Source organism: Coleofasciculus sp. G2-EDA-02 (assembly GCF_040226375.1).
Taxonomy (GTDB): Bacteria; Cyanobacteriota; Cyanobacteriia; order Cyanobacteriales; family Coleofasciculaceae; genus Coleofasciculus.
In genome coordinates this window covers 1-57,671 of sequence record NZ_JAVKEW010000209.1, presented here as the reverse complement: position 1 = coordinate 57,671, position 57,671 = coordinate 1, and the positions used below count along the sequence as shown (strand labels likewise).

Below are 57,671 nucleotides of genomic sequence, written 5' to 3'. Positions count from 1 at the left end.
TGGGGGTTAATATCTCGATGAATAATGGGAGGCGTCAAATTATGGAGATAGTCGAGAATTTCCAAAATTTGTCTGGCAATTTTGAGAACTTTAACCTCATCCGGTTGCCATCCTTGTTTGACTAATAGGGATAGAGACGTTCCAAGAGCTAATTCTTGGACAAGATAGAAACAGCGATTCTGGGGTGTTTCGACCTGAAAATAATCCAAATACTTGGGAATTGCCGGATGATTTAAACGGGAGAGAACTTTGGCTTCACGTTCAAAGAGTTCCAAGACTTTCCAGTCCGTCATACCTACTAAAGACAACGCTTTGAGTGCCACCTTTTGACCCGTTTTTTGGTCTTGCGCGGCGTAGGTTGTCCCCGTTCCCCCACTACCCAGAATATTGATAATCTGATAACGTTCAGCGATACAATCTCCTGGATTATGTCCGTTCATAATCATCCTCCGGTTTCAGGTGAGGATAACGCTGATGCAGGTGTTTCATAAAGGTGGTTACTTCCTCAACCACCCATTCCCGTTCCCGTTGAGAGATGAACTGGGCAAATTCAATTCGTTGATGGGACATTTGGGTAAAAAGTCGGCATTTGCGTACAGGTATTTTATACCGTTCGGATGTTTTGGTTAACTTGGTTTTTTCGGTATACTGGGTAATAATTTCGATCCAGTTAATATCTGCGGTTCGTCCCTGAATCGTTTTTTTGAACCCCAGTAGCCTCCACTGTAACTGAAAGTTTTTTGGGTTAATCGTGAGTTGAATGTGGCTGGCTGCACGCAACAGAATATTTAACACCGATAGATCATGTAGTATAAAGATAAGACTGATGTATGCCCCAACAAAGAGCCAGGGACGGATCACCAGGATCATCCGATAAAGGTGATTTGGGATAGCGATCGCGAAAAAGGCTAGTAATGTGGTTGGAATTAAGAGCAAACTCCATGCCACAGGATTCAAATACCCACCCGTTCCCCTAAACCCAGCCGGCGGAATGGTAAGTTCTAACTGTTCGTTTGTGGCGCTCAATGTAATCTGACTTCCTGCTGGACGACGGCGATGTTCTACTACAGGCTGGATCAGGGTTTTGGGATTTTGCAAAGCGTTTAAGGCTGCCCGAGCGGAGAGGAATCGATCCTCCACCACGGGTTCTAACATTTTGTCCAGCCAGTCGGCAAACTCTGGCGACACATTCACACGAGAACGAAAGTCAAGTTTTAACCGTTTCTGGGGTAAATCGGCGGGGGAACGGTGAGTGAGTAGAAACAGTAAGGTAGCAGCTAAACCATACAAATCAGAGGCGGGATAGGCTTGTCCTCGATCTTGTTCCGGTGCCATGTAACCAAAAGTACCAACCACAGTCATACCCTGGTTTCGGCGATTCCAATAAGCATGACGTACTGAGCCAAAATCGACAAGAAACACCTGTCCATCCTCTCGGCGGATAATATTTTGGGGCTTGATATCGCGATGAATAATTGGGGGCGAAATGTGGTGAAGATAAATTAGGGTTTCTAGGATTTGGATGGCGATATCCTTTATTTCATCTTCTTGGGTACGCCAGCCGCTTTGAACCCAATCAAACAGCGATCGCCCCGGGGCTAGTTCCTGCACAATATAAAATAAACGGGTTTGGGGGGTATCCACCTCAAAGTAGTCCAGGTAATTGGGGATAGCTGGATGATCGAGGTAAGATAGCACTTGAGCTTCCCGTTCAAACAGATCCAAGTCTTTCCAGTCTTTGAGCCGGCGCAAGGACATTTCTTTGATCGCCACCCGTTGATTATTACTTTGATCTTGCGCCTCGTAGGTTGTCCCCGTTCCTCCTTGCCCCAAGATAGCTAGGATACGATACCGTTGAGCAATGATATCCCCAGGCTGATGCGATCGCTCCATACAAAATTGCCCGAATTGATATCTTTATCATAAAGTCGTCATTAGTCATTCGTCATTGGTTATTGGTTATTCGTCTCAAATCTAAACGACAAGAGGGCGGGTTTTGTTGATAAGTTATCGGTATACCCATCAATTAAATGGCTAAACCCGCCCCTACAATACGATATAACTTTTGCCTCCTTCTACCCTTTTACCTGTCATTGGTCATTTGTCCTTTGTTGAGTTTTCCGAGGCTATAGCTGAAGCTAAACCCTGGGCGAGGTCAACAATATCGTCTTTCCGGGCAATTTGGTCACGCCATTCTTGGGGAATTTGTTCGACACCGTAATATAGTCCTGCTAATCCTCCTGTAACCGCCGCCGTGGTATCGGTATCTGAGCCTAAATTAACCGCTTTTAACACAGATTTGGGATAGGATGTACTGGTTAAAAAACACCAAAGTGCGGCTTCTAAGGTATGAACAACATAGCTTCCCGATTGAATTTCCTCCATGGATAACTGGGCAATTTGCCCATTGAATACTCTAGTGAATTGATCCAATTCTGAGGCGTAGGGGGGGTGACGATAGAGTTCCTGAATTCTTTGAATTCCTTTAAAATAAGCCGTCGCTGGGTCATCACCTTCTAATAATCGAATTGCTATACTGATATAAATCCCACATGCCATCTGAGAACGGAGATGGGCATGAGTAATGCTAGAAACCTGATGGACTCTTTTAATCAATTCCGGAAATTCTAGAGATTGATAATAGAACGCCATGGGTAAAATTCGCATCAGTGAACCATTGCCATTACTCATTTCATCCGTACATCCTGACTCTAAGGGTGAAACCTGATCCCAACGCAGGTGGCGCAGGGCTGTAGCTGTCGTCATCCCAATATCGAAAACCGTTCCGTGAGGTGTCCAATAGTTTTGATCATGCCAACGACAAAACGATTGTGCGATCGCGTCGAGGGAAAATCCCTGACAGAGGCTTTCGGCTAAACAGAAGGTGAGAGAACTGTCATCTGACCAAGTTCCTGGGGGCTGATTATAGGTTCCATAGCCCTGCATAGAAGTTACAGGCTCGCGCAGGCGTTCCTCCCTTGTGGTAAATTCCACAGGTACGCCCAAGGCATCGCCAACACAGACTCCTAGAAGTCCAGCTAGAATTTGAGCATGGCTTATCTTCATCAATCATTGCCTCCAAACTTGAGACGCTTAAAAAAGGTGGGCTAAGCCCACCCCACAACGATGACATATAAAAAATGATCCATCATCAATCAGCTCATTAATGAGTCTTCAAACCACTCCAAGTTTTGTTCTGTCTTACTTTGACAAACTGTCTCTGTATTCTGATCAGGCTTTAGGCTGGCTCTTTACTCATTACGACATCTCCTTCTGGAGTCTTTTTCGAGGCTGAGTCATCGAAAAATTTGAGGTAGAAAAAGCCAGCGACTAACGCACCCAAAATTGGGGCAACCCAGAATAACCAGACTTGCTGAAACAGTTCAACACCCGCAAAAATAGCAGGTCCGGTACTCCGGGCTGGATTGACCGACGTATTGGTTACAGGAATACTAATCAAGTGAATCAACGTCAAGGCTAAACCGATAGCAATGGGAGCAAAACCTTGAGGCGCCCGCTGATCTGTTGCTCCTAAGATAACCATCAAAAAGATGAACGTCAGCAACACCTCGGTGAGAAAACAGGCAAACAGGGAATAGCCGCCCGGAGAATGAACCCCAAAACCATTGGTGGCAAAGGGATTTGAGCCAGTCATCTCAAAACCGATTCGCCCACTGGCAATGACAAACAAAACCGTGGACGCTGCGATCGCACCCACAACTTGTGCGGCAATATAGGGGAGTAATTCAGCCCCCGGAAAGCGTTTTGCCGCCCAAAGACCAAAGGATACAGCCGGGTTAAAGTGTCCCCCGGAAATCGGACCTACGGCGTAAGCCATGGTTAACACCGTCAAACCAAAGGCGAGGGAAACACCCACCAAACCGATACCCAAGGGATTGCTCCCTTCACCATAAGGAAATGCAGCGGCAAGTACAGCGCTACCACATCCTCCGAAAACTAGCCAAAACGTGCCGATCAACTCGGCGATACTTCGCTTTACCAAATTCATAATTAATCCTCTATTAACTGATTCAGATAGTATCAGAAGTAATCCCTATGTTTAATTAGACTTATGCTTTTGCTTGGTTCTAGGCGATAAGCCGTGCTAATAAAACAACTCCTAGAACATCGGTTTAGTAATCGGAGCATCTACTTCAATTGTCTAAAAATGGTAACAATACCGATACAAAATCTCCTATCTACGGATAAAAAAAGGTGAGCTACGCTCACCCGAAAACCCTAACATCACCAATCAGCCAATTAAGAGTTACGGCGCGACTCAAAATTGAACGGTTCAGAATCCAACTGTTCGCGATCGCCAACTATGGAGCGAATCCCCTCAATCGTCGCCGGAATCGCACGGGGGTCCATAAACATCACCTTACTACTATCACTACTGCCAATCTCTTTACCCATCTCTAGGTAATTCTGTGCCAGTAAGAACTGCAGGGCATCACGGGCAACGGGGTCACCCTTAAGCGTCTTCGCCACAATTTGCAGCGCCTCTGAAGTGGCTTGCGCCCTGAGAACTTGCTGCTGGCGTTCGGCTTGGGCTTTGAGGACAATCGCCTTTTGCTGCGCCTCGGCGTCTAAAATCGCTGCCTTTTGTCGCGCTTCCGCATCGAGGACTCGGGCTTCCGCGTTCCCTCTGGCGCTATTAACTGCCGACTCCCGTTCCCCTTCAGAGGTGAGAATTGCCGCCCGTTTTCGCCGTTCGGCGGACATTTGCAACTCCATTGAGTCTTGTACCGCTTTAGAAGGCACAATGTCTCGCAATTCTACCCGTGTCACTTTCACACCCCAGGGATCAGTCGCAATATCTAGTTCCCGCAGCAGGGTTTCATTAACTTCAGATCGCGCCGTAAAGGTTTGATCCAGTTCCAGTTTGCCCATTTCTGAACGAATCTGCGTCAGCACTAAATTCACCATTGCCGCTTGCAGATCTTCTACCTTGTAGTAAGCTTTTTCCATATCCATGATCCGCCAATAGACCACGGCGTCCACGCTGATCGAAACATTATCGCAAGTGATGCATTTTTGGGGAGCAATGTCAAGCACTTTTTCCCGAATTGTTTCCTTAAATACGACGCGATCCAGAACCGGAACCATAAGATTCAAGCCGGGTTCCAGCTTTTTGCCACTGTATTTCCCCAATCGTTCCACTAATGCTTCATTCCCTTGATTGATAATCTTAATGGAGCTAGCCATCCCGGAACCGCCAAGCACCAAAATAATCAGCCACGCAAATAGATCCATGTTATTACCTCCTAAAAGTTTGATAATATGCCACCGACAAAGAATAGCCAGAGTTTTTCAAACGGAAAATTTAATGTAAGAGATTCTGGGGAACCACAATGAGTGTGTTACCTTGACGGCGGACAACATAAACCTTTTGGTTGGGTGCGATCGCCGCCATTTCATCATCACAACGCGCTTGCCAAGAATTGCCTTCATAGAGGATGCGTCCCGTTTCTCCGGGGGGAATTTCGGTCAGGGTTCGAGCTTCCACAGCATCGAGACGTTTAGCTACCTTGGCGGCTGGGAGAATGCGGCGAGATGCAATCACCAGTGCTGTGGATAGCGCCAACCATAGCACAACTTGTACCGGAAACAGGGGAATAATTAACGCCACCAGCGCCACGACTAAAGCGCTAATTCCCATGGTAAAGGCGACAAATGCCGTAGGGACAAATAGCTCCACCAGACAAAGCATTGAGCCTGCCAGGAGCCAAAGTAGGGAAGGATTGAGTGACATATAAAAATCCAGTGTATCCTGGGTTGAAAGAATTTTCTTCTAGTTTAATTCGCTATAAAGGGGCATACATCACCACAAGCCGATACAATTGCGACTGCCTGAGTCGTTGTATGAAAACTTAGAACACGTTCAGATATTAGCCTGTGGTACCAGTTGGCACGCCAGTCTGGTGGGAAAATACTCATTCTCAATAATTAATAGTAATTGATATAGGCTTGGTCAGGCTTGGTTTTTGGCATCTCTTTTTACATCGAACTCGGGTCAGTTAAGTAATTTCGTTGCCTTACTTGGAGGGGGACTCGCGCCTCTGATATTCTAGGAGTCATTAATTTATAGAATAAGCCAAGACATCCTAGAGTTCTAATGCATATTCACACTCTTGAACAATGGCAACATTCTCACGACTTCTCTATTAACCAGTATCATGCTGAGAAAAATACCAAGATAGTAATGTTTCTAACAGCAATCATTGTGACTGCTGAAATTGTGGCAGGAACTATTTTTGGTTCAATGGCGTTGCTGGCGGATGGTTGGCACATGGCAACCCATGTTGCCGCATTCGGGATTACAGTCTTTGCCTATCAATATGCTCGAAACCATGCAACTGACCCTAGATACACCTTTGGAACAGGTAAAGTCAGTGTGCTTGGAGGCTTTGCTAGTGCTGTTGCACTTGCCGTAATTGCTTGTGTTATGGCATTTGAATCAGCAGCACGTCTTTTTCAGCCTCAAGCGATTCAGTTCAATGAGGCAATCGGTGTCGCCATGCTTGGGTTAGCCGTTAATTTAGTCAGTGCTTGGTTATTTCAAGATAATCATGAGCACTCCCACGATCACCATGATCACGGTCATGACCATCATCATAGCCGGGATCACAATCTTCGTGCTGCTTACCTGCACGTTTTAGCAGATGCGCTAACGTCTGTTTTGGCAATTGTTGCCTTATTCGCTGGAAAGTTTTTAGGTTGGGTTTGGCTGGATGCAGTGGTGGGTTTGGTCGGTGGAGGAGTCATTGCCAGATGGTCTTATAGTTTGGTTACTGACACGGGTTCAATCTTGCTTGATGGCTCGATTGATCAGCAAATCAAGGGAGATATTATGACCGCTATTGAGGAAGATGCTGATAATCGTGTGACCGACTTACACGTTTGGTATGTTGGTCAAAATCATTTAGCGGCAACAATTTCACTCGTTACGCATTATCCTCAAGCACCGGACTATTACAAAAAATTACTCAGTTATATTCCATCTCTTTCTCATGTGCTGGTTGAAGTTAACCACTGTCACAGTGAGCCTTGTGTAGAATCGTCACCTAACAAGTCGTTATCGGTAACCCGTTGAAGAATTGGGCGATTAGTTCAAAAATCTTTGGCTTTATCAATAAAACTTAATTGCCCTCGAACTTAGGGGAAGTTAAGCTAATAGCGTTTTTCATCTAAAGGAATAGAGAGTGAGCAAATCCATACTATCACGTTTCCGTCACGCCTTAATTATCGGAATTTTGACCCTAGCCATCATGGGGTTGACGGCTCAATGGGCTTTGGCTCAGGAGTACCCACGCGCTGCCACCAACGCCCTCACCCTGTTTGAGAATGTGCGTATTTTCGACGGCACCTCAAAAAACCTGTCTGACAAAACCAACGTGCTGGTAGTTGACAACACCATTAAGAAGATTTCGACTGATCCCATTCCCGTCCCAGAATATTTGAGTGTGACCCACATCAACGGCAACATCAACGGCAAGGAGCGGGTGCTCATGCCGGGACTAATCGACGCCCATGTGCATTTGTACATGGCTACCCTCCCCCCTGAATTGAGCGTCTCTCCTGATATGATGACTCCAGGGGAGCTGGAGCAAAATGCCGAGAAAGCAGCTACCGATACGCTGATGCGCGGGTTTACTAGCGTCCGTGATCTGGCAGGTCCGGTTTTTAAGCTGAAGCGGGCAGTAGATGCCGGAAAAGTAGTCGGTCCGCGCATTTATCCTAGCGGCGCGATGATTTCCCAAACTAGCGGACATGGCGACTATCGCACCCCGGCAGACCTACCCAGAACCCCAACATCTCCCCTCAGCCCTGGAGAAGTTCTGGGAATTGGCGCGATCGCCGATGGCGTCCCGGAAGTGCTCCGTGCGACTCGGGAGCAACTGATGAAAGGAGCCAGCCAGATCAAGCTTGCCGCCGGGGGTGGAGTCTCCTCCAGCTACGATCCGCTGGATGTGAGCCAGTACACCGAAGCCGAACTCAGCGCTGCCGTTGAAGCAGCGGAAGACTGGGACACCTATGTCACCGTTCACGCCTATACCCCTCGCGCCATCCAGAAAGCCATTCGGGCTGGGGTCAAGTGCATCGACCACGGTCAGCTGATGGATGAGGAAACCGCGAAAATCATGCATAAACAGGGTATCTGGCTCAGCCTACAACCTTTCCTGGATGACGAAGATGCCAACCCCAAAGAAGGAGAAAAGCGGGAAAAGCAGCTACTAGTGGCTGAGGGCACCGACATTGCTTACAAGCTGGCGAAAAAGTACAACCTCAAAACCGCCTGGGGTACTGATACGCTGTTCTCTGCCAAGCTGGCCACTCGCCAAGGAGCAAAACTCGCCAAATTGGTGCGCTGGTACACCCCAGCAGAAGTGTTGAAAATGGCCACCAGCGCCAATGCTCAACTGCTGGCAATGTCGGATCTTCGCAATCCCTATCCCGGCAAGCTGGGAGTCGTGGAAGAAGGAGCCCTGGCTGACCTACTGTTAGTGGATGGTAACCCCCTGGAGAATATTAACCTCATTGAAGACCCAGCCCAAAACTTCGTCGTGATTATGAAAGATGGCAAAATTTACAAGAATATACTCCCTGCTAGCGCTGAGGGTGAGGACTCCCGCGAACAGGTTAATTGAAGGCGGGGCTTTTCAACCTAAATCGCCAGGATTCCCCATCCTCAAAGCGGATGAGCGTACAGCTACAGTTTTAAGTTTCTATAGCAACCGCCAAAACGGTTAGGGCAAATCATTTATGTAGAGACGTGCCATGGCACGTCTCTAGCACAGTATGGTGGGTAACGGTGGCTAAGTCTTATGGAACGGACAAATGATTCTAGACACGGAGCCATGTTTTTATTATTGTTGTTTATCTTATGGGTTTAATATTTAACATCGTCTTAGATGTATCCTATAGACCTGAACACAACTGGAGTTGCGACCGTTGCCAATTCATTCCAGGGTTATCTCTAAAGTATTTTTAAGGTTATGAGTACTCAAGAGCCGCAAACTAATCGTTATCTGTGGGCAGTGGGTGCAACGGCTGCATCGCTCCCGGTGGGGGAAATTGTTGCACAACGGTATCAAGTCGTCGCACCCCAAATTTGGCTGGATCTGCACCCAGAGGAGTTGCCCGAGGCTCCCGATCGCTTAAATGGCATCTTCCTCCCCTATCTACGCCTGTATCCCCATCGTCTGCACGTTCCGGATGTTTATGGCGTTTGTTCTGGGGCAGAGTCTGAATCGGATACACCGATTATTTTGCTGGAAAATGTCCCGATCGACAATAAGGGTGAACTCTATCCAGCGATTACTTCACAATGGTCCCAAGCCTCCCCTGTACGTCAGATCTATTGGTTATGGCAAATTCTAGAGTTATGGCAACCTTTAGCTGAATTAGGCGTAGCCGCCACCTTGGTTGATCCCGAACAGGTGCGAGTCGAAGGCTGGCGGGTGCGACTGCGGGAACTGGTTAGGAATGGGACGACTGATTTCCAACCTGTCCCCCTGTCAGTCACAGGTGAAAGAAAAGACTCATCAACAGGTGCGTCTGGAGGTACGACAACCCTACCCCACTCCCGAACTCAGGCGAGTCTGCAACAGCTAGGACAATGTTGGGAATCCTGGTGTCACACAGCATCCGTGACGGTGGCGGCTCAACTGCGAGACATCGCCCAGCAAATGCAAACGCCCAACCCCTCCTTTGACGCGATCGCAGTCCAGCTTAATCAGCTTCTTTTGGCTCAATCTTCGCAACAACCCCTGCGTTTAGAGGTAGCTGGATTCACGGATACAGGTCCATTACATGACCACAATGAGGATAGCTGCTATCCTCTGCGATCGGATTTGACCACAGAACCTGATCCCCTGATTTCCCATCTCTCCATCGTCTGCGATGGTATTGGCGGACATGAAGGCGGCGAAGTCGCTAGCCATATCGCCATGCAGTCGGTGAAAATTCAGGTGCGGGCATTACTAGCTGAGTTACTCGAAGATCCGGAACTGATGAGTCCGGATTTAGTGGCACAACAGCTATCAGCAATTGTTCGAGTTGTCAATAATCTTATTGCCTCCAAGAACGACCAACAAGAACGAGAATCCCGACGGCGCATGGGTACAACCTTAACCATCGCCCTACAATTGCCGCAAAAGGTGATTCAATCGGATAGCGAAGGCAATAGTCACGAACTCTATATTGTCAGTGTCGGAGATAGTCGTGCCTACTGGATCACTCCCGACTATTGCCAACAGCTTACCGTCGATGATGATGTAGCAGCGCGGGAAGTTAGGATGGGTCGCAGTTTGTACCGCCATGCCTTAAAGCGCCCTGATTCTGGCGCATTGACCCAAGCGATAGGAACCAAGGAGGCGGAGTCTCTCTATCCCCATGTACGCCGCTTCATTTTAGAGGAAGATGGTTTACTGTTGCTCTGTTCTGATGGGGTAAGTGATAATAACTGGCTGGAGTCTATTTATGGGGATTTCGCCAAAGATGTGTTTAGTGGCAAGCTATCCCTAGAAGCAGCGGCAAAGTTTCTCGTTGATCAGGCAAATCAACGGAATGGTTATGATAATGCTTCCGTTGTTCTCTCCTATTGTGCTGTTTCTCCTCAATATCCAGTGGTTTTGAATTTGGGAGGACTACAACTGGAAAAAAATGCCCCGACTATCGAGTTAGAGACTGAATTGCCAGCCACAGAGGAACCTGTTGCTGAGGAGGAAGAGGATGTTTCGGAACCCATAGACGTTGAAACGGTATCCTCTAGTCAGGATTGGTTCAAAATCATCATCGGAGTTTTTGGGATACTTGTGATTATTCTATCGGCTGGCGCTGCTGTATTTATCGCCCAGTGGCTACTCAATCCCCAAGCGTTCAAACAAATGCGCGATCGCTTCTCGCCTCCCCAACCGATAGAACAGCTTGAGTCTGTACCTGATTCACCGCCTACACCAGAAGAGTAAGAGACAAGGGTGTAGGGGATGATCAACAATCGGCAAAATATAACTTTTTCTCACATCTCGTTACTAAAACGGTTACGAGGGCGAGTTCAGAGATGAGGAGATTTTAGAATCAAAGTAACAGTTGAAGACTCCTCATGCCAAACATCGTGGGACTCTAAAGGGTTCCACGGTTTTTTATGATTGCTAGCTGGAATGGTAGGTGATCAAAATTGCCGTGGCGATTATAGCAGTAGACACATCGATTAGGACAAGGGAACTGTTGTTCCAGACGTTCCGGCGGAACATCTCTACCAAATGATACCAAATCCGGGTTAGCTACCCCCGTTATAAACCAGTCCGCGCAGGCGGACGAAAGTTTGTGTAGCAGCGATTTCAATCGCCGTGGCAAAAGGGGGTAATAAAGGCGGATTTGGTATGATGTGTCCTAACCGCTATGGCGGTTGCGATATAAAGGGGTAGTCAACCCAGATTTGTATTATCTCATGTCTGATTTTTCGTTTCCAAGTGTAAAGTTTGTTTGAGCATAGCTAATGCTTGGTCAATCCCTGGAAATTGAGAGGGGTAGCGGGCTAATATTTCAGCAGATTCTAGAACGCCGCCACGAATGACACCGATTTCTGAAGGGTTAGTTAGAGTGCGGAGAATATCTTGCAGGTTTTGCAGTCCGTCTTGTTTTTGACCCAGTGCTATTGTGGAGAGAGCGATGTAGAGTTTTTCTTGAGTATCCTCACCCTGACAATAATTTAAGCTTTTCCGTATAAGTCTTTTGGTTTCTTTGAATTTATTGCTAATGACATGAACCAATGCCAGATTAAAAATAGGTAGAAAAGAGTTACGTTGCATCTGAAGTGAACGATGAAGATAAGACTTGGCTTTTTGGGGCTTATTTTTAATGAGATAAAGGAATCCCAAATTATTCCACAATACAGAATCTCCTTCGGGATTCAATAGAGTAGCTCTAATTAGGCAATCAACAGCAAGCGACCAATGCTTTTGCTTGTAGTAAATACAACTCATTCTATTGTAAGCAGATATAAATTTTGGCTTAATGCAAATCACCTTTTTGTAATCTTCAATAGCTTCCTCGTATCGTTCCAGATCTCCTAATATTAGTCCGCGATTTTCCCAGGTTTTATAGTCATTAGAATTGAGACTAATGGCTTGGTCAAAACTGGAAATTGCTTCCTCGTATCGTTCAAGCTCTCCTAGTGCTACACCCCGATTACTCCAGATTGCATAATCATGAGAATTGAGAGCAATAGCTTGGTCAAAACTGGAAATTGCTTCCTCGTATCGCTCTAGCTTTCCTAAGGTTATGCCGCGAATATTCCAGACCATATAGTCATCAGAATTGAGAGTAATTGCTTGGTCATAACTGGAAATTGCTTTCTCATATTGCTCTAGCTCACATAATACTATACCGTGATTTTTCCAGACTTCATAATCATGAGAATTAAGAGCAATAGCTTGGTCAAAACTGGAAATTGCTTCCTCGTATCGCTCTAGCTTTCCTAAGGCTACACCCCACATATGCCAGACCATATAGTCATCAGAATTGAGATTAATTGCTTGGTCATAACTAGCAATTGCTTCTTCGTATTGCTCTATATATCCTAATGCGATGCCGCGATTTGTCCAGACCATATAGTCATCAGAATTGAGAGCAATAGCTTGTTCATAACTGGCAATTGCTTTCTCATATTGCTCTAGCTCCCATAATACTATGCCGCGATTTTTCCAGACTTCATAATCATGAGAATTGAGAGAAATAGCTTGTTCATAACTGGCAATCGCTTCCTCATACCGCTCTAGCTCGCTTAATACTATGCCACGATTCTTCCAGACATCATAGTCATCAGAATTGAGAGTAATGGCTTGGTCATAACTAGCTAGAGATTCTTCAAATCTTCCCATGCACATTAACAAAAAACCATACAAACTCCATATCAAGAAGTTATTGCTTTTAAGTTTAATATTTGTGTGTAAATCAGTAATAGCTTCTTCATATCTTTCCAGAATTATCAAGCTTAATGTTTTAGTTAACAATATTTTTTCGTGCTGGGGATTAATTTTAAGCGCACTATCAAAATTAACAATTGCTTTATCATAGTGCTTGCCGCTCAAAAATAATAAACCATTCTCAAAAAATAACTTGGCTGTAGTTTCTGAACTGTTGCTGCTTTCGTCAATTAAATTTTTTAATTCTAAACTTTTAATCACACGTTCTTCTGGAGCCAGGTTTAAATATTTATTCAAGTTACCTGTCGATAATTTTTCTAGTTTAACTTGTCGTTCTTCCTCCGTTAACGGAAAATGAAATAACCCCGATCGCCAGTCAAAGAAATCCGGTGCCCGCTGAATAAAATAGTTCAGGACAAAGGAAGAGACAACAAAGACAAAACTACAGGGAAAATCTGTACCAAACCGTTCTCTCTGTTGGTTTAAATGACTTAAAATCGGCGGCACACCTTTCCAACTATAGGTATAGATTTCCGTAGAACTCCAACCACTGAGGCGTTTGGTATCTTCATACTCATATAACGCCTGTTCTATCCCCCGAATCACTAAAATATCAAAGCCTTCTGCTTGTCTTTGTTCAGCAATTTGGTCATAAAGTTTTTGGGTTTCCCGCTTAATCAGCAACAGGGATATTTTTTTCTGGGGTAAATCTCGCCGCAGTTTCTCAATAGTTTGATTCACCTGACGATAATCAGATTGCACCACAAAAAATAAACCAAATCCCTTCTTCCGCCGCAGCGCCCGGAACAGACTACGGTAGACTTCATCAAAGGTTTCTTGTGGTAATAAATCAGGCGCGATTGGCATCATCCACTTTATTCAAGGCATCTTTAAACTTGGATAATTCCAATATTAAAGGGTGAACATCATACCAGGTGTGCTTTTCTCCTTGCTGATTAATATAGCGATATTCCAGTAAGCAACGGTTGAATAATAAACTCCGGTGCAGGTTATCATTGCCAATCTCCTTACTCTTATAAACCTGGGCGAGAATCTGCCATTGATCCTCTTCCACCGCCCTTTGATAAACGTCTCGTAGTTCCGCAATTGCCCGTTGCACCGCCCGCGCTGAGATGGGTAATTGATCCGTTCGATTCGTTGCTTCTTGCGCCAGTTGGATTAAATCTCGCATATAACCACCACTCATGCGACAAAGCTGTTCAAGCACGTCTGGCGATGCAAAGATTTTGGTTTCTAAATCTAAATCTGTGTGGGGTTCGATACGACGTTTAATCGTTTCTTTCAGCTTGGCAATACCGGGTTCATATAAACTGCCATCTTGCCACTGTACCATTACCGATGGCAAAACTTGGGGAATGCCATAGTTATCCTTTAAATCTGTCGCCCACCGGGAATAAATCATGGAAATGGGGACAGTATAAACAATATGGCAATCTAAGGCTTTAAGCTGTTCATGACGATCCAGAAAAATTTCTTCATGATTGCTGCGCCCATTCTCGCGAAAAATAGGGACTATTCGATCTAAGTTATCCGCAATAATCACTAATTGGGTTTTGCCATTCGGTAATTTCTTTGTAGCATCGGCAATAAACGTATTGAGTGCTTTAAGTAAGGTTTCAGTATGGGGTTCTACTTTCTCGCGAATTTGCTGACGTTGACTGGGTTCAGTACGAATCGCCGCTGTTAGCTTGGCAAACTGATTTAATTGGGCTTCAATCGTCAGCTTTTCCAGATTCACCTCAGTTAACCAAAAGTCTTTCAGATCCTGATAGCGATCGCGCAGCCAGTTGGCGATGGGTGTAGAATCAGCTTGTGTAAGCTGGGCGAGTAAATGGCGGGTGCAAGCGAGTAATATATCTGTGTATTGAACATCTTGCAGACTGATATCCTCTTCGTCAGCCGCAAAATAGACAACAAAGCAGTTTTTCTGTTCCAGATACGTCTGGAGTCGATACAGTTCAGTTGTTTTACCTGCGCCACGATACCCAGAATACAACTGACAGGTTAACTCTCGCGATCGCCGAATACTTTTCCCTAAATCTTGTTGAATCTCAACATCACCCCGCACCTCCCGACATTCGACATATTTGGCATCACCGACGGGAAGCGGCATTGGAGTAAAAGAATTATAGATATTATCCAGCAACGCTTCAATATCCTGTACCACAGGGGGCTACTCCATTGGGACTGATTCGGGCTTATTCTATAATATAACCCAGGTTGACGGATTCATGTAGAGACGTAGCATGCTACGTCTCTACAAAAGTCAATTTTAGGGGCGGGTTGAGCCATTTAATTTTAGTATCTACCGATAAATTTCCAACAAAACCCGCCCTTAGTTTAACTCATAATGGTATGATATTTTTGGGTCTTTTATGTCACCATTTTTTAGACATTTCAGTAGATAATTCGACTACTGAACCGATGTTTGAGGGAAGTGGCTAAACCTGCCACTACTGGCGTGGCACAGCTAAAATGGTGGAATAAATTGTAGGTTGGGTTGACGCTAGCAAACCCAACATAATCTAAGAACCAATGCCCTCACTACGAACCCAATCTAATCTATCAAAGTAGGTGTACCACGCCACTCCACTACAATTGAATAAGGGCGGGTTTTGTTGCTTAGTTATCGGTGAGAAGCTTACTTTAGTGGCTAAACCCGCCCCTACAATATAACTTTTTACAGCCGTGAGCAGTAGGAGGATCAAAGCGGTAGTTAGGCGGAGGATAAATGTAATTAGGCGAACCCATGGATGCCTCAATGGTATAAGTCAAAACCCTTAACTTTAGTTTAGACTGAGATCCTGCACCATTTTCAGTCAGCCCAACTCACCCCACACCCCACATCCCACAGGGGGAGCATCCCAATTTGGCACGTTAGCTGTTTTAAAGAGACTGAAACCCTTGCAGTGCCGTTGCTTTGGGTAATGCTTTTTCCAAAACGGGATGCTTCCCCCACAGGGGGGTTAACTTGATATCATCAGTTTTTCAATTGCATCTGCATCAGTTGGTAAGGCGGCGGTGAAGACTTCGCTACCCTCTTGAGTGACTAAAACATCATTCTCTATCCGAATCCCGCGCACATCAGCAAACTGAGCTAAACGATCCCAATTAACCACATCCTGATACTTGGCGCGTCGTTCTGGATCATTTAAAATAGCTGGAACTTGATAGAATCCAGGTTCAATTGTAACCAGCATTCCCGGTTGCAAGAGTCGATCAAGTCGCAGAAACCCTAAGCCAAAGCGATTGCTCCTGACTCGATTTTCTGCATACCCGGCTAAATCCCCTAAATCTTCCATATCATGGACATCTAAACCCAGTAGATGCCCAACGCCATGAGGAAAGAACAAAGCATGAGCATCCTGTTCCACTAAATCCGAAACCTGTCCCCGCAAAATGCCTAAATCCACTAATCCTTGAGTAATGGTTGCAGCAGCTAATAGATGAATGTCGCGATATTCTACACCCGGATGAACTTTCTCAATACAAGCATTATGAGCGGCTAAAACACAGTCGTAAATATCACGCTGCGTCGGCGAAAACTTTCCCGTTACCGGGAAGGTGCGAGTCACATCTGCTGCCCATCCCCTATCCGTTTCCGCCCCCACATCTGCCAGAAGTAAATCTCCAGGTTGCAAGGGGTGGTGATAATGTTCATTGTGCAACACCTCCCCATGAACCGTGACAATACTGCCATAAGCGCAACTCATATTGTGGGCAAGAATTACTCCTTCCATCGCCCCCCGGATTGTGGCTTCGTAGAGAGGTTCCGCCGCAACGTCTCTACCCCCAATTGCCTGCATTCCCGCTTTATGAGCAGCTACCGTCACGGCGGCGGCTTTACGTAACTCCGATAATGCTTCAGCATCGTGGCACAGTCGCAAAGAGACAATGGCTTTGGCTAATTCGCGGTCAATTCCTTCTGGGGCGTTAGCAGGGGCGACGAATCGATTTAACAGTTGCCCTTGCTGCTGATAGGTTATCACATCTTGCACCGCCAGAGTTGCTGCATCGGCTGTCCTCGATGCTAATTCTGAGACAGGAAAAGCTGCATCAGCACCGATTCTTTGGGCTATTTCCTCTGGTTTGGGCATTTCGCCATGCCAAAGGGTACTAGCTGGCGAGGGTTCATCGAGAAATAGTTCTAACCTGCTATCTTTGAGATAAATGACGGCGCCCTCTAGAGGTAAACCTGCAAAGTAGAGAAAATGACTACTGGCGCGAAACGGGAACGGATTTGCCGGAAAATTGCGTGGATGGGAACCTCCCGCCCAGAGAATGACAGGGAAATCGATAAGCTGGGCGAGGCGAACTCTGCGATCGCGCAGGGTGGTTGCTAGGTTACTGTAGTTATGCTGACTCTCCATATTTTGGAGGGTAGCACAAAAGGAGGTAGTCAATCCGGATTGAGAATCATTCAGGATCATCATCATCAATTGTGTCTATCCCTTCGGCTTCATACTGTTTTTCTGCCTCGGTTTTTTCTTCCTCAGCATCTTGATCAGTATCTGTGGCTGAGTCTTTCTCAGTTAGCTGATTTTTTATTTCTGGTTGCGTAGATTTATTGATGGGTTTTACCAGTCCGCATCCAGTCATCGTTAAATTGCCCACTATCAGCAGTAATGTCAATGAAGCTAGAGACATCCACCGGGGTTTTCTCTTGTTCGATTTTTTTGAAAACATGAATCAGCCTTTAAGTTAATCATTCATCTAGTCTCAAGGGACGCAAAAAATAATCAAAAAGTTTCGTTTATAAATTGGTTTTACTGATATTCTTCTAACGCTGCCAGAAGCACATTGACTAAAGGATGATTAATCAACTCTTTTAATACCTGACTCGGCACGTTTTTTAAGCCTTCAACGACAGAAGCTTTCAGGATCGGATTATTCTCAATCCTCTCCAGTACCTGAAGAACCACCCGCTGTTTTTCCAGAGGTGTATTCGTGGGATAGGTTTGATCGAGTTGTTGGAGTAACTTTTGAATTTTGGTCGCGGTATTGGTCAGTCGTTGCTTTTGTTCTAGGGTATAAGGGGGTGCGATCGCACAGTTAAGAGACAGGCAATTTTCCCCGGACTCACCCTGATCTGGCTGGTTAGAGGTTAGGGGTTCAACTAAGCGTCTTGCCTCTACATTAATCGTTTGACTCTGATTCACGGTTCTCTCTGCCAACCGTTGCAAAATCTCAGTTAAATTGGCACTCTGCTGACGATAGGCAGCGACTTGCTCATATTTCGCCTTTAACTGATAACGATAGTCTTTATCGATCGCTTGGATTTGGGCATCGTACTCACGATTGAGGAAATGCTCAACCTCAATCCGATTGCCATTCCTATCGATGGCAATCCGGATGGTTAATACCCCATCAGGGCGATTTTCTAAGGATTGAATCGTGAGGATGTTACTGCCATCCTGGGCTTGACAGGCTTGGAAGGCGGCAAAGAATGCTTGCCAATCAATACCATTGCGGAAAATTAAATTGACAGTTTCTAAGGGGACTTGAAAAATCCTCGTGAATTCTCCAAGGGCAAAAATTCCCTGATGGGGACGGCGTTCGTTTTGATCGGTTTGTAAATAAATGTACTCACAAATCACCTCAGCTAAATTCGTCCCGCTATTGATGTGCCAGTCTTCCAGACAGGCGGCGGTGAATATGGCTTGGTGAAAATCGGTATTGAGGGCTTTGCAGCGTTGTAGATTGGCACCCCGAAGATTGGCTTGAGAGCAATAGGCTTCCTTAAGATTTGCCCCCCTGAGATTCGCACCGACAAGGTGGGCACCACTGAGATTCGCCCCACTCAGATTTGCACCACTGAGATTAGTTCCACTCAACTTAGCGCCAATCAGTTTTGCCCCAACTAAATCAGCACCACTGAGGTTGGCTTTAGTCAAATCGGCGCCACTCAGATAGATGTTATTCAGGTTCGCACCAATCAGGTTAGCACTAATTAAATCAGCACCTCTGAGATCTGCCGCCGTGAGGTTCGCACCAATCAAATCTGCCTGACTCAAATATGCCTCACTCAAAAATGCTTCGCTGAGGTTCGCACCAGTCAGATCCGCTTTACTCAAATCTGCCTGACTCAGGTTTGCCCGACTCAAATCCACGCCACTGAGTTTTGCCCCTTGGATGGCAAAGCCCTTGCCCGTAGCAAAGCAGAGATTGGGTCGGATATCGGGGTGGTGTGCCTTCCACGCATTCCATACCTCCACCCCTTGCCTGAGTAAGGCAAGATAGTCTTCATTCGTCTGTGGAGACATAAAATCTTTAGACAAGCTCCGCTTCACGCATCCGTTGTAGATGGAAGAAACACAATTAACTGAAATGCTTCTATGATAAGGGTTTGGTGAATGGGTTGCCTAGAATTATGCCAAAAAACAAACGGCGAGGACTTATCCCCGCTGTTTCCAAGTTTAGGTTTATTTATAGGATGAACATTGCCCATCCTTCTATCTACCTACACTCTACCGCCCATCTGAGGATTGGTATTGACGCCAGGTGCATTATAGATAGCCCAATCCTGAATTCCTCGATTTTGCAAAATAGGTCTCATATTCTGGATCTCGGTTTCGCTACCCTCGACAATGACCACATAATCCCCAACGGAAACTCGTTCGTCATAATGTTTAGCGGCATCTTCAGGTATTCCCCAACCAATCAGGGCACCAACTAAACCGCCGCCTGCGCCACCAATAACGCCTCCTAGAAGAGTATTCGCTAAAATAACGCCTAATTCTGTCGCTACACCGACACCAGGAATTGCCAGTACACCTAGACCACCAATTAAGCCGAGGAAACCTCCTACCGTACCGCCAGCAGCTGCACCCGCTTTTGCGCCTTCTCCCGCCTGGTTACCACTGCTTTTATGCAGGTCAGTACCGCCAATTTTGTCGTTGAGACTCGCGTCTTTGGCAATCACAGAAACTCGATCCAGATCAAATCCTCTATCTCTGAGTTCCATGAGCGCATTTTCTGCCTGTTGACGGCTAGGAAAGACACCAATTGCATGTCTTAATTGTGATTGTGCTACAGCCATATTTTTTCTCTCTATTTATGCTTCAGCACCGATAAACCTGCCAGAATGCAGGACTCGGATTAGTGTTGCGTTGTGCTTCTGCTTTCTATTTTGAGAAGCAGGCATAAAAAGTTCATCAGTCTGTAGAGAGAAGCTGTCCATAGGCAATAGGGAATAGAGCGCTGGGGGAGCAAACAAATGACCAATGACCAATCCGCTAAAACAGTCCTTCTAGCTCAAGTTCCTCAATCATCTGTAAGGCACGGGGATCGCCCACTCTCAATAGGGCTGCTTTCCCATCTTCCCGCACGCCCATATCTTCATCTTCGGCAAAGGCTTCAATTAAACCGTCAACCGCACCTGCATAAATAGCATTGGAGGGTAGTTCTCGACAAAGCTGCCCTAATGACCAGGCACAGTTACTGCGTACTGCTGCCATAGGATCTTGTTTTAAGGCGGTAATTAACGGGGGAATACAGGCGACTATATCGTCATAGTCTAACTTCGCCATTTGTGCCAGGGAACTTGCTGCCCACAAACGCACGGCAGAGATATCTGTACATAAGGCATCAATCAAGCTTGGCAATGCTCTGCGATCGCGGCAATTCCCTAATGCCCAAACGACCCCTTTACGCACATAACCATTCCAATCCCGTTTCAGTTGCTCAATTAACGGATTTACCGCTGTCGGGTCGGGATTGCGTCCCAAGGCATAAGCTGCACTGACCCGTACCAAAGGACAGACATCGTTTAACAGATTAATCAGATGGGGAATTGCCCGTTCATCTTGAAGTTCACAAAAAGCCCGCGCCGCCAGCATCCGTTGGGGCGTTTGGCCAGCGGTTAGCAGAGCCAGCATCGCTTCTGGATCGGGTTTAGTCGCCTCTGAGTGGTCATCAATTGGCTCTATTTCATCCAGAGGGCTTTCTAGCTCACCTGCCGCCTCGATTAATCTTAGCTCGTCGTTATCATACATATTTTAAAAAATATCTTATTCGACGGTTATTTGTCATTTGTTATTTGTCATGAGTCAACTTATCCATTACATAATTTTCGCACTCCAAAGCAGGCTCTCCAAGGTCTTTAGAGGGTCACAACGCTTATCCAGAGAACGGTTTTACCATCCAAAGGGACTGGGTTTGGAATCCTAACTTATCATAAAGACGCACAGCCGATGGATTAGACTGAAACACTTGCAACCCAATTTGGCGATCGCCCCGCTCTCTCGCCCAGTTCTCCCCATGGCACATCAGCGCCGAACCAATACCCCGACGCCGATGGTCTGGCATCACATACAGCAAAAAAACATGGGCATGGCGATCGCCGGTGACCTGATCAATTGCATTTCCCAGCCACAGAGCAGCAACAGGTTGATTTGATGGCGCGGCGTCACCCTCATGGTTGGCTACGTCTACCCACCACAACGGTGTGTCTTGACAAAAATACCGCCTTACTGTTTCTTCTAAATGAGAAAAATCTTGCTGTTGAGAAAAAAGCTCTTGGTAACTGAGTTGAAGAAACTTCAGCAGGGTTGCCTTCTCTAATCGAGAACCAACTCGTAGCTGATAGCCCGGTATTAAAAATGTACGCATCTGATAAAGAGGAGTTGAGGCAACAAGGGAGCGGGGGTGCGTGGTTGTAGGGACGGGTTTTACCAATAACGTTTCGCACGGGTACTATGGCGCAACTGGGTCATAAGAAGCGTAAGAAACCTCGCGTAAGCTATGGGCGGGTTTTGAACAACAGTTATCATGAACAGCGAGACGAAAGTCCCTAAACCCGCCCCTACTCAATACTCTCTCACATCCCCAATCCCCTCATGCTAACTGAATTCGTCTCTTCAATAGGTGCAGGCGCTGCCATATCATTGGGCAAAAAGATGCGAGCGCTAACGGCGAGTAATGCGACGACAAAAACTAAGACGATCAGAAAAGGGGCAATATATTGGCGAAAAATAGACATAGGTGTGCAGTAGGGTAAAGATTTGTAACGCTATTCTTATCTATCTTAGAATTACTGAGAACATCGGTTTAATCAAATTATCTACTGAAATCCTCCCCAGTGGTCACATTCGCTACCGATCATCTAATCCTGGTCTGGGTACAGGTAAAGGTTTTTTCCGGTTAAGCTGACGCAGCCACATTGCACCACTCACAGTGGCGATGAGGGACACCCAACCCGTCAGGGGTTGCAGCAGCAAAAACCCTCCGATCGCAAACATAGCACCAAATAACAATAAAATGGCAGCAAGTACCCGTTTAATATCCTGTCCCAGGTTTTGCATCGGTAGTAACCCTGTGCTTTCCTGTTGACGTTGCCAACCAGGACCTGCTGGACGAACCTGGCGATAAAACGCCTCCAGAGTCGCCTCAGATTCTGGCGGTGTCACCAACATTGCCGTAATCCATAACACACTGGTAATGGCTGTCGTCACCAATAGACGCAAGCCAAACTCCTCAATCTGGATAATCGGGACAATACTAGTCGTCAACCCCACAATAAACCCACCCACCATTGCCGTCAGTTCAGCGGTCGCGTTGATCCGCCACCAAAACCAGCGTAGAATTAAGACTAAGCCAGGACCTGTGCCAATGGCAATCACTAACCGAAAGACAGTCGCCACATCCTGAGAAAAGAACGCTGCCATGGCCCCCAACGCTGTCACCACCACTGAAGCAATCCGCCCCGCTAATACCAACTCTGACTGTTGAGCATCAGGTCTAATGAAGCGCTGATACAGGTCATTGGTTAAATAAGACGCGCCCCAGTTAATCGATGTGGATACTGTACTCATAAACGCAGCCAGTAGAGACGTGACGACTAACCCCAACATCACGGGGGGTAGGAAATCCAGCATCAGTTTAGGATAACCTAATTCTCGGTCTGATAAATCGGGATAGACGACAACTGCCACCAGCGCCACGAGTATCCAGGGCCAAGTTCTAACTACATAATGGAGAATATTAAATAACCACGCCGCTTTTTCTGCCTCCGCTTCATCCTTAGACGCCGCCAGACGCTGCACGAATTCCCCACCACCATCACTACGACGAAACGTCCACCACTGGAGAAAGATATAGGCAAAAAAGGTACTGGCGGTAATTCCAGCCGTTTCACTCCAGCGAAAATTATCAGTGATGGGAAAAAAGGATAAGATATCATGTCCAGTTATCTGCTGCACTTTTGGCACAAGAACATGAATTCCACCCACATGATTCACCGCCGCGATCGCGACAACAATTGCCCCAAATAGTGCTAAAAAGAACTGAAAAAAATCGGTAGTGACCACACCCCAAAGCCCAGCAAAACCTGAGTAAATTAAAACCAGAATGCTAACGCCAACCACACTCCAAATTTTCAGATTTTCCCCCGGTTCAATCCCCAAACTCTGCCAAAGTTCCAGGGCATCCACAACTTTAATCATGGCAAGCATGGCGTAGCCAATGGCAATACAGTTAATCGGTACGGCAAATAAAAATGCTTTCGTTCCCCGCAAGATTGCTGCTGTTCGTCCACCATAACGCAGTTCAGTCAATTCGGCGTCGGTGATAATTTCCGAACGTCGCCACAATCGGGCAAAGATATAAATCATCACCAGATGAGCGATGCCAAAACTCCACCATTCCCAGTTTCCGGCAATTCCTCGATTACCGACAACCCCGGCAATGTAAAGGGGCGTATCAATGGAAAACGTTGTCGCCGCCATACTTGTACCCGCTAACCACCAAGGGAGCGATCGCCCGGAGACGAAAAAATCCACCAAACTCCCTGAGGCTTTGCGAGATAGATAAAGCCCTAAGCCCATTGAAGCAATCAGGTAGAGCAAGACAATCAGCCAATCAATCTGTTGCATACTGTCGCGATAACGTTTGACCTGAATTTGATATATTACATCGCTTTCGGTCATGTGATTTTAGAGGTGAGATTTTCATGTTTGCTCAACCTCTCTCACTTGGTGGGGGCGGGTTTATTCATATTTGGGTGAGGTAAACAACAATAACCGTGAAACCCGCCCCTACAGATGGCGGTTCAACGGTAAAGCAAGGCTAAATCCTGAACTGATTGTGTCAGATATAAAGCTGGCACATCTGTTGGAACTTCACGGGTTCAGCCTCGGTCAGGTTAACCAAACGTAAAACTTTCTTTACCAACGAACGGACGATTGAGGCTAATTTTATGCTATACAAAGCTGTTGCCTTTTCCACTTTGGCTGTGCTTGTCGGTGGGGACTTAACTAACCCAGTCAACGCTACTCCAGATCCCACAACTGCTAACCCGCCATCGGAAACCAGAAACTATGTTGTCCCCACAGAAGCCTCCCCAGCAACGCCTTCCCCTAGAACCGTCGCCTCTCCAGAAGCGACGCTAACCCCAGAATTTGCCCAATCGGTTCCCACATTTAATCAATCACAACCTGCTAACGATTTAGTGGTTCTCGCTACAGATGTGCAAGTCGTTGGTGTGTCGGAAGAGTTGCAGCAGCTTGTCTTAAAAACGATTAGAACTCGTCCGGGGGGTCAAACCAGTCAAAGCCAATTGGATCAGGATATTCAAGCGATTATAAATACAGGGGTATTTGCCAACGCCAGTGTCACGCCAACGACTAATTCCACTGGCTGGGAGGTAGTTTATCAGGTTGAACCTGTTATCGCGCGATCGCTACAACTTTCGGGTAACCAGGTTCTCACTCCAGACGTTGCTAATTCTATTTTTAATCCGCAATTGGGTCAACCCGTTGGTCCCGCTAGCCTACGTCAAGGCTTACAAAAATTAGAAGCATGGTATAAAGACAATGGCTATATCTTGGCACAGGTTTTAGACGTGCGATCGACACCCGATGGTGTGATTACCGTTGAGGTGGCTGAAGGCGTTGTCGGTGACATTAATTTCCGCTTCCTCGACGAAGAAGGTGAACCCACAGACGGACGAACTCGCGAGGCTTTCATCGATCGCGAATTGAGCCTACAACCGGGTCAAGTCTTTAATGTGGAGGTTGTGCGCCAAGACTTGCAACAGCTTTACCAATTAGGATTATTTGAGAAGGTGGACATTTCCCTGAATGGCGATGCTAGAAATGTCGATGTTATTTATAATCTGATTGAACGATCAGCCCGTGGGGTGAATGCTGGGGCAGGATATAGCAATGATAGCGGTGTTTTTGGCACTCTCAGCTATAACGACTTCAATCTCGGCGGTGTGAACCAAAAAGTCGGACTGAATGTGCAGTTTAGCCGTCGGGACTTGCAGTTTAATGGCAACTATGGTAGACCATACCGCGCCAGTAATCCGGAACAACCGGGATATGAGGTGAATACGTTTCGACGTCGTACTGTATCCCAAACCTTCGATGATGATGTTGATCTCGCTAATGGGGATGATCCCCGTGAAGGACAGTTTGGGGGTGGTGTAACCCTATCCAAACCAGTGAATCAGGAATGGGATGCGTCGGTGGGAGTCAACTATACCCGCACCAGTATCCGCGATAGTAACGGTAAAATTAATGCGGTTGATGAATTAGGCAATCGTCTCTCCTTCAGTGATAACGGAATTGATGATTTAGTTACCGTCTCCGCCGGAGTGACGCGAGACAAACGAAACAATCCCGTCAATCCTACCCAAGGTTCTTTGGCTCGTCTGAGTACAGAACAGTCTGTACCGATTGGCAATGGTAGTATTTTGATGAATCGGCTGGAGGCGAACTACTCCCAGTATGTTCCCGTTGATGTATTTAATAACAATACTCAAGAAGTCTTGGCATTTAACGTTCAGGGAGGAACTACGATTGGTGACTTACCCCCCTACAACGCCTTTAACCTCGGCGGTCAAAATTCGGTGCGAGGCTACGGTACAGGAGAGGTGGGAACGGGGCGCAGTTATGTGTTAGCGTCGGCGGAGTATCGGATTCCCCTGTTCAATCCAGTTGGCGCTGTTGTCTTTGCCGACTTTGCATCCGATTTGGGTTCTGGTGAAACCGTACCTGGAGAACCTGGTGTGGTGCGGGGTAAACCGGGAATAGGGTTTGGTTATGGTGCTGGGTTGCGCGTCAATTCCCCTGTGGGTGTCATTCGCGCCGATTTAGGATTTAATGATCAAGGAGATAGCCGACTCCAGTTTGGTTTGGGTCAACGGTTCTAAGCTTTAAGCTTACCCTTGAATGGTACAAGATGTGAGTATAACCTAGTCCTTGTCAAGCGGACGAAAGTTTGTGTAGCAGCGATTAAAATCGCCGTGGAAAAAAGGGGGGTTATTTCAATTTTTTGCTATGAATCCGTGCTGTAAATTACTCCAACTCCAACTTTAATCCTGGCATTAATCGCTGCAAATTCTTTAAGGATTTTCCTTGCCAAGGAATTTGGTCAGAACCTTTAATTTCAATCTGGATAGTCTTCTTCTTGCGTACATTCAGGACAAATTTTGACAACATGCTAATCCCCGAACTATTGAGAAATTCTAGCTCCCGCAGGTTTAACGTAATCAGGGAATGGTCTTGCTGAATCATCTCATTGAGGATTTTGACGATGGGTTCGTACTCTTTCATCCCACCCAGTCGCAGTGACCCTTTAAAGTAGACGGTTGCTGTTTCTGGATCACCAATTACTTGGTAGTTTTCACCCTGAATTTCTTGATTTTCCATGAATACATCTGCTCCTAAGACTACATATTTCAAATAATACTGATTAAAGGTTTCAAATCTATACCTTAAGTTGCACCATTGTTGTCACCGTAATCACTTCTGGTTCTTTTTGAACGGTTTCAAATTTCCAACCTAATTTGGCAAAATAATCATTTTTCATGGTTAGTAGCCCCAGTCCAGAAGTTCCCCCAGTTTCATCTTCAGCACTTTTTTCTAACTGATGGATATAGAATTCATCCAGATCGGATTCGAGTAGTTCTTTAATGAAGGATTGGAACTTATCCAAAGATTGATGAGAAACACTATTAGTTGCCAAAAAAACTAACGTTATTTCTGCCGCCATCTCTAGTATATGTAGCCCAAACTTAATCGGATAGGAAGAACTATCGTCATTAAACTTCATCGCATTTTCCAGTAGCTCATTAGCAATATAACTCACCGCTCCTTTTATTTCTACCCGCTTTCCCTCAGGGTCGGGATCTTCGTCAATAGCGGGAAAAAATGTAGTTAAGTAATCAGCGACAAAATCAGCCGACAAACCATTGTTGCGCCAGCGTTGCTGAATGGGAATGGAGCTCGGTGAAAAGCCAAGAATTAAAAACTCATGTTCATTAGAAAGACGCTCATGAAATTCTCCGAATATCTTATGCATAGCCATCAATTACTAATTAAAATAATTAATTTATTCATGATTTTACCAAAATAAATACTATCGCCAACGTCTAACTGTACCCGGAATCCCAAACTATCTATTTTTGTTTGAGTACCAATAGTGTGATATCGTCGTAAACCTTTTGAGAACCAATATGTCGCCGCACATCATCAATCACGATTTGTTTAATCGCTTCTGCTGCGCCTTGCCAATTTTGACTGACAATTTGACATAACTGTTCTAAGCCGTACTGTTTTCCCTCCATATTTTCGGCTTCGGTAATGCCATCGGTATATAGCACAATACCATCCCCAGACTCTAATTGCACGGAAACGTGACTGATAAACTGAGTGATTTCCTCATCCAAGCCAATCGGAAAGCCTAAATCTATCGTATCGACTCGCTCAATCTCACCCGATGCTCTCACGACTATAATCTCTTCATGCTGTCCGCTAATGCTGATTCGTCCGCCGCAATAGTTTAAGATTGCTAAGGTCATATTCCGGTCGGAGTTCATTCGCTCAACATTGTGATAAATGGTGCGGTTGATAACATCCAAAAATTTAACCAAGTCAGTTTCCTGCATTTCCTGAAGGGTTCTAATTGCCGTTTGTGCCATCAGCATAACCACACCACTTTCCAACCCATGTCCAGCCACATCACCAATGCCAATCGTCACAACATCATCGTGATGGAGAATATCATAATAGTCTCCTCCCACTTCGTCAACGGGTTCCATAAACCCCGCAATATCTAATCCTTCAATTGCTTCTAATTCTGCTGGCTTGGGTAAAACCATTTGTTGTAACTGTTTGGCGACATCAAGTTGGGCGCTCATGCGGAGGTTTTCGGCTTTAAGACGTTGGTTGAGGGCGCGAATTTCGCCATTGGCTTGAGCCAGTTGAGCGGTTCTTTCTTCTACTTTTTCTTCTAAAGTTTCAAAGGACTCATGAAGCTGTTTCGCCATGCTGTTAAAGGATTTTGCTAACTCTCCCACTTCATCCGAACGATTAATCTCGACGATTTTTTCCCATTCTCCTTTAGCAATCTCTTTGGCAGCCGTATTCAGGGATAAAATGGGTTGAGTCACCCATCGCGCTGTGAGAATACCCAGAATTGTAGCCACCCCTAAAGCAGCAAGACAGAGCAAAATAGTGGTGCGAGTATTGGCGGTAATTTGTGCCATGAAGTCCGCTTCGGGAACCCGAACCACAATCAACCAGTCTAACCCCTGTACATCGGTTAGAGGTGAGACTTGTACTAGTTGTGTTTTGTTGTTGAGTTCAAAGGAAAATTGTAGAGGTTGATTAATTTGATTGAGATTATCAACCTGTTGGAATAGTTCTTGAGTCGTTAATTTAATACCGGGCTTTTGGCTATTCAGAGCATTGAGGCGAATCGGTACTGAATCAGTGGAGAGATAAGGAGGTTCATCGGTGGAACTAGCAACGATGTTAGCTGAACGTTCAATAATAAAGGCTTGTCCAGATTTGCTAATCTTCAAGTCCCGTAAAAAGTCACTAATTTGAGATAAAATTAAATTCGTCCCCAAAACTCCTTGCAGCGTTCCTTGTTGGTCATAAATTGGTGTCGCGGGCGTAATTTGCAAAATACCTAAATCGGCGGAAATATAGATGGGACTCCAGGTTTGGGTTTGCGCTCTAAGGGTTGCTTGATACCAGGGGCGAGTACGGGGGTCATAGTCTTGGGATTTGAGCAACTCAGTCCGCTCTCCATCCTCGTCTAGAGCATAAATCAGCCGTTTAGGGGCGGTGGCGCGATCGCGAAACTTCACCACTTTGCCACCATCCCTATATTCTTGCACACCAATAAAATTACCGTCTTGATCCCCTAAGAAAATATAATCAACAGCATCCGACAGTTGGATATCAGACCAAAACTGTTGCTGTAAGCTGGTAAAATTATTAATATCTAGATTTCCATTACGGATTGATGATACGGTTATAGCCTGCATAAAGTGTGGCGTTTCTAAATAATTTTTTAGGTGTTGATTAATCCGCTCTGTTACCCTAGTGCTTAACTGAATAGCGAGTTCATTGACCGCTTTTTGTCCCGTGCGAAAGGACAGGTATCCAATTAATCCCACTGTAGCAAAGATTTGCACGACAAAAGGAACGACCAAAACCATGGGTAGTGGCACACTGCCTGATGTTTGGCTAACTAAATGTTTTATTTTCCTAAACATTATAAACATTGTGCCTCAAGGGTTTATGCTTTTTTAGACCCAATACCTAAAATTATAATTAATTTTTCCCTAAATTCATTTCTGTTTCAGCACGAGCAACGTGATATCATCATAAATTTTTTGGCTGCCAATGAAATGCAAGACATCAGCAATCACCTCCTCTTGAATAGCAGTCGCCGTTAAATGTCGATTCCGTTGAATCACCTGACACAGCCGTTCAAGTCCATAAAAATTGCCGTTGATATCTTCCGCCTCCGTAATTCCATCCGTATAAAGTACGGCGATATCTTGGGGATTTAATTGAACAGAAATTTGATTGATAAACTGAGAAATTTCCTCGTCCAAGCCAATTGGAAATCCTAAATCTATCGTATCAATCAGTTCCAATGTACCGGATGAGCGGACGACAATCATTTCTTCATGCTGTCCACTCACACTCAGTCGTCCACCTACATAGTTGGCAATGACTAGGGTTAAATTTTTGTCCGATTTCATCCGCTCAACATTGCGGTAAATCGTGCGATTGAGAACATCAATAAATTTTATCGGATCGGTTTCTTGCATTTCTTTCAATGTTCTAATCGCCGTTTGTACCATGATCATCACCATCCCACTTTCCAACCCGTGTCCGGTGACATCACCAATGCCAATTGTGACAATTCCATCATAGTTCAGGACATCATAATAGTCGCCGCCAACTTCATCAGCCGGTTTCATAAACCCAGCAATATCTAAGCCTTCAATTGAGGTTAGTTCCTCCGGTTTGGGCAGAATCATTTGCTGCATCTGACGAGGAATATCCAGTTCCGCACTCATCCGCAGATTTTCCAATTGAAGCTGCTCGTTTAGCCGCGAAATCTCTTCATTCGCTTCCACTAAATCAATTGTTCGTTCCCTGACTTGTTGCTGTAATTTTTTGGAGTGCTGACGCAAACGACGGATTGATAAGGCTAATCCAGAAATTCCCACAATTGATAAACCACCCAGCATCAAAAATGTTTCCTGTAATCCGGTACGAGTTTGGGTTTTAAACTGATCCAGAGATTGGGTAATTTCTAATACTCCGCGTACATCTCCCACTTGCCAATCTGTTTTAGGCGTACCGGGATATGTATTGTGACAAGCTACACAGCTTGGTGTCATTACATCAGCTTCAGCGTAGAGTAGTGTCGGCTTACCGCGACGGGTTTCAACTCGGAAAAAGGATTGATCTGGATTAGCTTTTAAATAGTTTAGGGCGTCCCATTCAAATTGATTTTTTGGTCCCCCTTCGTCACGTCGCCAAGGAAAAGGATAATCGCTGTAGAGTCGAACGGACATATCTGTTTTTTTTTCCCGAATTTTACGACTCAGTTCGAGTAAGTAGGTTGCAGGTAGAGGAATCGCGCCTGCTTGATTCAAATAGTCATGAGTAACCCGAATCCCATCCACGGTTTCGGCTCGACTGACGATTTCTGAGCTATAAACGGTTCGGGCTTTTTTCATAAGTTGTGCATAAACTTTAGCGTTTTGGAGTGCCTGGGATTCGACCAGTTGAAAGGAAAGATGGGACATACTTAATAAAGTCCCCAAAACTCCAGCACAAAATAGAACTGTCAAAACAGTAATAATTTTCTTGTCAACGACTACAATAAATGTATTCCACACTTTTCGCCATAACCGATTCATGCTTTACTCCTTAAATAGCAGGGGGAGCAATGTTCCAGACGTGCCATGGCACGTCTGGGAGCAGGGGAAGAGAAAAATAGGTAATCTTCTACCGGGAAGGGAGTAGATAAACCTACATAGATATGGCGCAGGATACTGCTTACTGTAGCGCGTATCTTAACGATATTGGCAGTCAGTCAGTGAAAGTCGGGGCGGGTTTAGTTAGATCTGGGTGCAACCGAAAAGACAGCCGTGAAACCCGCCCCTACAGATATGCCATGGCACGTCTGGAACATTCAGATGCTATGTTTTCTTTCCGAAGTGAAGGATCAAAACTTACCTGCCTCTCCTGGGGATTAGAAACCACCGCTATAAAAAAACCTGCTTACGCAGGTTGATGACAATGAACAATTAACTTAAACCTTGAGTGATTAGCGACGATGTCCGAACCATTTTGAGGCAACTGCCCCCATAACTGCCCCCACCAAGGGGTTGCTAAGGAATTTGACAATGGCAGGTTGATCGGCTAAAACCTCTTGAAAGATATCTGGATGAGAGTGATAGGTAAAGGCGGCGAGTTTAGCCACATCATCCTCTGTCATCCGACTGGCGTGATGAGTAGAAAGTCCGAGTTGCTTTTCTAAGTCGCGATCGCTCAATCCACGTTTCTTGAGTTGCTTGAAAAACTCACGCGCCACATCATCCCGTTCATTGGGCTTAATCTGGGCGATAGCCTGTCGCAGTTCAGGTTCCATCTGACTGGGAGGTATGCGATCGGGATGCAGGGATCTGCCAAATAATTGACGTCGTTCATCTCGCGAAGAACGTTGAGCAAAGTCATCAAAGTTTTGATACTCTTGCTCTGGCTTTTCTGGAACCTGTTCCAGAGATTCCGTATTACCACCCGCCAAATCATTCATGATCTGGCGTTTATACTGGTCGCTAGTTGCCATAGTTTATTATCTCCTTTTTTTATTGATACGTAACTTGATTGGACTGATTATTGTAATTCGCTGTCACAATGAGTTCTTTATCCGGGGCGTATACCAATACCTTCAGATCTCGATTGGGAAAATTCTGGTGAAACCCTTGAACTAAAGAGCGGGCTAAATCCTTAACCTCTTGGGGACGAACTTGAGGTGTAATCACAATACCTAACTTATCGTTATCGCGCACGTAGGCATCACTAATTAATCCCTTTGCCGTTTGTACCACCCACTTACCAAACTCTTGACCTGCTGGCGTGTTACCTTGTTCTAATTGTTGATAGGTTACACTGGGATTTAGTGCCGTTGGCGCTTTTGCCTTGGTTTGGTTGGCTTGGCAAGCCGATGTTGTAGCTAGGACTAAAATTAAAGCCAAAGCTGTGATAAACTGGCGAGTTCTTTGACCTAAACTCACAGCAACCTCCTGATGAAACTAATATTGGGTTTTGAAGAAATAACCAGAAGGTCTAGAGCAAGATTGCCTAGACCTCCCTCTCTAGTAAGGCAGGTAGAAGTGAATCAGCCGACTAAAATAAAATCAGATACGGCTTTGGCGGCGTTCCCAATCGCGCACAAATATCTACCTGCTTACTATTGTTTACAATGCAATTAGTCAATTGCTTGTTTAGCTTTGTCTTTCACGTCTTCGACAGCGTGGCGAGCTTCAGCTTCCTTTTGCTTTGCCTTACCTTCTCCCCGATCTTCAGGATCACCAGTAACATTACCCATGGCTTCCTGTGCCTTACCTTCAATGTTTTTGGCAGTTGCTTTAGCTCTATCTTCCGTACTCATATTTTAAGAGTCTCCCAATTATGATGATTATGAATTTGCCCACCAAACTAGTAAATAATTCTTTAGGCAATTTCTTTTCCGTTAATATCCAATGTATCTGTATTTTTTATTATAATCGTCAATCTACGGGTAGATTATGCTGATCCCAGCCTTATACCTAAAGTAGGAATTGGTTATATCCAATCGGGGTTTACTACTTCCTTTTTAGAGATTACCCTACAAAATTGTCGAGACACTCTGCTAGAATATCTCGACAACCTGGAAGATAGAGTTTAACTAAAAATTAATCTAGATAACCAATCAGTTCATCAATTTCTTCCATGATATTGGAGGCGATGGGGCGATTCCCCAGAATCATTTCTGTGCCCGTAAGATGCAGGGTACTCACAGAAATCGGGCGATTTCCTGACACAGCCATGATATCTCGGACTTGCATGTTACTCGCCGAGATCGGGCGATCACCCATGGATGAAAATGTGCCAACAACTTGTAACTCGCTGGTATCCACAGGACGCATCCCCCTTATTGAACCTTGGTCACTCACTTTTAGCGAACTGGTGGCTATGGGACGATTTCCCGGTAGAGGGATTGAAGGTTCAACCAGAGAAACTTCCCCAGCTTGCTGCTTTTGAATAGCTAGCTTTGTTGATTGGGTTTCGTTATCTTTTGCCATGCTTGTTTCCTCGCTTTTTGTAGGGGTACGACTGTTTGTTTTACTATTAGCTTTTCTTTGGCTAGTGGCGCTAATTGCCATAGTCAATGCGTGAAATTTCTAACGGCATTTGTTAGAGAGTAAGAGACACAACCCCTGTTGGGGCGTTGTCGCTACTTTGGCTGAGACTTTGAGAATTATTATAAACGTATATCTATCTTAAAGAATAGGTATAAAACAATACAAACTTGTAAAGATTTGCAAAGATAGAGGGAAATCGACTGTGACCATTGAGGGGGAGCATCAGCAATAGACAAGAGTGAAATCGCCAGTTTTGACCAAGCGGGGGTGTTAAACCCCCAGGATACGCGCATCTGGTTGAATCGAGGCATAGCTTTGGCAGACTGGGGAAAGCATGAAGCCGCGATCGCAAGTTTTGATCAAGTGATTGAACGAGAACCCACACTTGCACAAGCCTGCCTATACTGATCCGGATTTCGGGGAGTTGGGGAAGAATAAGCAAGTAAAGGCGTTGACTAGGATAAGTGAGGAGACAACCCTAAGCCGTGAACGATCGCGGTTCTGATTGCTAAACCCTAAACCCTAAACCCCACATTCGTTTCCCGACTCCTTTATGTATTGCACTCAATCGAGAATCGTCAAGAACGTTCCCCCTCAACGCTACAACCTGTGAACCAGGTCAAAAGCCTCTCATAGCCAAAAAATACATCGATGAGTACTCTCCTGTTAGAAAATCCTCAAGCCGCAAACGTTAGCTACAATCACCCCTTGGAAGTCACAACCCATGAAGCTTGGTATAACTTGGGTATTGTACTGATCCAGTCCGGACAGTTTGAAGAAGCGATCGCGACGGTTGACCAAGTTTTAGAACGTGAACCGGATTTATACCAACTGTGGTATAACCGGGGAATCGCCCTGGATAAGGCGGGACGCCATGAAGAAGCGATCGCTAGCTATGACAAGGCGGTGAAATTGCAACCAGACTTTTACCCGGCTTGGTATAATCGGGGCAATGCGCTGGTGAATTTAGGACAGTATGAAGCGGCAAATGTCAGCTATAATAACGCCCTAGACCTTAAACCGAGCCTGCATCAAGGTTGGTACAATCGAGGCAATGTTCTGTTTAGCTTACAACGCTTTGTTGAAGCCATCGCTAGCTATCAAGAAGCCCTGAAAATTAAGCCGGATAAATACGAAGCTTGGTATAACCAAGGACATGCTTGGGTACACCTAAAACAGTTCCAAGAAGCCATCGCTAGCTATGATGAAGCCCTAAAAATTAAACCCGATGCTCACGAAGCTTGGAATAACCGAGGGGGTACACTGTATCGCCTTGAGCGTTTTCAAGAAGCCGTGGCAAGTTACAATGAAGCCCTAAAACTTAAGTATAAACAACATAGTACTTGGTATTATCGCGGCAATGTCCTCGTCAACTTGAGATACTTTCAAGATGCTGTAGCCAGTTACGACGAAGCCCTGAAAATCAAGCCCGACAAATATGAGGCTTGGTATAATCGAGGGTATGCATTTTTACAATTGGGAGACTACCCAGAAGCCTTGGTTAGTTTCGACAAAGTGATAGAGTTAAAACCTGACAGTGCTCCTGCTTTTTACAATAAAGCTTGCTGTTATGCTTTGCAGGGCAATGTTGACCTAGCGATCGAAAACCTGCAAAAAACTATCAATCTGAATCCTGATCAGTACCGAAATTTAGCTAAAAATGACTCCGATTTGGCTAGTATTCGGCAGGATGAGCGATTTCAGAAATTAATCTAGTACACCAGAGACGCGCCATTCGTAGAGACGCGCTACGAATGGCTATTACTAGACCGACGCTCTAGCTGCTGAAACTTCGGCGGGTAGGTACTTCTCAATCATCTGACGGTATTCGCTTTTTTGTTTTAATCCCTTGAGTTGATCTAAAATTTCTTTGTCTTTGAAAAATTGTACCGTAGGTGTCCCAGTAACCATAGCATTTTCAGCGATTTCGGGTTCCGCTTCAATATCAACCTCGACAAAGTGAATTTTGCCCTCATATTCATCCACCACTTTATTTAAAATTGGCTTCAGGGTATGACAAGGACCACAGTTGGGTGAAACATACTTAACTATGATCAGGCGATGGCTATCGTGGAAGAGTTTGCGTAGGGCATAACCGCCAACATGCCGTGTCTCATTGATATCAAAGGTTTCTTCTGTATCTGCTGTCGGTTTATCTTCCAACCTCTGGATAGGTTGTTCAGATTCGGGTTTCTGGTGATATTCCTGAATCAGGTTATGGGTAGATAACCAGCGTTCGGCTAACATAGCTGCCATACAGCCGCTTCCCGCCGCCGTGATGGCTTGGCGAAATTCATGATCTTGCACATCACCCGCCGCATAAACCCCTTCTACGCTGGTTTCAACCGAACCCGGTTTGGTGATAATGTAGCCCACTTCATCCAGGTCGAGTTGTCCTTGGAACAGGGAGGTGTTGGGGGTATGACCGATCGCGTAAAATAATCCTTTAACCGGTAAGTCGCTCTCCTCGCCCGTTTGGATGTTGCGGAGTTTGACCCCACTCATCCGACCATTTTCGCCAAATACATCCACCGCCTCCGTATTCCAGTGAACGGTGATATTGGGATTATTTAGCACTCGATCTTGCATGGTTTTTGATGCCCGCAGTTGGTCACGGCGCACCAATAAATGCACATGATCCCCGTATTTAGTTAAATACACGGCTTCTTCGGCGGCGGAGTCACCCCCACCCACCACGGCTAGGGATTGACCGTGAAACAGGGGAGTCGCACCATCGCAAATCGCACAGGCGGAGATCCCATGACTCCAATACTGATGTTCGCTCTTGAGTCCTAAACGTTTAGCGGTGGCACCGGTGGCGATTACAATACTGTGGGCTTGAACTTCTCGCTCGTCAGAACGGATAATAAAAGGATGCTGACTCAAATCCACAGACGTGACATCCTCGGTATAGCACTGTGTCCCCCAGCGTTCGGCTTGGGCTTTCATCCCCTGCATCAGTTGCGGACCTGTGATCCCTTCCGGAAAACCGGGAAAGTTTTCTACGTCGGTGGTAGTCATTAACTGACCGCCAGGAAGTCCCCCGGCTTGGAATCCCTCAAACATCAGGGGTTTGAGGTTAGCACGGGCGGCGTAAATGGCAGCCGTGTAACCCGCAGGACCAGAACCGATAATCACCAGATTTTCTACAGTGGGGTTGGGCATATAAATAAACTCATAACGACTCCGTTTAAAGTTTAGTATAGCGGAATTCAAGATGAGGGAAGACTCTCCACATGAGATTGAGACTGAAGCGTCATCCTACCCTTTTGCACCTCCAATTTTGTGAGGTGCAGTGACATTCCCTCTAGAACGAAGTCACGTAACCCTAACAAATCACTAATTTTATTGCGTAATGTTCTAGTGATTTCCGGTGATAAATCTTTCCCCTCGCTGTACTGGACATCTTCTAAGGATATGGTTCCCTGGCTTGGGTCTAAGTGGGGTACTGCAGTAAAGGCAACTGAATGAGTTTCCCTCGTTTCTTGAAGAAAAACTTCAGCCTTCACACCAATCTTACCGTTACCTGGTAAAGAAAAGTCCGCCTTTTGTACGTCAACCGTTGCCGGTTTGCCCTCTATCTGCACGCTTAGGTTTTGCAATTTATTATGCACAAGTTCAGAGTTGAGCGCTCGACTAACGTCTTGTTCCGTTAGAACAACATGACCCGTGGCATCGGTTGGTTTTTCCAGTTTAATATTGCCAAAGGCAGCACTCATGGTATCAATAGTGATGTTACCGATGTCCATTTTTACTTCCTCAACGCGCAAGTCTCCCTGCACCATTTTTTTGCCTTTCATCGAGACTGAATCCGCCTTGCCTTGAATTGCCTTAAGGGGATTAGTCTGAATGTCCACATCCAACTCCTCCACCTCATCGAGTTGACTAGAAAACCCAGCTTCTGCTGCCTGACTGAATGCTTGTTCACTGAGTCCTTTATCCTTTGACATGATATCTCTATAGCTTTCATTTTTACTTCACTACTGGTTATTTTATAGACGGCGCGATCGCAATGTCTCTATATAGGGATAGAATTTAGCGTCTTTTTTGGAGGATACACTCTGCCTCTAGAACCATCAATCCCTGTGTTTCCCAAACAGCACAATCACTTCTCAAGGATGCCAACACAGGTTGTTTCCCCGCTTCAAGTTTAGCTATGGCTTGATTTGCCGCAGGTTGGTACTGCATCAACCAAGAATCATTAGCAATTGATTCGGCTGTTAATGGTGTAGTCGGTAGCAGCAAAAAATCAATCCCGTATTTTTTGATAAACTCCTGGACAATCGCCAAATCTGGACTATATTGCGCTTCAATTAAATCTGACATCCGCTGCCGAAATTGGCGATAATAACCCCAATGATAGGGAATCGCATATTCGCGACCAACTAAAATTGAGCGTTGTGCATAAGTGGGTAAATTATTCGCTTCTTCCACTAATGATGCAATTTGACTGTCCTTGGGTTGCTGTTGAAAAAACTCATATAAAGTTGGGACATTACCACCAATATAAGCCGTCCAGGGAAACGTATTCAGAACCAAATGAGGATATCCGACTAAGGTAATTCCGATTACACTGATTAAACCGAATGCAAAAACTTGTCCCAGTTTGACCGAAAAGACGCGCCATGGCGCCTCTGTACAGGCGAAAACCGCGTCTAGGATGAGGGTGAGAACTATTGCCGCCGCCAGCGCGATCGCAATCCGCAGGCTATGCTGAGTATAACGGCTAGGCAGGTGCAGTTTGAATAGCAGAGCATGGGCGGCTAAAAATAAAATAGCTGACGCCAATAAGAACTTGACTAAGACTTCCATATTCCCGGTTATCTGCTTGGCGAGGGGAAAGCGAGAGGGAAAGCGTAGCATAACGGGTAATAGCAAGCCCAAATAACTCAGAGGCGGCGCTAAGGCTGTATCAATGCGGATACCACTGCGTCCATTAAACCAGAATGACCAAGCATCGTCGATAAAAAAGCGAGTTCGCCCTTGAGATAAGAAATCGGGTAAACTTTTGGCTTGTGTAGCTGTGATCACCGGGGCAAATTCTGACAGACTAATCCTGTAGGGTAATAACACCGCAAACGCCACTGCCAAACCCGTGAAACAGAAGACATAATCGCGGCGATTGTGAGACACAGAGGGAAATTTCCGGTTAAACCGCCACAAGTGCAAAATCAGAAACGCCGCACAGACTAGCACTAATGAGGGATAGAACAATCCTAACAGCGCGATCGCGATTCCCATCCCAATCAGTGAATGGCGCATCCCATAATACAAAAACGCTAACAGGATAGGATAAATAAACGCCTTGGGAGTTCCCGATATCAACCCATCCTGCATCCACAGATTTTGATTCAGCATTACAGATGCGATAAATCCAGTCAAAGGTATTGGTAACAATTGCACCGCCACGCCAAAACAGTAACCTGTGGTAACTAATCCCAAAACCAGGGGCAAAACTTTACTCAAAACAATCGGATCAATCCCAATCCCTGCCATGAAATGGTATAGGGCGCGATATCCTAATGGTGCAACCGATTGGAAATAATCGGCAATGATATCATTAGGAAATAACTCTGGGTCTAAAAATCGCCGCATCCAGAAGACATGCTGTCGCGCATCATCCTGTACCACATATTGGCTGCTGAAGGCAAACTGAAGGGCTAAAGTGCCGTAAAGCGTGGAAATTATCAGACTCAGCGTCAACCAAACAATCAAGTTATGCTTCGTTGTACCCGTGAGAAAACGGTGCAAATGGGTTATCCACATTTGGTCAATTAAAAGGGTTTTGATTTAGACTACAGGGAAGCTAGTGCAGATGCAACATCTGGCGTCTGGAAGGACAAGAGTTTACGGTTGCTGTATTACGTCATAAGCGATGGTGCAGGCTCCCTCGTGATTTATCCGAGGGATGAAACCGAGCAAGTCGTAAAGACAGTGGGATTTATCCCGCGATAACCTCCTTAAGTGATATAATATAACCATAAAATTGGAGGTGATGTTATTGTACGGTTGTCAACAAGTATTGTTAAATCCAGAGCAAGAGGTAGCCGCAGTTTTAGAGTTTATTTGCGCTGAAGCGAATAACTTAATGAACTGCGGTATTTATTATGCTCGTCAACTCTGGTTTAAGCGTCGGCGGATTATCGGTAAATACGACTTAGAAAAGGAGTATAAAAACAACAAGCACTTCCAAGCTCTATACTCTCAAGCAGCTCAACAAGCACTGAGAACAGTTAGTGAATCTTTCAAGTCGTTTGATGGGTTGATGAAGGCGTTCAGAAAAGGAAAGATAGCGGACAATCCTAGACTACCTAAGTATTTAAAGAAGGGCGGTCTTTCTGTTGTCAGTTATCCTAAACAAGCTTTGAAGATTAAAGATGGTCAAATCAGAATACCGCTAGGAACGCTAGTCAAGACATGGTTCAAGATAGCAAATTTCTTCATCCATAAGCCATCTAATCTTGCCTTCAAAGACATCAAAGAGCTGAGAATCCTTCCCCGCAACGGCTGCTTCTATGCTGAGTTTGTCTACCTCCTGCCTTCTGTAACAGCAGATGTAGACCCCTCACGGGTACTAGGAATCGACCCCGGACTCAACAACTGGATGACCTGTGTTTCTAATGTAGGAACCAGCTTTATTGTTGATGGACGTAAACTAAAGAGTCTTAATCAGCTCTACAACAAACGGGTTGCAACCATTAAGGTGGGGAAAGCTCAAGGGTTTTGGAATGAAGAATTAGCCTCTCTTGCAGAAAGGCGCAATAGGCAAGTAAGAGATGCAGTTAACAAAGCCGCTCGTATAGTTATCAACCATTGCCTCCAACATCGAATTGGAACAGTCGTTTTCGGTTGGAATCGACACAATAAAAATGGGATTGAGCTGGGGAAAAAGACGAATCAAGAGTTTGTTCAAATTCCTACCGCTCGTCTTAAAAATAGGATTGAGCAACTGTGCGAACAATATGGAATTCAGTTCGTAGAAACTGAAGAAAGTTATACCTCTAAAGCGAGTTTTATCGACAACGATCCTCTGCCTGTATTCGGCTCAGGCCCGGAAGGGTGGAAGGCTAGTGGGAAGCGAGTAAAACGAGGAATGTACCGCACCAAAAATGGAGAATTTGTCAACGCCGATGCTAACGGTGCTGCTAATATCCTCCGCAAAGTAGAGATACAGCTAGGTCTTGACCTAGCCAAGGTCTGTAGGGCGTTCTTGACTGCGCCATCCAGAGTTTTCCTCTGGAACTCTAAGAAGACAAAAGGTCGGGACGCGGCTTCAGCCCGTCCCGTAGTATCCTCTTAGAATCCCCCGCGTTTTAACCGGGGGAGAAGTCAAACTAACGCTTCATTTTAGGGTGTCATTTATCATCGTTGGTGAAGAGTCGGGCATTCGTCTACTCCCTAGGAGAACTCATAGAGTCATATTCGCGCCCAGATTTTTCAGTTCGACGGCTAAATTTATATCGCGACGGCTCTATTTTCACCACATTATATTGTTTTTGTCAACTCTCTGCCCTCGATTTCCTATTCACACAACCTATGACGAATAACACCGCCTTAAAAATTGCCAATTACCGCATTCTCTCCCAACTCTACGAAAGTGTCAATACCATAGTTTATCGCGGTATTCAACCAGAGGAACACAAACCTGTCATTCTCAAACTTCTCAAACAAGACTATCCCACACCCCAAGAGTTGACTCGCTATCGACAAGAGTATGAAATCACCCACCATCTAATATCGATGGCGTGGTTAAGGCATATAATATCCAACCCTATCAGAGAACCTTAGTAATCATCTTAGAGGATTTTGGCGGTGAATCCTTACAGCAGTGGATGAGTAACCTGACAAAGACATCCTCGTCTCTACCCCTGCGGGACTTTCTCAAAATTGCGCTCACAATAGCGGAAACTTTAGCACAGATTCACGCTGTTCATGTCATTCACAAAGATATTAACCCAAGCAATATTGTCTTTAACCCCGAAACCGGACAACTCAAAATCATTGACTTTGGTATCTCCACCCAGCTTACCCGCGAAAATACCACACTCAAAAATCCTCATGTCTTAGAAAGAACATTAGCCTATATTTCCCCCGAACAAACCGGGCGGATGAATCGTTCTCTAGACTATCGCACAGACTTTTACTCCCTAGGTGTCACCCTCTATGAACTGCTAACCGGAAAGCTGCCATTTGAGACAAAAGATGCCATGGAATTAGTCCATTGTCATATAGCAAAAGTCCCAACACCTCCCCACGAATTAGTCGGGACGCACCGATGGGAAACCATTCCGCAAACCGTTGCGAATATTGTCATCAAACTGATGGCAAAAACCGCCGAAGAACGGTATCAAAGTGCTTGGGGAATTGTCGCTGATTTGCAAACCTGTCTGAGACAATTAACTGAAACTGGAACAATTGAAGACTTTCCTCTCGGTTCTCAAGATATTTTCGATCAATTCCAAATTCCCCAAAAACTCTATGGGCGAGAAGCGGAAGTGGAAACCTTGCTCGCCGCTTATGATCGCGTCGCGAATCGAGACGACAAGGAAACCCAAAAATCCGCAGATACCCCCATCGAGATGATGCTGGTGGCGGGGTATTCTGGCATTGGGAAATCATCCTTAATCGCCGAAATTCATAAACCTAACACTCGACTACGCGGCTATTTTATATCGGGCAAATTTGACCAGTTTCAAGGCAAAGTTCCCTACTCAGCTATTGTCAGCGCCTTTAAGGAATTGGTACAGCAAATTTTGACAGAAAGCGAAGCCATACTCAATCAATGGCGAGAAAAACTATTAGCCGCTTTAGGGACAAATGGTCAGGTGATTATTGATGTAATTCCTGAAGTCGAACGGATTGTCGGTCAACAGCCTGCGGTGCCACAATTAGGGTCACAAGAAGCCCAAAATCGTTTTAATATTGTCTTCCAAAAATTCATTCAGACATTTTGCTCACCCGAACATCCGTTAGTTATTTTTATCGATGATTTGCAGTGGGCAGACTTGGCGACGCTCAAGTTAATTCAACTTATTATGACTGATAGCGAGATACATTATCTATTTTTAATCGGTGCCTATCGGGATAATGAAGTCAGCGCGACTCATCCGTTGATGATGACACTGGATGGATTGAAAAAACAAGGAGCGACGGTTAACTGTATTACGTTATCTCCTTTAAAATTAGACCATATTAGCCAAATTATTTATGACACATTAAACCCAAAAAAACAATAAAAATTATGCTAACTGGACAAGCTGATATTGAAGCCATAGGCAATGCAATTAATTATGCTAAACTCTATCGTTATATCGCTAAGCCTTGGCAGGCTTCAGACCTAATTTTGACAGTAAAAGAAGCAATCAATAGTTATCTTCAAGATAAAAAACTGGCTGAACAAAATGCCCAACTTAAACAGTTGAATCAGGATTTAAAACAATCTGTCAAATTACTCAGTGCTAGTGAGCTAAAATTTCGGGCAATTTTTAATCATACATTTCAGTTTACGGGGATGCTGAGTGTTGATGGAATTGTCCTAGAAGTCAACCAAACTGCCCTTAATTTAGGTGAGTTACATTTAGATGATGTGGCAGGAAAACCCTTGTGGGCGTGTTACTGGTGGACTATTTCTTCCCAAACTCAAAATCAGTTAAAATTAGCCATTTCTCAAGCTGCTAGCGGTAAATTCATCCGTTATGAAGTTGATATTTTGGGCGCACAAAAGTGCATTGCTACGATTGATTTTTCGATTAAACCGATTATTGATGAAAATGGTAGTATTAACTTTTTGATTGTTGAAGGTCGAGATATTAGCGATGTTTATTATGAGCTGCGTTTACGCAAACAAGCTGAAGCTGCACTGGTGAAGGCAGAACAAAAATATCGCTCTATCTTTGAAAATGCCCAAGAAGGAATCTTTCAGATTGCTCTCGATGGCAGTTATCTCAGTGCTAACCCCGCTTTAGCCCACATCTACGGCTACGATTCCCCCCAAGAATTGATCGCAATCCTTAACAGTATTCAGCATCACTTGTACGTTGATCCCCGTCGGCGTCAGGAATTTATGACACTTATGCAGCAGCATGGTGTTGTGTGTGAGTTTGAGTCAATGATCTGCCGCAAAAATGGCACAATTATCTGGATTAGTGAGAATTCCCGTATTGTTTATGATGCGTCTGGAACTCCACTTTACTATCAGGGCTTTGTGGAAGATATTACATCTCGCAAACAAGCGGAGGCGGAGCGAATTAAGTTCACAAATGAACTGTTTCAACTCAATCAATCTTTTTCCCGTTTTGTCCCCAGTCAATTCTTACAGATCTTAAATAAAAAAAGTGTCGTTGATGTAGAATTAGGCGATCAAGTCCAGCAAGAAATGTCAGTCCTTTTCTCGGACATTCGTGATTTTACCACCCTCTCGGAACGGATGAATCCTCAGGAAAATTTCAAGTTCATTAATGATTTTTTAAAGCGGATGGAGCCAGCCATTATCGAACATCATGGCTTTATTGATAAATATATGGGCGATGCGATTATGGCACTATTTAGTGGTATTGCTGATGACGCGGTTCAAGCCGGAATTTCTATGGTACAGCGGTTGTATGAGTATAATTTGCGTCGTCTGCAATCGGGTTATACCCCGATCAAAATTGGCATTGGTATTAATACCGGCTCGTTGATGCTGGGTACAGTTGGGGGAAAACACCGGATAGATAGTACGGTGATTAGTGATGATGTTAATTTAGCGGCTCGCTTGGAGGGATTAACAAAACAGTATAAGGTGTCGTTATTAATATCGGGACAGACGTTGACTCGTTTACATAACCCAACAGAGTACAGCCTCCGCTTTGTGGAGCAGGTTAAGGTAAAAGGCAAGTCAAAAGCGGTGGCAGTTTTTGAAGTGTTTGATGGAGATTCATTAAAAATTAAGGAGGGCAAGTTAGCCACAATCTCAATTTTTGAAGAGGGGTTGTTTCTCTACGCCAAGCAAGCGTTTGGCAAAGCGAAACAGCGGTTTGAAGAGGTTTTGAGAATTAATCCCCAAGATACGATTGCTCAAATTTATCTTAACCGTTCCTTGGCGCAACTCCAGCAAAAGGGGGTTTTTTTGACTATGAGGGATGAGGGATGAATTTTGGTGAAGATATCTAGGGTGGAAGAAGCTGGGGGAGCTGGGGTTGTAGAGACGTAGCATGCTACGTCTGGGAGCTGGGGTTGTAGAGACGTAGCATGCTACGTCTGGGAGCTGGGGGAGCTGGAGGAGGCTGTAGAGACGTAAGGCGTGTAACTATGGCGATAAAAAATTAAATTAGAGCTTATCTCTTGCCGTATGGGGTTGTAAGGTAACTTTAATTTTGTCCGACTACTTAGATATATTAGATATAATAGAGAGTAGAGAGCAAAATTAATTTGAACTCAGTCAACTGAGAGAAATCAATGCGGAAAACCGTACTTGTCGTTTTATTTATTTTAGGGCTAGTATTATCAGCCACTTTCAGACTAGCTCCAGCGCAAGCGACAGTCCCTGATACTCAAGTTTATACATGGGATTTTATTCGCCCCGGAAGCCAGCAATTAGTTTGTAAGCAAATTACTATCCATCCTGAAAATGAGGTTGTTTCCCAAACCTCGCACCATAAATCGGTAAAGATGTCCTCTAAATCTACAATTGTTGAGGAGCGTTATTGTTCCCGTTTAACCAAACCGCCTGTATAGCGGGGATCGGTGTCACAATAGGTAATGTAGAGACGTAGGATGCTACGTCTCTACTAGCGTTTCAGCCTAGGCTTAAATCCCCAGTTATACCAAATCCGCCGGTTCTCTGGAATAAACTAGCAGGATCACCCAAATTCTCTGGAGTTTTATGGTCAGTTTTTTCCAAAAGGTTATCGGTAAAACCCGCCCAGGAGAGAACTAATGGGAAACTTCTGCTGTGAAGGTTTAACCTCGTGTCATTTTGATATGATCCATAATCTGTTGCTTTTTAGCATCTGAACTCATCGAAAAGCCTTGCTGAGGAATCGTAATCGAGCGTTTGATGTGTTCCATGATCCGCTGTTTCCGTTGGTCTGAGTTAGCCATTTTGAGTCCATTGAATGTTATTGCATGTTAAGTTATTTTAATATACTTATTAAGTAATGTGAACAGTTCGCTTAAATTAATGGACGATAACTCCAATTGGATTTACACCTACCCGACATTAGAGAGGGGGACGTTACTCAGACGCTATAAGCGGTTTTTTGCCGATATTCAGCTTACATCAGGGGAAACAATCATCGCCCACTGTCCGAATACCGGTCCAATGACAGGGGTTTCCACCCCTGGAAGTTTAGTTCAGGTATCTCACAGTAATAATCCCAAGCGAAAGTTAGCCTACACCTGGGAGATGATCCAAGTCAATGACACCCAACCGACTTGGGTAGGGATTAATACCGCACTCCCGAATCGGGTGATGAAGATTATCCTGGAACAAAAGCTAATTCCGGAATTAGCCAATCGCTACAGCCAAATTCGCCCAGAAGTGGTTTATGGTGAAAACCGGAAAAGTCGGGTTGATTTTGTGCTAACGGGGGAGAATGACGCGCCTCCCATCTATTTGGAAGTCAAGAATACGACTTGGGCGCAGGGAACCTTAGCCTTATTTCCCGACACTGTTACCACAAGGGGACAAAAGCACCTGCAAGAACTCCAGAAGTTATTGCCCCAAGCCAAGGCGATCATGCTTTATTTTATCAATCGGGGGGACTGCGATCGCTTTAGCCCGGGTGATATTACTGACCCCGTTTATGGCAAACTCTTGCGAGAGGCGGTTCTCCAGGGGCTTGAGGTGTTACCCTGTCGTTTTGAGACGAATCCCCAAGGGATTCGTTATTTAGGGTTAGCCGAGTTTGTCAGTGATGCGGGATTAGAGAATTCTTTAATGGGTTGAAATTGGTATAATTTTTGGGCAGGATAACGACAAAGACAACAGCTTTGTCAAACCTGAAACGTCTTTGTGATGAAATCTAATCCCCAAAAATCGTGAAGACTCAATCAGCCGTTCAAAGACTCCTACTCAAAACAGGTTGTACCAGTCTAATCGGATTAATCCTGCTGGTAATCTTTCTATATATATGCCATCAGATTGGTATAATCAACGCCTGGTTGTTTCCCTTAAAGCCTGTCGGTGTTTTCCTGGGTGGTGGGGGATTGGCGTGTTTCTTTATCGCTGAACTCTGGAGGCGACGCTGGAAGAGATCGATTGTGGTAGGGGTGTTGGTTGTGCTAATTGGGATTAACGCGATCGCGTACATCGGCGCCTACACTTTAACTCACTTTAGCGCTCCCGGACAACAGGCTTTAGGCATTCCTCGACCCCATAATACCAGAAATCCCAGTGTTATTGGGTTGCAGTATGTTACCCAACAGATTCCCATCAATCAAAAAGAATGGTTAGAAACCTGGTTCATTCCTGCCAAATATTCTGCCTCGAAAGGAACCATACTATTATTTCCAGGTAATGGCGGAAGTAAAGGCACACAATTACTCCCACCCGCGCAAGTCTTTAACGCCTTAAACTATGACTCGCTTTTAGTCGATTTCCGAGGCGTAGGAGGGTCAAGTGGCAATAAAACAACGGTTGGAGTGCGGGAAGCCAAAGATGTAGCTTTTGCCGTTAATTATGCTCAACAGTTAAATCTGAAACGTCCCATCGTTCTCTATGGAGTCTCCATGGGAACAGCGGCTATTTTGAGAGCCATAGCCCAAGAAAATATTGCACCTGAGGCGATTATTCTAGAACTTCCCTTTGCCAACCTTTTGAATGCGGTGAGGAGTCGATTGCCCTCTATCCATCTTCCGCCCTTTCCCACAGCGGAACTCTTTGTTTTCTGGGGGAGTATTCAACATGGATTTAATGGCTTTTCTCACAATCCAGCGGTGTATGCTAAAAGCGTAAACTGTCCGACATTGATATTACATGGGCAGCTGGATAAGTGGACGACGATGACCGAAATTGAGCAGATACTCCAGAATGTTCAGGGTGCTAAGCAACTGGTTTTATTTCCGAGCGCTGGACACAACTTACTTGTCACGGTTGATAAAAAACGTTGGGCTCAAAGTGTGGAACAGTTTCTCAGGAGACTCTAACGTTCTGCGGGTATGAACTTTTTCGTGTCAATTAGCTTCAACGGTAATGGGAGCTAATCACGAATGATCTAAGACATCTGTAATAAATATGACTAAACTGAGAATTAAAAGACCCATTGACAATTTTCGCACCATAGGGATCTGGAGGATCAACTTGAGCAAGCATTTAACACCATCTGTGGCAGGTTTAACCTTATTTGCCTTTTTTGCCGTAACCGCACCGCTTCCGGGAATGGCGCAAGTCCCCACATTTTCGCCCTCTGCACCCACGACAGTGACGAATCCACCACCCGATTTACCCTATACCCTAGGACCGGGCGATCGCGTGGGCGTGACGCTCTTTGATGTTCCAGAATACAGTGGGGAATACCAGGTTTTAGTCGATGGCACCCTCAATTTACCCGTTGCTGGCAGTATTCCTGTAGAAGGGTTAACCATTAATGCTGCCACTCAACGAATTTCTGGGCGATACGCTCCCTATGTGAGACGTCCCTTAGTCACTCTAAGCCTGATTGATGCTCGCCCCCTAAAAATTGCGGTCGCCGGGGAAGTCAGTCGTCCGGGTTCCTACAGCGTCACCCTCAACGAAGGGCAACAATTTCCCACCGTGACTCAAGTGGTTCAGCTTGCTGGCGGAATTAGCCGCTCGGCTGATGTGCGAAACGTACAAATCCGCCGCCGGATGAACCCAGCTACCCGACAAACCTATACGGTTAATCTCTGGGACTTATTGCAAAATAGTGATCTATCCCAAGACGTGACCTTGCGGGATGGTGATGAAATCTTAATCCCCACCACCACCGGCATTGACCCCCTGGAAAGCCGTCAACTGGCAACAGCGAGTTTTTCACCAGAGGCGGTAAAGCCGATTAAAGTTGCCGTAGTCGGGGAAGTGGTGCGTCCAGGTCCTTATACTGTGACAGCCGCCACATCGGGAGCCGCTACGGCTGACAGCGCCCGTGGTGGTAGTAGCGGTAACAATAACAATAACAATACAGAACCGCCAACGGTAACTCAAGCCATCCAAGTCGCCGGAGGTATTACTCAATCTGCTGATATTCGTAACGTGGAAGTGCGACGCACCACCAGAGATGGTACTGAGCAAGTACTTGTCATAAATCTGTGGGACCTTTTACAAGAGGGAGATCTCTCTGAAGATGTGATTTTGCAACAGGGAGATACGATTAGAGTCCCCGAAGCCGAAACCCTGACCGCTTCAGAAGCCACGGAATTGGCATCAGCAAGCTTCTCAGCGGCAATTATCAATGTAAATGTGGTGGGAGAAGTCGAGAAACCGGGTGCAGTCTCCGTCCCCGCTAACGCCCCCTTGAATCAAGCCCTGCTAGCGGCGGGCGGATTTGATAACCGTCGCGCCCGTAAGAGTTCTGTGGAGTTGGTTCGTCTCCAACCGAATGGTACCGTTAGAAAACGGGAAATCGAGGTGGATTTTACTGCCGATGTTAACGATCAAAGCAATCCGCCATTGCGCCCCAATGATGTGATTATTGTCAGACGTTCCGGTTTGACCAGAGTCACGGATACTTTGGGAACAATTGTTAGTCCGATTGGCAGCGTGTTCTCTGTGTTTAGATTTTTTGGATTTTAGAGCGTCGGTTGGCTGCTGTAGAGACGTGCCATGACACGTCTCTACAGGAAAAAGGGGAGATATTGTCGCTTGTGTTACCGTTTTTGAGGAATTTCAGTAGATAATTGAATGACTGAATCGGTGTTCTAGGACAGATAGGGAATCAAGAGTTGATGGTTAAGGGCTGATTCCCTACTCCTATCAAATTTGTAAATTTCAGCGGGATTCGTGACGATTTTGAGCCAACCTGATACACAATTAAACAAGGTAAAATGATTTTTTGACAAACGCGCTCAATCCACGCAGAAGGAGTAGGGGGAAGATGGAGATTGGTCAGATTCAGGAACCATTATCACCCAATGGCAATGGGAAACACCCAAAGTATTCACCACCGCTAGTCTACCGGACTCCACCTCCGGAACCTGCTCCTGATGAATGGACATTGCGCCAGTTGGTCAACGTGATTCGGCGTCGTGCTTTAGTAATTGCTGGAGTCGCGATCGCGGTAACCTCGGGGATCAGTTTTTGGACGTTGAATCAGACCCCTAAGTATGAGAGCAAGTTTCAACTGCTGGTTGAACCGGTTACTAAGGAAGGAGACTTAGACAGACTCACGGAAGTGGTGGGTGGCGGTGAGGGACGGAATTCGGCACTGGATTACGATACCCAGATTCAGGTGTTACGCTCTCCTCAGCTAATGGACGCTATTGTCCAGGAGATCCAAAAGCACTATCCGTTGGTAAGCTATGATTCCTTAATGAATCAGCTCATCGTTAGCCGACTGGGGGAAACCAAAATCCTAGAAGGGCGTTATCGAGATACTGACCCGGAAAGAGTACGGCGGGTTTTACACGAAGTCGCCAGAGGATATCTGCGCTACTCTTTACAAGAGCGACAACTGAACCTGAAACAGGGAATTATGTTTGTCGATGACCAGTTACCCATGCTGCGCGATCGCGTGAATAAGCTGCAAGGACAACTGCAAGACTTTCGCCAACAACACAACCTGCTTGACCCGGAAATCCAAGCCCAAGAGTTATCCCAACGGGTGAGTACGATTGAACAGCAGCAGTTACAAACTCAGGTTGAGTATCAAGAAACCCGATCGCTTTATAATACCCTTCTACAGCAGTTGGGATTATCACCTCAACAAGCTGTTGCTACAGTTACCCTCAGTGAAGCCCCTCGCTACCAACAGTTACTCAACCAACTCTCGGAACTTGAAGCCCAGATTGCCCTAGAATCGGCACGGTTTACGCCCCAAAGTCCCACGATGCAAGCCTTACGCCAGAAACGGGATAATCTGTTACCTTTACTTAGCCAAGAATCCCAAAATGTGTTGGGCGTCAGTCTAAGCGAGGCTGGGGTGTCCGGTGCTTCTCCCAATTCGATTCGCACGGAATTGACCCAGCAACTGGTGCAAACCACCAACCAACTGCAAGTCCTGCAAGTGAAACAAAGTGCGATCGCGCGAGCCGCTCAACTGCTCAACCTCCAGGTTAAACAAATCCCCGTCATCGCCCGCCGCTACACAGATTTACAGCGAGAACTCCAAGTCGCCACCGATAGCTTAAATCGCTTTCTGGCGGTACGGGAAAATCTGGAAATTGAAGCCGCCCAGAAAGCCTTACCTTGGCAGATTATCCTCAAGCCGCAAGTCCCCCAAGTCCCCGTGTGGCCCAATACCAAGCGGAATATCACATTGGGTGCGATCGCGGGGTTATTGTTGGGCATGGGTGTTGCTTTGCTGATGGAACGTTTGGATAATGTCTTCCATTCTCCCGATGAACTTAAAGACTTAACCAAACTTCCCCTACTGGGCATTATCCCCTACCAAAAACAACTCAAACAGATGATGTCTACGGCAAACCTAACCCAGACGACATCAGCGCCCCCTTCCCCCAACCCGCGAAAATCTCGCCGCCCATCCCGAAACTACAATGCTTCTCCTTTTTTAGAATCGTTCCGTTCGCTCCAGACTAATATTCGGTTTCTGGGTAGCGATACGCCCGTTCACTCCATCATTATTAGTTCAGCCACACCCTCAGAAGGAAAATCTACTGTTTCCGTCCATCTCGCCCAAGCCGCCGCCGCCATGGGTCAACGAGTTTTGCTAGTGGATGCAGACTTGCGACGCCCTCAGGTTCATCACTATTTGAACCTAGATAATCAAGTCGGCTTAAGTAATGTCATCGCCACGGGACTAACCGCGAAACAGGCAATCCAACGCATACCGATGTGGGATCGGTTGTATGTCCTCACCGCCGGTCAAGTCCCACCTGATCCGAGTCGTCTTCTGTGTTCTAAGAAGATGCAACATTTAATGGAGCAATTTCATGCGGTTTTTGACCTGGTGATTTACGATACACCACCTGTGTTAGGACTGGCTGATGGTCGTATCTTGGCGGCTCACGCTGATGGTGTAATTATGGTGGTTGGTTTGGGTAAGAGCGATCGCTCGGCATTAATGCAAGCCTTAGATAGTATGAGAATTTCTAACGCGACCGTGTTCGGAGTGGTTGCCAATGGCGTTAAAGGGTATACCACCCGGTCTTACTATTACTATCACAATCATTATGGCACCGAATCCGATATTCTCAAAGCCAAACAACTCTTGCTTAAACGGATGGAGGAAAACATCCAAAACGATGACGAAACCAAAAAAGAAGAGGAATGAAAAAGGTTCTCTTCAAGTCCCTGGCTAGTCAGGAATGGCGCTTGTGTAGGGGCGGGTTTTACGACTATCTTTTCTGTTGCACAAAATATGTGACTAAACCCGCCCCGATTCAATCTAATTATTGACAAAATAGACTAAATGTTGTAATAAGACCGATACCATTGAACAAATTGTTCCACACCCACTTGAATGGGCGTATTTGGTCTAAATCCCACATCTTGGATTAAATCATCCACATCCGCATAAGTAATCGGCACATCTCCCGGTTGCATGGGTAGCATATTTTTCACAGCAGTTTTGCCCAAAGATTGTTCTAGGGTTTCGATGAGGTGTAGCAGTTCAATCGGTTGATTATTGCCAATGTTGTAGAGTTTGTAAGGGGCAGAACTTTTTGATCCTGGTGAAGCATTTCCTGAAGCTTTCGGCTGCGGAATCTTACCCATGACTCGCACCACACCCTCGACGACATCATCAACGTAAGTAAAATCCCGTTGCATACGACCATAGTTAAACACATTAATCGGCTGCTCGGCGAGGATAGCTTTGGTAAATAAAAATAGTGCCATATCGGGACGATACCACGACCCGTAAACTGTAAAGAAGCGCAAGCCGGTTGTGGGTATGTTATACAGATGACTATAGGCATGAGCCATTAATTCATTCGCTTTCTTCGTGGCGGCATAGAGGCTAATGGGACAATCGACATTATCCTGTACCGAAAACGGCACTTTCGTATTCGCACCGTACACCGAACTCGATGAGGCAAACACCAGATGCTTAATCTCTGCATGGCGACACCCTTCCAGGATATTGGTAAAACCCACCACGTTACTATCCACATAAACGTAGGGATTTTTCAGGGAATAGCGAACACCCGCCTGCGCCGCCAGATGGACGACAAACTCAAAAGATTCTTGGGCAAATAACTGGGCAATTCCCTCTCTATCGGCTAAGTCTAGTTTATAAAAGCGAAACCCAGGTTGGTTCTCCAGTTGCGCCAGTCGGGCTTGTTTGAGGGAGACATCATAGTAAGCATTCAGGTTATCCAGTCCAATTACGGTATCACCTTGGGCAAGTAAGCGTTGACTGAGATGATATCCGATAAAGCCGGCTGCACCTGTAACTAAAACGTTGACCACACTTTAATTCCTCTTGTAAACTTCTGGATTTCGCGATCGCTTATCGGAATTCGCGCTATATTCTCTATGCTAGGTCTTCAGACGGGGAATAGGGAACAGGGAACAGTCAAAACCTTGGTTGGGGCGGGTTTAGTCACATCTTTTGTGAAAAAAAACGATAATAGTGAAACCCGCCCCTACTGCCCTTGAAAACTTTTTTACATAAGACGTAGTTTGCTTCTTTTCGGGAGGGAGTCTGGCAAATGACAAATGACAAATGACAAATGACAATCCCCGCCGTTAACTTTAATTTTTCCCACCTACTTACTAACAAAGTCTCTCGCACTCAGCAGGTGTTTTGGTTGAGTTTGAGCTTGACTTTTGCGGCTATTTATGCATATCCGGCACTACAAAACGCCTTGAGTCATGAGTATATTGTCCAGGATGATGCGCGGCAACATATTTTTTGGATGCGTCGGTTTCTCGACTCACAGTTGTTTCCTGGGGATTTGATTGCCGATTATTTTCAATCGGTTGCACCCTGGGGATATACTACATTCTATCGGCTCTTTGCCGCAGTAGGAATTGATCCGATGGCTTTAAGTAAGATTTTACCCCTGGGGCTGGGATTAGTGGCTACTGCCTACTGTTTTGGCATTACTCTACAAATTTTGCCTGTACCGATTGCCGGGTTTATCGCGTCGTTGCTATTGAATCAAAATCTCTGGATGAGAGATGATTTAGTATCGGCTACACCTGTAGCCTTTGTCTATCCTCTGTTTCTCGCCTTTGTGTATTATTTATTGCGACGGTTATTACTGCCAACTCTTGTCGCGATCGCGCTTTTGGGGTTATTTTATCCTCAGTGTGTCTTTATTGTAGCTGGATTGTTGATTGTTCAGCTAGGACGGTGGGAACAAGGGCGGTTTCGCTTATCTGTAGTGCGCTCAGATTATTGGTTCTGTGGGTGGGGATTAGGAGTTGCATTCTCGGTTCTCTTACCCTATGCTTTAAACTCTTCAGAATTTGGTTCTGTGATTACAGTAACACAAGCGAGGATGTTACCCGCTTTTTCGGCTAAAGGATGGTCAAGTTTTTTTAATGCTGACCCCTGGAATTATTGGATTTGTGGTAAGCGCAGTGGTATGCTGCCAACGGAATGGTGTAGGTTGATGGCAAAGTATTCGATTCTTTTAGTACCGCCACAGGTTTGGGTGAGTTTTTCTTTGCCGTTTCTGTTGAAATATCCCTCTCGGTTTCCTTTGGTTAAACGAGTGAGTGGGGGTATTATGCTGTTACCTCAGATGCTGCTGGTATCGATGGGTATGTTTGCCGCTGCTCATTTGTTTCTATTTAAGCTACATCTTCCTAATCGCTATACAGAACACAGTTTGCGAATTCTGGTGGCGTTGGCGGCGGCTGTGGCGCTGACTATTTTATTGGATACGGTTTTACAGGTGGCTCAAACTAAAGGGAAACCGCTTTTGGCTATTGGGTTTACGGGGGTTTTGGCTGCTATCCTACTTTTTTATCCCAGTATTTTGCAAGCTAATGATTATCCATTTCCAATTAGTCGTTACACGGTAGGTGATGTGCCAGAACTTTACAAGTTTCTGCAACAACAACCGGAAGATACGCTGATTGCTTCGTTAACTGAGGAAGCGAATAGTCTACCGACGTTTGCCCAGCGCTCGATTTTAGTGGGGGGGGAAGGATATGCGTTGCCTTATCATTTGGATTATTACAATGAAATTTATCAGCGGACGGTTGATTTGATTGAGGCTCAGTATAGTTTAGATGAGGGAGTGGTGCAAGATTTTATTCGGCGGTATGGGGTGGATTTATGGTTGGTGGAACGAGGGGCGTTTACGCTGGAGTATGTGATGGGTAATCCTTGGATTCAAGAGTATGAGTCGGCGGCGATAGGGGCAAGGTTGAGTCTGGCAGGGGGAGGGGTTCCGGTTTTGGTGGAGAGGATGGAACGGTGTAACCTGTTTGAGGGGGAGGGGTTGGTTGTTTTGTCGGCGGATTGTTTGGGGGATTAGTTGTTGGTATTTTGTTGGGTTATATTTGTTGTCTCATGCTTTTTTTTTAACGCAGAGTAACGCAGAGGGAAGCGCAGAGGAACGCAGAGGTTTTTTCGGTATGTTAATGGGGGGATTGGCGGTTTTGGGGAGGGAAATTTTTTCTCGGAAAATGCTATGACAAATGAGGAAGGAGGAAGGGGGAAGGGCAGATTATTCCGTTATCAGATTATCTTTTGGTTGAGTCTCAGTCTGATGTTTTCTGTGGTTTATAGTCTTTTGGCACTTCAGCAGGCGTTTAGTAGTGACTATTTGGTTGATAGTGATGCCAGACAGCATGTATTTTGGATGCAACGGTTTTTAGCGCCAGGGTTATTTGCTGATGATTTAATTGCCGATTATTATCAGTCGGTTGCTCCAGTTGGGTATGGGACGCTTTACCATAGTATGGCACTTTTGGGGATTCATCCGCTGGTATTTAATAAGCTGGTGCCGACTATTTTGGGGGTGATTACCACGGGTTACTGTTTTGGTATTGGTTTGGAATTGTTGCCTGTGCCAATTGCTGGATTTACGGCGTCTCTATTTTTGAATCAAAATCTTTGGACAACCTATACTCTGGTTTCGGGTACGCCGAGAGCGTTTGTTTATCCGATAGTTTTGGCGTTTTTGTTCTATTTACTGCGGCGCTCACTGTTTCCTTGTTTGGGTGCGATCGCGCTTTTGGGGGTATTCTATCCTCAGTATGTGTTGATCTGTGCGGGAATCCTGATTTTGCAGATGGGAGACTGGCAAGGGGGGCGGTGGTGTCTTTCGGGTAATCGGCGGGATTATTGGTTCGGCGGGTTGGGATTGGTGGTGGCGGTTCTGGTTCTGCTACCATACAGTTTACAGTCTAGTGAATTTGGACCTGCGATCGCGGCGTCTACGGCGAGAGGGTTACCGGAATTTATGCCAGAGGGGAGAACCCCTTTTTTTGATGCGAATCCTTGGGAGTTTTGGCTGTTTGGTAAGCGTAGTAGTCTTTTGGGCGGATTGTCTCTACCGCCGTTATTGTATCTGGGGTTGCTACTGCCCCTGCTGTGGCGCTATCCTTCTCGCTTTCGGTTGGTGAAGCAGGTGAGGAGTGGTGTGGTTATTTTACCTGAGATGGTGATAACGGCGGGTGTGACGTTTTTTCTCGCCCACCTTTTTTTGTTTAGGCTGCATCTGCCTATTCGTTATACTACCCATAGCCTGCGAATCGTTATGGCATTGGCGAGTGCGATCGCGTTTGTGGTAGTAGTGGATTCCTTGGTTTATTGGGCAAAGATTACCTCTTACCCCTCTAGAAGATATTTCGCTTGGGTAGTTACGGCACTTTTGGGGGCAACACTTATTTTATATCCCTGTTTTGTGAGTTTCCCGTTGACTCGATATAAACAGGGTCAATATCCCAGTTTATATGAATTTTTGGCTCAACAACCCCAGCCTAGTCTGATTGCCTCCCTTGATGAAGAAGCGAATAATTTGCCGACGTTTTCCCAGCAGCCTGTTTTAGTTAGTGAGATGTATGCGATTCCTTATCATGTCGGTTACTATAATCAGATTCGGCGACGGGCGATTGATTTAATTCAGGCTCAGTATAGTCCAGATTTATCCCAGGTACAAGAGTTTATTCAACGGTATGGCGTCACCTTTTTTTTAGTGCATCGTGCCGCGTTTACACCGGACTATATTGTGGGTAGTAATTGGTTGATGCAGTATCCCCCAGCCAAAGCCGCGATGACTCAGTTACAGGCAGGAATACCTTCCGCCTTGTCTAAATTTACAGAACAGTGTACTGTATTCGAGACTGATGCTTTGATGGTTCTAGAAGCGCAATGTATTGTCAACAACTCACCGCTAAGTTCTAGCGAACTATAGCGGGAGCTTGTGAAAACAGGCTCTAGTAACAGGCTCTAGTTGACCAGACTAAGTTCTACGAGAACTACGTTATTCAGCTCATGACACCCTAGGATACGTGCCAGTTATAGGCTCTGTCGTACAGTTTTAAACAGGTGTAGAGAGTTAAGCCAGTGAGCTGTACCTAACAAGGTTGGATAACATTGTCGAGGCAAACTTTACCAGTAATGAGAGTCTCAAAGTAATGCGAGTTTTCGTTCTAGACAAAAACCTACAACCTCTTGACCCAACGCATCCAGCGAGAGCAAGAGAATTACTGAACAAAGGGAGGGCTAAAGTATTCAAGCGCTATCCATTTACTATTGTCCTGCAAGACAGAACCGTTGAAGAATCAGTCACGCACCCACATCGGATCAAAATCGATCCTGGTAGTAAAGTAACCGGATTTGCAATCGTCCAAGAAGAAACGGGGCGAGTAACAAACGCAATTGTTGTCTCACACCGAGGGCAACAAATTAAAGATTCCCTCTTAGCTCGCAGGTCATTAAGAAGGGGACGCCGTAACCGTAAAACCCGTTACCGCCAGCCTCGTTTCTTAAACAGAACCCGTAAAACCGGATGGCTACCACCATCGC

At 45.5% G+C, this 57,671-nt stretch carries 47 protein-coding genes and 1 pseudogene (1 of these 48 running past the window's edge); 18 read left to right on the top strand and 30 right to left on the bottom strand.

Annotation, left to right across the window (positions count from 1 at the left end):
- The 6 genes from RLO19_RS24755 to RLO19_RS24730 form a co-directional block, all read right to left on the bottom strand.
- On the bottom strand, positions 1-440 hold the start of the coding sequence (locus tag RLO19_RS24755) for a serine/threonine protein kinase (RefSeq protein ID WP_446360052.1). It extends 838 nt beyond the left edge of the window; the window shows 440 of its 1,278 coding nt (coding positions 1-440); it begins with the start codon at positions 438-440; its stop codon lies off the left edge, out of view.
- Positions 427-1,893 carry a serine/threonine protein kinase gene (locus tag RLO19_RS24750; RefSeq protein WP_446360051.1) on the bottom strand — a complete coding sequence of 489 codons (1,467 nt, stop codon included), beginning with the start codon at positions 1,891-1,893 and terminating at the stop codon, positions 427-429. Before RLO19_RS24750 ends, RLO19_RS24755 begins: the two co-directional genes overlap by 14 nt.
- Positions 1,894-2,097: 204 nt before the next feature.
- Positions 2,098-3,066, bottom strand: a complete 969-nt coding sequence (locus tag RLO19_RS24745) for an ADP-ribosylglycohydrolase family protein (protein ID WP_446360050.1) — start codon at positions 3,064-3,066, stop codon at positions 2,098-2,100.
- Positions 3,067-3,238: 172 nt separating this feature from the next.
- Positions 3,239-4,009 carry an aquaporin Z gene (gene aqpZ / locus RLO19_RS24740; RefSeq protein ID WP_446360049.1) on the bottom strand — a complete coding sequence of 257 codons (771 nt, stop codon included), beginning with the start codon at positions 4,007-4,009 and terminating at the stop codon, positions 3,239-3,241.
- Positions 4,010-4,260: 251 nt separating this feature from the next.
- The gene (locus RLO19_RS24735; RefSeq protein ID WP_446360048.1) at positions 4,261-5,256 is read right to left on the bottom strand and encodes an SPFH domain-containing protein; all 996 of its coding nucleotides are present in this window, start codon (positions 5,254-5,256) and stop codon (positions 4,261-4,263) included.
- A 70-nt stretch (positions 5,257-5,326) separates the two neighbouring features.
- Positions 5,327-5,755, bottom strand: a complete 429-nt coding sequence (locus RLO19_RS24730) for an NfeD family protein (RefSeq protein ID WP_446360047.1) — start codon at positions 5,753-5,755, stop codon at positions 5,327-5,329.
- Between the two features lie 363 nt (positions 5,756-6,118).
- Here RLO19_RS24730 and dmeF point away from each other — a divergent pair, with 363 nt between their 5' ends.
- From dmeF to RLO19_RS24715, 3 genes are all read left to right on the top strand, one after another.
- Positions 6,119-7,096 (top strand): CDF family Co(II)/Ni(II) efflux transporter DmeF, encoded by a 978-nt coding sequence (gene dmeF, locus RLO19_RS24725; RefSeq protein WP_446360046.1) that lies wholly within the window; start codon positions 6,119-6,121, stop codon positions 7,094-7,096.
- 175 nt (positions 7,097-7,271) lie between these two features.
- Complete coding sequence (locus RLO19_RS24720; protein ID WP_446360068.1) at positions 7,272-8,651, top strand: amidohydrolase family protein; 1,380 nt, start codon at positions 7,272-7,274, stop codon at positions 8,649-8,651.
- Between the two features lie 348 nt (positions 8,652-8,999).
- A complete protein-coding gene (locus RLO19_RS24715; protein ID WP_446360045.1) occupies positions 9,000-10,973 on the top strand; it encodes a PP2C family protein-serine/threonine phosphatase in 1,974 nt (657 codons plus the stop codon).
- Between the two features lie 480 nt (positions 10,974-11,453).
- Here RLO19_RS24715 and RLO19_RS24710 read toward each other — a convergent pair whose 3' ends face one another.
- From RLO19_RS24710 to RLO19_RS24660, 11 genes are all read right to left on the bottom strand, one after another.
- Positions 11,454-13,802, bottom strand: coding sequence for a tetratricopeptide repeat protein (locus tag RLO19_RS24710; RefSeq protein WP_446360044.1), 2,349 nt, complete (start codon positions 13,800-13,802; stop codon positions 11,454-11,456).
- Entirely contained in the window at positions 13,783-15,066 is a 1,284-nt protein-coding gene (locus RLO19_RS24705; RefSeq protein WP_446360067.1) for an ATP-binding protein, read from the bottom strand. The genes RLO19_RS24710 and RLO19_RS24705 overlap by 20 nt, the downstream gene beginning before the upstream one ends.
- A gap of 412 nt (positions 15,067-15,478) precedes the next feature.
- Entirely contained in the window at positions 15,479-15,715 is a 237-nt protein-coding gene (locus RLO19_RS24700) for a hypothetical protein (protein WP_446360043.1), read from the bottom strand.
- Positions 15,716-15,919: 204 nt separating this feature from the next.
- Positions 15,920-17,323: an aminopeptidase P family protein gene (locus tag RLO19_RS24695; protein WP_446360066.1), complete on the bottom strand. Its 1,404-nt coding sequence runs from the start codon at positions 17,321-17,323 to the stop codon at positions 15,920-15,922.
- A gap of 46 nt (positions 17,324-17,369) precedes the next feature.
- Positions 17,370-17,552: a hypothetical protein gene (locus RLO19_RS24690; protein WP_446360042.1), complete on the bottom strand. Its 183-nt coding sequence runs from the start codon at positions 17,550-17,552 to the stop codon at positions 17,370-17,372.
- Between the two features lie 167 nt (positions 17,553-17,719).
- Positions 17,720-19,216 (bottom strand): pentapeptide repeat-containing protein, encoded by a 1,497-nt coding sequence (locus tag RLO19_RS24685; RefSeq protein ID WP_446360041.1) that lies wholly within the window; start codon positions 19,214-19,216, stop codon positions 17,720-17,722.
- Positions 19,217-19,413: 197 nt separating this feature from the next.
- Positions 19,414-19,992: a general stress protein gene (locus RLO19_RS24680; RefSeq protein WP_446360040.1), complete on the bottom strand. Its 579-nt coding sequence runs from the start codon at positions 19,990-19,992 to the stop codon at positions 19,414-19,416.
- Between the two features lie 196 nt (positions 19,993-20,188).
- Positions 20,189-20,947, bottom strand: coding sequence for a HEAT repeat domain-containing protein (locus tag RLO19_RS24675; protein WP_446360039.1), 759 nt, complete (start codon positions 20,945-20,947; stop codon positions 20,189-20,191).
- A 124-nt stretch (positions 20,948-21,071) separates the two neighbouring features.
- Positions 21,072-21,563: a GNAT family N-acetyltransferase gene (locus tag RLO19_RS24670; protein WP_446360038.1), complete on the bottom strand. Its 492-nt coding sequence runs from the start codon at positions 21,561-21,563 to the stop codon at positions 21,072-21,074.
- Positions 21,564-21,771: 208 nt separating this feature from the next.
- The gene (locus tag RLO19_RS24665; RefSeq protein WP_446360037.1) at positions 21,772-21,933 is read right to left on the bottom strand and encodes a hypothetical protein; all 162 of its coding nucleotides are present in this window, start codon (positions 21,931-21,933) and stop codon (positions 21,772-21,774) included.
- Positions 21,934-22,045: 112 nt separating this feature from the next.
- The gene (locus RLO19_RS24660) at positions 22,046-23,824 is read right to left on the bottom strand and encodes a sodium:solute symporter family protein (RefSeq protein WP_446360065.1); all 1,779 of its coding nucleotides are present in this window, start codon (positions 23,822-23,824) and stop codon (positions 22,046-22,048) included.
- Between the two features lie 323 nt (positions 23,825-24,147).
- On the opposite strand from RLO19_RS24660, the gene RLO19_RS24655 reads away from it, so the two are divergent.
- The gene (locus tag RLO19_RS24655) at positions 24,148-26,106 is read left to right on the top strand and encodes a BamA/TamA family outer membrane protein (protein WP_446360036.1); all 1,959 of its coding nucleotides are present in this window, start codon (positions 24,148-24,150) and stop codon (positions 26,104-26,106) included.
- A gap of 145 nt (positions 26,107-26,251) precedes the next feature.
- Here RLO19_RS24655 and RLO19_RS24650 read toward each other — a convergent pair whose 3' ends face one another.
- The 4 genes from RLO19_RS24650 to RLO19_RS24635 form a co-directional block, all read right to left on the bottom strand.
- Complete coding sequence (locus RLO19_RS24650; protein WP_446360035.1) at positions 26,252-26,605, bottom strand: slr1659 superfamily regulator; 354 nt, start codon at positions 26,603-26,605, stop codon at positions 26,252-26,254.
- A gap of 58 nt (positions 26,606-26,663) precedes the next feature.
- On the bottom strand, positions 26,664-27,257 hold the full coding sequence (locus RLO19_RS24645; protein ID WP_446360064.1) for a DUF6272 family protein: 594 nt from the start codon (positions 27,255-27,257) through the stop codon (positions 26,664-26,666).
- Positions 27,258-27,354: 97 nt separating this feature from the next.
- A complete protein-coding gene (locus RLO19_RS24640; RefSeq protein ID WP_446360034.1) occupies positions 27,355-29,463 on the bottom strand; it encodes a SpoIIE family protein phosphatase in 2,109 nt (702 codons plus the stop codon).
- Positions 29,464-29,538: 75 nt separating this feature from the next.
- Positions 29,539-31,131, bottom strand: coding sequence for a SpoIIE family protein phosphatase (locus RLO19_RS24635; RefSeq protein WP_446360033.1), 1,593 nt, complete (start codon positions 31,129-31,131; stop codon positions 29,539-29,541).
- Positions 31,132-31,253: 122 nt separating this feature from the next.
- Here RLO19_RS24635 and RLO19_RS24630 point away from each other — a divergent pair, with 122 nt between their 5' ends.
- Positions 31,254-31,508, top strand: coding sequence for a hypothetical protein (locus RLO19_RS24630; RefSeq protein ID WP_446360032.1), 255 nt, complete (start codon positions 31,254-31,256; stop codon positions 31,506-31,508).
- A gap of 33 nt (positions 31,509-31,541) precedes the next feature.
- Here the strand turns inward: RLO19_RS24630 and RLO19_RS24625 are convergent, their stop codons facing one another.
- The 4 genes from RLO19_RS24625 to RLO19_RS24610 all read right to left on the bottom strand — a co-directional run bounded on the left by RLO19_RS24625 (position 31,542) and on the right by RLO19_RS24610 (position 33,561).
- Positions 31,542-32,063 (bottom strand): hypothetical protein, encoded by a 522-nt coding sequence (locus RLO19_RS24625; RefSeq protein ID WP_446360031.1) that lies wholly within the window; start codon positions 32,061-32,063, stop codon positions 31,542-31,544.
- A gap of 19 nt (positions 32,064-32,082) precedes the next feature.
- The gene (locus tag RLO19_RS24620) at positions 32,083-32,511 is read right to left on the bottom strand and encodes a hypothetical protein (protein ID WP_446360030.1); all 429 of its coding nucleotides are present in this window, start codon (positions 32,509-32,511) and stop codon (positions 32,083-32,085) included.
- A gap of 194 nt (positions 32,512-32,705) precedes the next feature.
- On the bottom strand, positions 32,706-32,888 hold the full coding sequence (locus RLO19_RS24615; protein ID WP_446360029.1) for a CsbD family protein: 183 nt from the start codon (positions 32,886-32,888) through the stop codon (positions 32,706-32,708).
- 283 nt (positions 32,889-33,171) lie between these two features.
- The gene (locus tag RLO19_RS24610; protein ID WP_446339925.1) at positions 33,172-33,561 is read right to left on the bottom strand and encodes a hypothetical protein; all 390 of its coding nucleotides are present in this window, start codon (positions 33,559-33,561) and stop codon (positions 33,172-33,174) included.
- A gap of 327 nt (positions 33,562-33,888) precedes the next feature.
- On the opposite strand from RLO19_RS24610, the gene RLO19_RS24605 reads away from it, so the two are divergent.
- Both RLO19_RS24605 and RLO19_RS24600 read left to right on the top strand, forming a co-directional pair.
- Positions 33,889-34,029, top strand: a complete 141-nt coding sequence (locus tag RLO19_RS24605) for a hypothetical protein (RefSeq protein ID WP_446360028.1) — start codon at positions 33,889-33,891, stop codon at positions 34,027-34,029.
- A 243-nt stretch (positions 34,030-34,272) separates the two neighbouring features.
- Complete coding sequence (locus RLO19_RS24600; RefSeq protein WP_446360027.1) at positions 34,273-35,337, top strand: tetratricopeptide repeat protein; 1,065 nt, start codon at positions 34,273-34,275, stop codon at positions 35,335-35,337.
- Between the two features lie 48 nt (positions 35,338-35,385).
- Here the strand turns inward: RLO19_RS24600 and trxB are convergent, their stop codons facing one another.
- The 3 genes from trxB to RLO19_RS24585 form a co-directional block, all read right to left on the bottom strand.
- The gene (trxB, locus tag RLO19_RS24595) at positions 35,386-36,786 is read right to left on the bottom strand and encodes a thioredoxin-disulfide reductase (protein WP_446360026.1); all 1,401 of its coding nucleotides are present in this window, start codon (positions 36,784-36,786) and stop codon (positions 35,386-35,388) included.
- A 47-nt stretch (positions 36,787-36,833) separates the two neighbouring features.
- The gene (locus tag RLO19_RS24590) at positions 36,834-37,571 is read right to left on the bottom strand and encodes an LmeA family phospholipid-binding protein (protein ID WP_446360025.1); all 738 of its coding nucleotides are present in this window, start codon (positions 37,569-37,571) and stop codon (positions 36,834-36,836) included.
- A gap of 85 nt (positions 37,572-37,656) precedes the next feature.
- Entirely contained in the window at positions 37,657-39,387 is a 1,731-nt protein-coding gene (locus RLO19_RS24585) for a hypothetical protein (RefSeq protein WP_446360024.1), read from the bottom strand.
- Positions 39,388-39,622: 235 nt separating this feature from the next.
- On the opposite strand from RLO19_RS24585, the gene RLO19_RS24580 reads away from it, so the two are divergent.
- From RLO19_RS24580 to RLO19_RS24565, 4 genes and pseudogenes are all read left to right on the top strand, one after another.
- On the top strand, positions 39,623-40,921 hold the full coding sequence (locus tag RLO19_RS24580) for an RNA-guided endonuclease InsQ/TnpB family protein (RefSeq protein ID WP_446360063.1): 1,299 nt from the start codon (positions 39,623-39,625) through the stop codon (positions 40,919-40,921).
- 236 nt (positions 40,922-41,157) lie between these two features.
- Positions 41,158-42,842: pseudogene (locus tag RLO19_RS24575) on the top strand (ATP-binding protein); the annotation flags it as partial.
- 20 nt (positions 42,843-42,862) lie between these two features.
- The gene (locus RLO19_RS24570) at positions 42,863-44,752 is read left to right on the top strand and encodes a PAS domain S-box protein (RefSeq protein ID WP_446360023.1); all 1,890 of its coding nucleotides are present in this window, start codon (positions 42,863-42,865) and stop codon (positions 44,750-44,752) included.
- Between the two features lie 305 nt (positions 44,753-45,057).
- On the top strand, positions 45,058-45,336 hold the full coding sequence (locus RLO19_RS24565) for a hypothetical protein (RefSeq protein ID WP_446360022.1): 279 nt from the start codon (positions 45,058-45,060) through the stop codon (positions 45,334-45,336).
- A gap of 225 nt (positions 45,337-45,561) precedes the next feature.
- Here the strand turns inward: RLO19_RS24565 and RLO19_RS24560 are convergent, their stop codons facing one another.
- Positions 45,562-45,702 (bottom strand): hypothetical protein, encoded by a 141-nt coding sequence (locus RLO19_RS24560; RefSeq protein WP_446360021.1) that lies wholly within the window; start codon positions 45,700-45,702, stop codon positions 45,562-45,564.
- A 79-nt stretch (positions 45,703-45,781) separates the two neighbouring features.
- On the opposite strand from RLO19_RS24560, the gene sfsA reads away from it, so the two are divergent.
- The 4 genes from sfsA to RLO19_RS24540 all read left to right on the top strand — a co-directional run bounded on the left by sfsA (position 45,782) and on the right by RLO19_RS24540 (position 52,010).
- The gene (sfsA, locus tag RLO19_RS24555; RefSeq protein ID WP_446360020.1) at positions 45,782-46,549 is read left to right on the top strand and encodes a DNA/RNA nuclease SfsA; all 768 of its coding nucleotides are present in this window, start codon (positions 45,782-45,784) and stop codon (positions 46,547-46,549) included.
- A 92-nt stretch (positions 46,550-46,641) separates the two neighbouring features.
- Positions 46,642-47,748, top strand: coding sequence for an alpha/beta hydrolase (locus tag RLO19_RS24550; RefSeq protein ID WP_446360019.1), 1,107 nt, complete (start codon positions 46,642-46,644; stop codon positions 47,746-47,748).
- Between the two features lie 154 nt (positions 47,749-47,902).
- Entirely contained in the window at positions 47,903-49,354 is a 1,452-nt protein-coding gene (locus tag RLO19_RS24545) for a polysaccharide biosynthesis/export family protein (RefSeq protein ID WP_446360018.1), read from the top strand.
- Between the two features lie 301 nt (positions 49,355-49,655).
- The gene (locus tag RLO19_RS24540) at positions 49,656-52,010 is read left to right on the top strand and encodes a GumC family protein (protein ID WP_446360017.1); all 2,355 of its coding nucleotides are present in this window, start codon (positions 49,656-49,658) and stop codon (positions 52,008-52,010) included.
- 134 nt (positions 52,011-52,144) lie between these two features.
- Here RLO19_RS24540 and RLO19_RS24535 read toward each other — a convergent pair whose 3' ends face one another.
- The gene (locus RLO19_RS24535) at positions 52,145-53,149 is read right to left on the bottom strand and encodes an NAD-dependent epimerase (protein WP_446360016.1); all 1,005 of its coding nucleotides are present in this window, start codon (positions 53,147-53,149) and stop codon (positions 52,145-52,147) included.
- Between the two features lie 263 nt (positions 53,150-53,412).
- Here RLO19_RS24535 and RLO19_RS24530 point away from each other — a divergent pair, with 263 nt between their 5' ends.
- The 3 genes from RLO19_RS24530 to iscB all read left to right on the top strand — a co-directional run.
- Positions 53,413-55,173 carry a hypothetical protein gene (locus RLO19_RS24530; RefSeq protein WP_446360015.1) on the top strand — a complete coding sequence of 587 codons (1,761 nt, stop codon included), beginning with the start codon at positions 53,413-53,415 and terminating at the stop codon, positions 55,171-55,173.
- A gap of 156 nt (positions 55,174-55,329) precedes the next feature.
- A complete protein-coding gene (locus tag RLO19_RS24525; protein ID WP_446360014.1) occupies positions 55,330-57,057 on the top strand; it encodes a hypothetical protein in 1,728 nt (575 codons plus the stop codon).
- A gap of 223 nt (positions 57,058-57,280) precedes the next feature.
- Positions 57,281-57,671, top strand: a 391-nt coding sequence (iscB, locus tag RLO19_RS24520; protein WP_446360062.1) for an RNA-guided endonuclease IscB, incomplete at its 3' end; no start/stop codon positions are given.

Bases quoted from the DNA above. Each gene is read 5' to 3' on its own strand.
- RLO19_RS24590 (WP_446360025.1), bottom strand. From the start codon at position 37,571: ATGTCAAAGGATAAAGGACTCAGTGAACAAGCATTCAGTCAGGCAGCA.
- trxB (WP_446360026.1), bottom strand. From the start codon at position 36,786: ATGCCCAACCCCACTGTAGAAAATCTGGTGATTATCGGTTCTGGTCCT.
- RLO19_RS24540 (WP_446360017.1), top strand. From the start codon at position 49,656: ATGGAGATTGGTCAGATTCAGGAACCATTATCACCCAATGGCAATGGG.
- RLO19_RS24685 (WP_446360041.1), bottom strand. From the start codon at position 19,216: ATGTCTCCACAGACGAATGAAGACTATCTTGCCTTACTCAGGCAAGGG.
- RLO19_RS24585 (WP_446360024.1), bottom strand. From the start codon at position 39,387: ATGTGGATAACCCATTTGCACCGTTTTCTCACGGGTACAACGAAGCAT.
- RLO19_RS24570 (WP_446360023.1), top strand. From the start codon at position 42,863: ATGCTAACTGGACAAGCTGATATTGAAGCCATAGGCAATGCAATTAAT.
- RLO19_RS24615 (WP_446360029.1), bottom strand. From the start codon at position 32,888: ATGAGTACGGAAGATAGAGCTAAAGCAACTGCCAAAAACATTGAAGGT.
- RLO19_RS24560 (WP_446360021.1), bottom strand. From the start codon at position 45,702: ATGGCTAACTCAGACCAACGGAAACAGCGGATCATGGAACACATCAAA.
- RLO19_RS24750 (WP_446360051.1), bottom strand. From the start codon at position 1,893: ATGGAGCGATCGCATCAGCCTGGGGATATCATTGCTCAACGGTATCGT.
- RLO19_RS24730 (WP_446360047.1), bottom strand. From the start codon at position 5,755: ATGTCACTCAATCCTTCCCTACTTTGGCTCCTGGCAGGCTCAATGCTT.
- RLO19_RS24680 (WP_446360040.1), bottom strand. From the start codon at position 19,992: ATGGCTGTAGCACAATCACAATTAAGACATGCAATTGGTGTCTTTCCT.
- sfsA (WP_446360020.1), top strand. From the start codon at position 45,782: ATGGACGATAACTCCAATTGGATTTACACCTACCCGACATTAGAGAGG.
- RLO19_RS24745 (WP_446360050.1), bottom strand. From the start codon at position 3,066: ATGAAGATAAGCCATGCTCAAATTCTAGCTGGACTTCTAGGAGTCTGT.
- RLO19_RS24735 (WP_446360048.1), bottom strand. From the start codon at position 5,256: ATGGATCTATTTGCGTGGCTGATTATTTTGGTGCTTGGCGGTTCCGGG.
- RLO19_RS24670 (WP_446360038.1), bottom strand. From the start codon at position 21,563: ATGCGTACATTTTTAATACCGGGCTATCAGCTACGAGTTGGTTCTCGA.
- RLO19_RS24635 (WP_446360033.1), bottom strand. From the start codon at position 31,131: ATGAATCGGTTATGGCGAAAAGTGTGGAATACATTTATTGTAGTCGTT.
- RLO19_RS24630 (WP_446360032.1), top strand. From the start codon at position 31,254: ATGGCGCAGGATACTGCTTACTGTAGCGCGTATCTTAACGATATTGGC.
- RLO19_RS24715 (WP_446360045.1), top strand. From the start codon at position 9,000: ATGAGTACTCAAGAGCCGCAAACTAATCGTTATCTGTGGGCAGTGGGT.
- RLO19_RS24655 (WP_446360036.1), top strand. From the start codon at position 24,148: ATGCTATACAAAGCTGTTGCCTTTTCCACTTTGGCTGTGCTTGTCGGT.
- RLO19_RS24720 (WP_446360068.1), top strand. From the start codon at position 7,272: ATGGGGTTGACGGCTCAATGGGCTTTGGCTCAGGAGTACCCACGCGCT.
- aqpZ (WP_446360049.1), bottom strand. From the start codon at position 4,009: ATGAATTTGGTAAAGCGAAGTATCGCCGAGTTGATCGGCACGTTTTGG.
- RLO19_RS24625 (WP_446360031.1), bottom strand. From the start codon at position 32,063: ATGGCAACTAGCGACCAGTATAAACGCCAGATCATGAATGATTTGGCG.
- RLO19_RS24690 (WP_446360042.1), bottom strand. From the start codon at position 17,552: ATGACTGGATGCGGACTGGTAAAACCCATCAATAAATCTACGCAACCA.
- RLO19_RS24640 (WP_446360034.1), bottom strand. From the start codon at position 29,463: ATGTTTAGGAAAATAAAACATTTAGTTAGCCAAACATCAGGCAGTGTG.
- RLO19_RS24695 (WP_446360066.1), bottom strand. From the start codon at position 17,323: ATGGAGAGTCAGCATAACTACAGTAACCTAGCAACCACCCTGCGCGAT.
- RLO19_RS24525 (WP_446360014.1), top strand. From the start codon at position 55,330: ATGACAAATGAGGAAGGAGGAAGGGGGAAGGGCAGATTATTCCGTTAT.
- RLO19_RS24705 (WP_446360067.1), bottom strand. From the start codon at position 15,066: ATGCCGCTTCCCGTCGGTGATGCCAAATATGTCGAATGTCGGGAGGTG.
- RLO19_RS24675 (WP_446360039.1), bottom strand. From the start codon at position 20,947: ATGTATGATAACGACGAGCTAAGATTAATCGAGGCGGCAGGTGAGCTA.
- RLO19_RS24660 (WP_446360065.1), bottom strand. From the start codon at position 23,824: ATGCAACAGATTGATTGGCTGATTGTCTTGCTCTACCTGATTGCTTCA.
- RLO19_RS24665 (WP_446360037.1), bottom strand. From the start codon at position 21,933: ATGTCTATTTTTCGCCAATATATTGCCCCTTTTCTGATCGTCTTAGTT.
- RLO19_RS24645 (WP_446360064.1), bottom strand. From the start codon at position 27,257: ATGCATAAGATATTCGGAGAATTTCATGAGCGTCTTTCTAATGAACAT.
- dmeF (WP_446360046.1), top strand. From the start codon at position 6,119: ATGCATATTCACACTCTTGAACAATGGCAACATTCTCACGACTTCTCT.
- RLO19_RS24650 (WP_446360035.1), bottom strand. From the start codon at position 26,605: ATGGAAAATCAAGAAATTCAGGGTGAAAACTACCAAGTAATTGGTGAT.
- RLO19_RS24610 (WP_446339925.1), bottom strand. From the start codon at position 33,561: ATGGCAAAAGATAACGAAACCCAATCAACAAAGCTAGCTATTCAAAAG.
- RLO19_RS24710 (WP_446360044.1), bottom strand. From the start codon at position 13,802: ATGATGCCAATCGCGCCTGATTTATTACCACAAGAAACCTTTGATGAA.
- RLO19_RS24600 (WP_446360027.1), top strand. From the start codon at position 34,273: ATGAGTACTCTCCTGTTAGAAAATCCTCAAGCCGCAAACGTTAGCTAC.
- RLO19_RS24530 (WP_446360015.1), top strand. From the start codon at position 53,413: ATGACAATCCCCGCCGTTAACTTTAATTTTTCCCACCTACTTACTAAC.
- RLO19_RS24565 (WP_446360022.1), top strand. From the start codon at position 45,058: ATGCGGAAAACCGTACTTGTCGTTTTATTTATTTTAGGGCTAGTATTA.